Source organism: Duganella phyllosphaerae (assembly GCF_001758785.1).
GTDB classification, from domain to species: Bacteria; Pseudomonadota; Gammaproteobacteria; order Burkholderiales; family Burkholderiaceae_D; genus Rugamonas; species Rugamonas phyllosphaerae.
The window spans coordinates 1-49052 of the sequence record NZ_LROM01000098.1 but is presented as its reverse complement, the minus strand read 5'-3'; the positions used below and the strand labels follow the sequence as shown (position 1 = coordinate 49052).

General features: G+C 59.4%; 36 protein-coding genes and 1 pseudogene. 17 read left to right on the top strand and 20 right to left on the bottom strand.

The features are described 5' to 3' along the window. Nucleotides 1–458 precede the first annotated feature (458 nt). From DUPY_RS18125 to zorA, 6 genes are all read right to left on the bottom strand, one after another. Nucleotides 459–1496, bottom strand: coding sequence for a nucleotidyl transferase AbiEii/AbiGii toxin family protein (locus DUPY_RS18125; protein WP_070249794.1), 1038 nt, complete (start codon nucleotides 1494–1496; stop codon nucleotides 459–461). Between the two features lie 14 nt (nucleotides 1497–1510). Next, a complete protein-coding gene (abiEi, locus tag DUPY_RS18120; protein WP_070249793.1) occupies nucleotides 1511–2050 on the bottom strand; it encodes a type IV toxin-antitoxin system AbiEi family antitoxin in 540 nt (179 codons plus the stop codon). Nucleotides 2051–2496: 446 nt separating this feature from the next. Further along, on the bottom strand, nucleotides 2497–6267 hold the full coding sequence (locus tag DUPY_RS18115; protein ID WP_229255417.1) for an SNF2-related protein: 3771 nt from the start codon (nucleotides 6265–6267) through the stop codon (nucleotides 2497–2499). A 6-nt stretch (nucleotides 6268–6273) separates the two neighbouring features. Further along, on the bottom strand, nucleotides 6274–7815 hold the full coding sequence (locus DUPY_RS18110; RefSeq protein ID WP_084640786.1) for an EH signature domain-containing protein: 1542 nt from the start codon (nucleotides 7813–7815) through the stop codon (nucleotides 6274–6276). An 89-nt stretch (nucleotides 7816–7904) separates the two neighbouring features. Continuing rightward, nucleotides 7905–8624 (bottom strand): flagellar motor protein MotB, encoded by a 720-nt coding sequence (locus DUPY_RS18105; RefSeq protein WP_070249791.1) that lies wholly within the window; start codon nucleotides 8622–8624, stop codon nucleotides 7905–7907. 6 nt (nucleotides 8625–8630) lie between these two features. Beyond that, complete coding sequence (gene zorA / locus DUPY_RS18100) at nucleotides 8631–10637, bottom strand: anti-phage ZorAB system protein ZorA (RefSeq protein WP_070249790.1); 2007 nt, start codon at nucleotides 10635–10637, stop codon at nucleotides 8631–8633. A gap of 245 nt (nucleotides 10638–10882) precedes the next feature. On the opposite strand from zorA, the gene DUPY_RS28010 reads away from it, so the two are divergent. Then, on the top strand, nucleotides 10883–11344 hold the full coding sequence (locus tag DUPY_RS28010; protein WP_070249789.1) for a hypothetical protein: 462 nt from the start codon (nucleotides 10883–10885) through the stop codon (nucleotides 11342–11344). Nucleotides 11345–11592: 248 nt separating this feature from the next. After that, nucleotides 11593–11940 (top strand): annotated as a pseudogene (locus DUPY_RS28920) (abortive infection family protein); the annotation flags it as partial. Between the two features lie 404 nt (nucleotides 11941–12344). Here the strand turns inward: DUPY_RS28920 and DUPY_RS18085 are convergent. Continuing rightward, nucleotides 12345–13331, bottom strand: a complete 987-nt coding sequence (locus tag DUPY_RS18085; RefSeq protein WP_070249787.1) for an IS1595 family transposase — start codon at nucleotides 13329–13331, stop codon at nucleotides 12345–12347. Between the two features lie 195 nt (nucleotides 13332–13526). Between DUPY_RS18085 and DUPY_RS18080 the strand changes: the two genes are divergently transcribed. From DUPY_RS18080 to DUPY_RS18070, 3 genes are read left to right on the top strand one after another with little or no spacing between them, the layout of a single operon-like run. Beyond that, a complete protein-coding gene (locus tag DUPY_RS18080) occupies nucleotides 13527–14450 on the top strand; it encodes a DUF4007 family protein (protein ID WP_071651668.1) in 924 nt (307 codons plus the stop codon). Then, nucleotides 14443–17784 (top strand): ATP-binding protein, encoded by a 3342-nt coding sequence (locus DUPY_RS18075; protein WP_070249785.1) that lies wholly within the window; start codon nucleotides 14443–14445, stop codon nucleotides 17782–17784. Before DUPY_RS18080 ends, DUPY_RS18075 begins: the two co-directional genes overlap by 8 nt. Further along, nucleotides 17777–18616 carry a phosphoadenosine phosphosulfate reductase family protein gene (locus tag DUPY_RS18070; protein WP_070249784.1) on the top strand — a complete coding sequence of 280 codons (840 nt, stop codon included), beginning with the start codon at nucleotides 17777–17779 and terminating at the stop codon, nucleotides 18614–18616. The genes DUPY_RS18075 and DUPY_RS18070 overlap by 8 nt, the downstream gene beginning before the upstream one ends. A gap of 60 nt (nucleotides 18617–18676) precedes the next feature. Here DUPY_RS18070 and DUPY_RS18065 read toward each other — a convergent pair whose 3' ends face one another. The 8 genes from DUPY_RS18065 to DUPY_RS18030 form a co-directional block, all read right to left on the bottom strand. Beyond that, nucleotides 18677–19600 carry a protein kinase domain-containing protein gene (locus DUPY_RS18065; protein WP_070249783.1) on the bottom strand — a complete coding sequence of 308 codons (924 nt, stop codon included), beginning with the start codon at nucleotides 19598–19600 and terminating at the stop codon, nucleotides 18677–18679. A gap of 2 nt (nucleotides 19601–19602) precedes the next feature. After that, nucleotides 19603–20934, bottom strand: a complete 1332-nt coding sequence (locus DUPY_RS18060; RefSeq protein WP_070249782.1) for a DUF262 domain-containing protein — start codon at nucleotides 20932–20934, stop codon at nucleotides 19603–19605. Then, the gene (locus DUPY_RS18055) at nucleotides 20931–26345 is read right to left on the bottom strand and encodes an FtsK/SpoIIIE domain-containing protein (protein ID WP_070249781.1); all 5415 of its coding nucleotides are present in this window, start codon (nucleotides 26343–26345) and stop codon (nucleotides 20931–20933) included. The genes DUPY_RS18060 and DUPY_RS18055 overlap by 4 nt, the downstream gene beginning before the upstream one ends. Beyond that, nucleotides 26339–27874 carry a hypothetical protein gene (locus tag DUPY_RS18050; protein WP_070249780.1) on the bottom strand — a complete coding sequence of 512 codons (1536 nt, stop codon included), beginning with the start codon at nucleotides 27872–27874 and terminating at the stop codon, nucleotides 26339–26341. The genes DUPY_RS18055 and DUPY_RS18050 overlap by 7 nt, the downstream gene beginning before the upstream one ends. Beyond that, the gene (locus DUPY_RS18045) at nucleotides 27871–29763 is read right to left on the bottom strand and encodes a hypothetical protein (protein ID WP_070249779.1); all 1893 of its coding nucleotides are present in this window, start codon (nucleotides 29761–29763) and stop codon (nucleotides 27871–27873) included. The genes DUPY_RS18050 and DUPY_RS18045 overlap by 4 nt, the downstream gene beginning before the upstream one ends. Before the next feature lie 417 nt (nucleotides 29764–30180). After that, the gene (gene traM, locus DUPY_RS18040) at nucleotides 30181–30618 is read right to left on the bottom strand and encodes a conjugal transfer transcriptional regulator TraM (RefSeq protein ID WP_070249778.1); all 438 of its coding nucleotides are present in this window, start codon (nucleotides 30616–30618) and stop codon (nucleotides 30181–30183) included. Continuing rightward, on the bottom strand, nucleotides 30618–31346 hold the full coding sequence (locus DUPY_RS18035) for a PRK13886 family protein (RefSeq protein ID WP_070249777.1): 729 nt from the start codon (nucleotides 31344–31346) through the stop codon (nucleotides 30618–30620). Before DUPY_RS18035 ends, traM begins: the two co-directional genes overlap by 1 nt. Next, nucleotides 31346–31720 (bottom strand): TraK family protein, encoded by a 375-nt coding sequence (locus tag DUPY_RS18030; protein ID WP_070249776.1) that lies wholly within the window; start codon nucleotides 31718–31720, stop codon nucleotides 31346–31348. Before DUPY_RS18030 ends, DUPY_RS18035 begins: the two co-directional genes overlap by 1 nt. Before the next feature lie 315 nt (nucleotides 31721–32035). On the opposite strand from DUPY_RS18030, the gene traJ reads away from it, so the two are divergent. From traJ to DUPY_RS17995, 8 genes are all read left to right on the top strand, one after another. Beyond that, on the top strand, nucleotides 32036–32407 hold the full coding sequence (gene traJ, locus DUPY_RS18025) for a conjugal transfer transcriptional regulator TraJ (protein ID WP_070249775.1): 372 nt from the start codon (nucleotides 32036–32038) through the stop codon (nucleotides 32405–32407). 24 nt (nucleotides 32408–32431) lie between these two features. Further along, on the top strand, nucleotides 32432–35005 hold the full coding sequence (traI, locus tag DUPY_RS18020) for a TraI/MobA(P) family conjugative relaxase (RefSeq protein ID WP_070249774.1): 2574 nt from the start codon (nucleotides 32432–32434) through the stop codon (nucleotides 35003–35005). After that, nucleotides 35002–36978, top strand: coding sequence for a type IV secretory system conjugative DNA transfer family protein (locus DUPY_RS18015; RefSeq protein ID WP_070249773.1), 1977 nt, complete (start codon nucleotides 35002–35004; stop codon nucleotides 36976–36978). The genes traI and DUPY_RS18015 overlap by 4 nt, the downstream gene beginning before the upstream one ends. Continuing rightward, nucleotides 36975–37562: a conjugative transfer signal peptidase TraF gene (traF, locus tag DUPY_RS18010; RefSeq protein ID WP_070249772.1), complete on the top strand. Its 588-nt coding sequence runs from the start codon at nucleotides 36975–36977 to the stop codon at nucleotides 37560–37562. The genes DUPY_RS18015 and traF overlap by 4 nt, the downstream gene beginning before the upstream one ends. A gap of 30 nt (nucleotides 37563–37592) precedes the next feature. After that, nucleotides 37593–37829 (top strand): hypothetical protein, encoded by a 237-nt coding sequence (locus DUPY_RS29270; protein WP_070249771.1) that lies wholly within the window; start codon nucleotides 37593–37595, stop codon nucleotides 37827–37829. Between the two features lie 30 nt (nucleotides 37830–37859). Then, nucleotides 37860–41240, top strand: a complete 3381-nt coding sequence (locus DUPY_RS18000) for a zincin-like metallopeptidase domain-containing protein (RefSeq protein ID WP_070249770.1) — start codon at nucleotides 37860–37862, stop codon at nucleotides 41238–41240. Nucleotides 41241–41331: 91 nt separating this feature from the next. After that, entirely contained in the window at nucleotides 41332–41568 is a 237-nt protein-coding gene (locus tag DUPY_RS28005; protein WP_141749597.1) for a hypothetical protein, read from the top strand. Nucleotides 41569–41609: 41 nt separating this feature from the next. Then, complete coding sequence (locus DUPY_RS17995) at nucleotides 41610–42608, top strand: ATPase (RefSeq protein WP_084640783.1); 999 nt, start codon at nucleotides 41610–41612, stop codon at nucleotides 42606–42608. 229 nt (nucleotides 42609–42837) lie between these two features. Here the strand turns inward: DUPY_RS17995 and DUPY_RS17990 are convergent, their stop codons facing one another. Next, the gene (locus tag DUPY_RS17990) at nucleotides 42838–43575 is read right to left on the bottom strand and encodes an immunity 52 family protein (protein WP_070249768.1); all 738 of its coding nucleotides are present in this window, start codon (nucleotides 43573–43575) and stop codon (nucleotides 42838–42840) included. Then, the gene (locus DUPY_RS27315) at nucleotides 43572–43811 is read right to left on the bottom strand and encodes a Tox-REase-5 domain-containing protein (protein WP_229255415.1); all 240 of its coding nucleotides are present in this window, start codon (nucleotides 43809–43811) and stop codon (nucleotides 43572–43574) included. Before DUPY_RS27315 ends, DUPY_RS17990 begins: the two co-directional genes overlap by 4 nt. A gap of 75 nt (nucleotides 43812–43886) precedes the next feature. Here DUPY_RS27315 and DUPY_RS17985 point away from each other — a divergent pair, with 75 nt between their 5' ends. From DUPY_RS17985 to DUPY_RS17980, 3 genes are all read left to right on the top strand, one after another. Beyond that, nucleotides 43887–44351 carry a transposase gene (locus DUPY_RS17985; RefSeq protein ID WP_084640781.1) on the top strand — a complete coding sequence of 155 codons (465 nt, stop codon included), beginning with the start codon at nucleotides 43887–43889 and terminating at the stop codon, nucleotides 44349–44351. Further along, on the top strand, nucleotides 44272–44463 hold the full coding sequence (locus DUPY_RS29360) for a hypothetical protein (RefSeq protein ID WP_503826035.1): 192 nt from the start codon (nucleotides 44272–44274) through the stop codon (nucleotides 44461–44463). The genes DUPY_RS17985 and DUPY_RS29360 overlap by 80 nt, the downstream gene beginning before the upstream one ends. A gap of 105 nt (nucleotides 44464–44568) precedes the next feature. Further along, complete coding sequence (locus tag DUPY_RS17980) at nucleotides 44569–44766, top strand: hypothetical protein (protein ID WP_070249767.1); 198 nt, start codon at nucleotides 44569–44571, stop codon at nucleotides 44764–44766. An 87-nt stretch (nucleotides 44767–44853) separates the two neighbouring features. Here the strand turns inward: DUPY_RS17980 and DUPY_RS17975 are convergent, their stop codons facing one another. Beyond that, nucleotides 44854–46143: an HNH endonuclease gene (locus tag DUPY_RS17975; protein ID WP_070249766.1), complete on the bottom strand. Its 1290-nt coding sequence runs from the start codon at nucleotides 46141–46143 to the stop codon at nucleotides 44854–44856. A 542-nt stretch (nucleotides 46144–46685) separates the two neighbouring features. Here DUPY_RS17975 and DUPY_RS17970 point away from each other — a divergent pair. Next, nucleotides 46686–46982: a hypothetical protein gene (locus tag DUPY_RS17970; RefSeq protein ID WP_141749596.1), complete on the top strand. Its 297-nt coding sequence runs from the start codon at nucleotides 46686–46688 to the stop codon at nucleotides 46980–46982. A 134-nt stretch (nucleotides 46983–47116) separates the two neighbouring features. Here DUPY_RS17970 and DUPY_RS27305 read toward each other — a convergent pair whose 3' ends face one another. Both DUPY_RS27305 and trbL read right to left on the bottom strand, forming a co-directional pair. Next, nucleotides 47117–47698: a lysozyme family protein gene (locus DUPY_RS27305; protein WP_084640779.1), complete on the bottom strand. Its 582-nt coding sequence runs from the start codon at nucleotides 47696–47698 to the stop codon at nucleotides 47117–47119. A gap of 23 nt (nucleotides 47699–47721) precedes the next feature. Beyond that, on the bottom strand, nucleotides 47722–49052 hold a 1331-nt coding region (gene trbL / locus DUPY_RS17965), incomplete at its 5' end, for a P-type conjugative transfer protein TrbL (protein WP_070249764.1).

The window sequence follows — 49052 nt, the reverse complement described above, 5'->3', positions numbered from 1 at the left end:
GCGCAAGTGGGCACGATAGACCGGAATGGGTGGGCACGTTCACCGAAATACGCAAAAAGATGTTGCCGCCCAATGCCATGCGCGAACAGCGAGCGCCGCGCGGACGGCTGGAATGGCGAGGCTGCTTTGCAGGTAGGACTGGGATTCGACGGTGTCCGCCGAACCCTCCTATGAAAAACGAGGCCAATTTTTTTCTACCCCCCACCCTACCCCCCCGTGCTCAGTTTGGTGAAAAAACAGGCGTGCTTTGCAATGAAATAAATATGCGTGGTTGTGCTTGACGGGGCGCGCACGTGTGATCCTATGGCGATGGCTGCACGGCGCAGGCCGGCAGTGGAAAGATGGCGTCGAGGTCGCCGTGCGTTTTGACGATGGCGCTGTCTGCCGGCCTGAGCATGGAGGTTGTCGCGATCTGCTTGGACGAACCGAGCCGCAGCGCGCATGGTAACTTATGGTTTTTACCGGCGCGGCTTTTGCTTCTGTTTTACTTTGGATTTCAGACCCGTCGCTTGCGTCTGCGGCGCCGCCGGCGATGGCGAAGAATGCCTTGCTGTCGTTGACTCTTGCAGTGGCTGGTCGAGTGCCTGCTGCATCTCGGAGAACAAGCCGCCAACGGAGGTGGCCAGGTAATTGGTGTACCCATCAACAGCCAGCGTGCGCGCCACCGTCGAGGCATCAATAAAGCGGGTCATCTGGTCCTTGAATTCGCGGCTGGCCACGATCTCGGGCAACCGCTCGATGGCTGCGCCAAGCAGGTCCGGGTAATCCTTGACGCTGTAATCGTGGAGCTTGGCGCTGACGAGTTCCGGCGCCAGCTTCACGCCGCGACCGGCCATCCATGCAAGATCCCAGATATCGCGATGACGGATTTTTCCGGAGTCGAGTTTGCCAGGATTGCCCTTGGCATCAAACAGCGAGGTCGGGAATGCCAGTACCTTGTCCGCCATGATTTCGTATAGCGACTCGGTATTGACCAGCACCAGCGGCATGCCGCTCAGCACATCGTAGTTCGCCCGCAACGGCACCAACTCGCGGGTGTGCGCAGGAACATTGGCGATCTCCAGCTTGATTTTCTGCCTGGGCATCATCGGCAACTCAGGTGCGGTTTCGATCGAGATCCACCATTTGTCCACGTGGACGTTCCTGGCGTTGTCTACGCCGGCCTTGGCAGGCTTATGATGCACCGAGACGTCGAGCCCGAAGCGCTCGCCAATGCGCTGCTCCACGCAGTCCTTGATCGGCTCCATGCTCGCGGCGGAGAAACTGGTGCCGCCGGCAAAATCGATATCTTCGCTAAAGCGGTCGGAACCACGACACAGGCGCAGCGACGTGCCGCCCTGGAATATCAGGCCCTTGAGCAGGCCGTCAGCATCGAGCGCCTGGAATATCTCGTGGTGCAGCAGTTCCTTCTCGACTACCGGGCGCATCGCGGACAGCCCCGGGCTGGCCATGGCAAGGTCCACGAGCTCATTGAAGTTCTTCTTTTCGGGATTCATTGCGGCCCTCCTCATCATGTCTCTTCGAGCGCACCCGGATCGATCATGTTCGCGTTACGCCCGACGCGCAACAGGTCGCGCACGGCAGCCTGCCGGGTGGCGATGCGAAGTGGGCGGCCTTTGATGTGGATCGTGTTCTTGATGATGTCGGCGCTTCTGCGCTTGGTGTGGGTGAACTCGATGGTGCCGTAGGGAGTCTCCACGATTGCGCTTTTCCCGGTCGTCATGACTGTCAGGCGGCTGATGGGGATCTGGGAGATCACGCCATATTCAGACAGGGTCGATTCGAGGCTGACGTAGGAGAGATGGCCGGGGCGCAGGGATTGGGCGATCTGCTCGGCGACCCAGCGGTTTTTGCTGCGGGCGGCGGGGTTAAGGTAGAGGCCTTTGGCGACACGCTGTAGAAGGCCCTGCGAGACCATCCGCTGGAGGGATTTTTCCATGGCTTTGTCGGGTTCTTCGGGGAATAGCTTCTCGACGTCGCGGCGGGTGAGGACATAGATGTCGTGGTGATCAAGCTGCGCTAGCTTTCTAATGAGCTCGATTTGTTTCATGATGCGCGCCTCGAAGGTTTTCGGTGTGCCTGAGTCTAAGCTTTCCGTAATGGCAATGTCAAAACAAGTACTCCCCTACTCTATCTATATGTAGGGTAAACAGCAACCTGATTCTGAATCGCCACGAGTTATGTGGGCACTTCTGAGCCGTAAGTCCAGGAGGTTTGGTTGGGAGAGGGCAAGCGGTGCCGAGGTTGCTAAACGACTGGGCATTAGCGTGCACCGCATCTATGCATGGACGAAGCACTATGGGATGCCAGAAGTCGAGCGCTAGGCCAACGATGCCAAGGCCGACGGAATGCGGCATCTGAAAGCAAAAACTGAAGCGCGTCACTTAAGAGCGCGACATCTCGAAAAAACAGCAGCTTTTTGCCAAGACGTTCGGGTAATGTACCCCTTGATCGTCATCTCATACCGCTCTTCGCCCTTGCCCCCAATCGTTGCAATCAGCCCGCACTCCAACTCGCAAGCAGGAAGCGCTCCAATTCTCCTCGCTTCATTGGATAGCGCGTTAGCATCTCCGCGAGCTGATCGACCTCGATCAACTGCACGTTCAACACGGCGGCTTGAGTTCGCGCGGTCTTGTTAAAGCGCCGATTTGTCACGGCAACCAAGGAGAACGCGATCCCCGGATAGCGAGCCGCATATGCAGCCGAACCGGCGGACACGTCTTTGACGCCCTCCCAGCCAAGCTCCTTGTTCTCAACTACCGAGCTCTTGCACTGTATCAAAGCGCCCTCGTTGCGCTTGATGGCCACCACGTCAATGCCGCCATCGCCAACGCGCTTAGTCTTGATGGTCCGCGAGTAACCCATTTTGCTCCACAAGAGCGCGCAGAAGGCTTCGAAAGCGTCGCCATCAAGCGATCCCATGTCGTCGGTAGTCAAAGGCTCGTTGCTAAATGCGTTGCCGCCGTCGGGAGCCTCCAAATCGCCGAAGTCGGCGGGGCTCACGTCCCCGGCGCCGTTGAGCATGTCAGCCGACAGCTCGCGCTTCTTGTCCAGCAGCTTGTCGAGCTTGGCGTCGAATGTGAGAAAATCGTGGGCGACGACGACCGGATAGTAGACATGGACATCTCGCTCTTGGCCGATGCGATAGGCCCGATCCGTGGCTTGGTCCTCCTTGGCCGGATTCCATGTGCGCGTGAAATGGATGACGTGGTTGGCCGCCTGGATGTTCACGCCAAATCCCACGGCCAGTGGCGACAGGACGATCACGCCAAATCCAGGCTTCTCTTGGAAAGCCCTGATACGCTTCTGGCGATTGTTCGCATTGGCCGAGTCCGCAGACGTGTCGCCGTTGATCACGTCCGGCGTGAATCCGAATCGATCCGCGATGGCTCGCTGGAGCGTACGCTGCAAGTCCCTGAACTCGCAGAACACGATGACCTTCTCGCCGGTTTTTTTGACTGTTTGCAAGTGACCAAGCATCCAAGCCATCTTGGGCGAGTGCCTCTCGATATCCGCGAGCGAGTCCGACTCGGTTGAGAGTTGGCCAGGAGGGCGCGGATCGGAGCATAGCCTGCGCAAGTATTGCAGCAAACCCAGCGGCGACTGCATGCCGCTCGCTTGGCGTCCGCCAGGACGAGCCCTGAACTGCGCGATGGCGTCCGCATATAGCGCGCGCTGACGTTGGGACAGGGGCAAAGCGCGACATCCCGCGAATTCAAGCTTTTTAGGCAGATCCTTCGCGACTTCCGCCTTGGTACGCCGGAGCTTCTGCGGCTCGATCAGCGCTCGCAGTTCCTCTATGCGAACCTTCTCATCTTCGGTTTCGGATTCGATCGGCTTGCGATACTTGGAGCCGAAGTCTTTGAGCGCGCCAAGCAATCCCGGCTGGACAAAGTCGAACAGGCACCAGATGTCGGTCAGCGTGTTTTCGACTGGCGTTCCGGTGCAAGCGATTTTGAGCCTGGCGTTCTGCTTTTTGGCCGCGCGGGTCACAAGCGCGTTCGGATTCTTTATCTTTTGAGCCTCGTCGCAAATCATCGCCGACCAGCGTTGGGCAGCCAACGAGAATTCAAGGTCCCGAAGCGTCTCGTAAGTCGTCAACACCACATTGGCCGATCCAAGCCATCCCGGCGAAAGGAGCTTGGGCGATCCCGCTTGGATCAGGCTTTCGTCCAACGCGGCCTTGGGCACTCGTTTGGACGCAAGATCTGGACCGTAGAGGGTCAAGACCCTCATCGCCCCAGGCGCGAAGAACTTGGCAATCTCCTCCTTCCAATTTTCCAGCAAGGAGACTGGCGCCACTACCAAGAACGGATCGATGCCCGGTTCGCGCTCGATAGCTGCGGCGATGAATGTCAGTAGCTGGATAGTCTTGCCCAATCCCATGTCATCCGCCAGCAAAGCGCCTCGGCAAGCTGCAGGAGAGTGTCGCCATAAATGCTGAAGCCAAGCGACGCCGTGGAGCTGGTGCTCCTTGAGTATGATATGGCCAAGTAATGACGAAGGCAGCGCGGGCGGTTCGCCTAGCGCTGCAAGAATGCCTCGGCGCTCCTCATAGTCCAGCGCGTCCACATTCGGCTTGACGACCAATCCTTTGCGCTCAGTCGTCCGCGCCTTGATTGGATTCTTCTTGGGGTCGAACGTGCCCTTCTCGACATCGTCGCGGACCGTGCCAAAGGTTTCGAGGGCGTCGATCGCCCACCGCACCGGAACTGGTTTGGGACAGCCGGGAAAGTCGAACGTTTCGCGCTTTTCTTGGCGAGCCTTGTTGAGCTCGTCCCGGAAAGCACCCAAATTCCTGTCGTTCAAGGCGATCGCCACGGTCTCGTCTCCGCCATCCGGCGTGAAACAAAATCCCAGATCGACGTTCTCGGGAAACCATCCAGCGTCCTCGCTCTTTTTGGCGATGAAGGGCGAGTAATATGGCTTCTCAACACCAAAGCCGCCCACGCGTTCGGAATATTTCGACAAATCGAAGATGTCAGTCGCGCTGATGAGCTTGGGCTGCCGCCAATCCGCAAGGGCCTCGCGCAACGTCGCGGCTTGGGCTGGCGTGTCGCCCAGAATTTCGAGGTCGAATCCCTGCCAATGGCAACATTGCGCGCCAGCCGCCATCTTGGAGTCGAGCTTCTTGAGGAAGGATTCCAACTGCGACGAACCCTCGAATTTCAGCAGCTCAGCTTGAATTGCGCCGCGAAGCGTCTCCTCGACCATCAACGCGACCTCAAATAGATGCCCGGTTTCGTCGCGCGAAAATTTTGCGGTAAATCGGGCAAAGACAATGCCGGCGTCCTCGCGCGCGCGTTCAAATTGCTCCGGGTCGATGACCTTGGCCGCGTCGGGGCCCAGCGTCGCGAATGGATTGCGGACAAACGCTTCGGCCCGCTCACCCGCGACGCGCCGGCCCGGCATGCGCCGAATCTCTCGGAGCACCGTCCGCGCCTCTTCCGACAACAGCACGTGCACCAAGCCATTGCCATCTGGGATTTCGTAGCGCTCTGGCACTGCGTCGAGGCGGTCAAACATCTCCAGCCAACGCGGAGGCGCGCCGTCGAATCCGGGTATTACCTCCACCAGCTTGTCACCGGCGATGTCGCCCTTGCGCAGATCGATCCGCAGCCGCTCCGGGGTAAGGACCACAGTCTTGCGCAGGTAGTCGGCCAAATCAGCTCCCGCGCGGGACGCGTGGGTACGGATCGCCGACCAATCCCGCTTGTTCACGTCGGGCGAACGTTCTCCGGCTCCGCGTTCACGTTGCTCCGCGATGGCCCGCATAGTCCGCCATACGGCCTCGTCAAGAATAGCCGACTTGCCGCCCGAAGTCAGCACGGCGCCTTCGACGACGACGTTGCCATTGGGGCGCCGTCCGTGGGGATCTAACCAACCTTGGACAGCGACGGAAAAATCGGAGTCCGCCAGCGTTCCACTGCTCGAAAGGATGGGCTTCCAGGCCTGTTGCATGGGGAGGCCCAACAGCCCAATCTCGCCGCCATGATCTGGGGACTCAAGCAATGCGTAGTAGCTCGACCATGGAAGATGGGCCACCCCATCGCGCGATTCGACAAACCCCTCCTCCTCGAGCTGGCGAAGCAGCAGCGCGAGTTCAACACCCACGCCAAAAGACATCGGCGCCGACAGCCAATCGTCAAACGGCGGATCGGCGGCGAATTGCGCCCCATCGCGATCCCAAGCGATAAGCAGAGCATGGCCCGCTTGCGGCGCCGCTCTTGAGGCTCCTTTGTCTTTCGATTGGAATGGAGACCACATGATTTTTTACTCCTTGAACCAGCCGCGGCCAGCCCTGTATGTGAAGTCCAATGCCTGCAGCTTCTTGGCGAGATGGGATGAGCGCTCAGGCTCATAGACCCAAAGCGCGCCGCCCCCAACTCGCAGATCGGTCACTTGGACGCGTCCATTTGCTATCAAGACTTCGAGCTCTGGGACGCAGGCGGGACGAACCTCAGGATTTTTGCCGATGAGCTTGGTCAGTTTGTCATCAAATTTCTGCTCCCAGCTCTTCAATGCCACTGGCGAATCGCGATGAAGCAATCTGTCTAAACTCCCGTCGCTTCTAAGGTCTCCGATGTGGATCCTTGCACTGGCGCGGCCGGAGTTGAGTGATTCGAGAACCGATGGGCTCAACGCGTCCCAGCGGAACAAGTAGAACGCATTGCCGCTCGCGCCAAACTCCACCGCGAGGTGGGCGCCAATCTTCATGACAAAAGCGTTGTTGTCGGCGGTGGTCCCCTCCAAACTCAGGAGCCGCCCTTTGGCCCGTTCGCGGAACTCTCCGAATTTCCCGCCCTTGGCCCTGGATGCGGACGTGCCAAGCGCGAACCACATGTCTTCCACAAATGGGACGAAGCGTAGCCAGTAGGCCACGCGGCGCCTGTCATTGATTCCATCCGCGCTGAGCAGCTCGAAGAAGTCCGCGACCAAGCGCTCTTTGAGCCAGAAAAAGACCATCTCCCGCGCCTGGTCGTCCGGCTGATTGCCCACCCGCACCCACGCATCCCAGTTGGTCCGCCGAAGCCAAGGGTTGCCAATCGTCGAGGTGGCGGCGTCCCTCAGCGCTGGCTGCTCGGGACGATCGCGACAGCGTGCGTATCGTGTCACGAGGAGGGCCACGCATCGAGTCGCCAGGGACTCGCTGATCGATACGCCCGCGCGCCCCATCGCGATCCCGAGCAAATCGGGAAGGATGCTTTTGAACTCGACGTCCATCAGCTGGCCTGCGGCCTTCATCTGAGCCAGCACAGCTTCTTCCACCACCCAAGATGTTTCGGGTATGGCAAGGCCGTCCCTCGCGTCGTTTAGGCCCGTCGCATCCCCGCGCAAAAGCTCGTCGCCAAACTTGTCGCATGGCTGATTGGTCAAAAGCTCGGGATGGCGCGATAGCGCCTCGATCCAGGGCGGCCTAAAGTCCAAGAGCTTCACGATTCTGTCGCGCTCCTCCCTCAACCATCCTCGCAATACACGCCATCCCGTCGTCGATTCGGCGTTGGCATTCTTGCCATTGACTGGGAACGAGAAATAGGACGACAGCAAGGCTTGGAAGCAGCGCAAGCGGCGGTGCGTGGCGGCCTGCTGCTCCGCCGATCGAGCCACCGTGGAACGCAGCCCTTCGTCCGCCAACACAGACCAGCCTTTCGGGTCCAACGCGCCTATGCCAAGGCACACGTATTTGAGATCACGGAAACCAGCAATTTCGCGCGTTTTTTTGAAGTCCGCGATCGAGGCGAGGATCGAACGCTGATCGGCCACGATGCCCGCGCCGCCATGGTCGTGGTGGACACGCTGGCGCGCACGGACCATCTCGTCCACGGCGGACCACCCCTCCGGCCCTATCGGGGCGTCCGCGAACGACTGCGCGAGTCTGGACTGCAGAATGTCGAGCGCGCCAATCATCGGTCGTTGGGGCATCGAAGACCCGGATCAAGAGGAATGTCAGGCGGCGCCTCCTTGGCCGAGCCCAGGTCTCGGAATTCAAGCTTGATCTCCACGCGCCGCATCTGCGCCGCGTCGCCTGACGCCGTGTTAAATGAGGAGCCCCCTGCCAAGAACAGGGTTTGGATCAGCGATCGATCGGCAGTCGAGAGGGTATCCGCCGCCTGCGTGCTGAGCAGCGCGCAAAGCACGCGCTGCGAACGCTGATAGCTCAGATTCAGGTTGAAGAGGTAATCCCCTGTCTTGCTGGCGAAACCCTCTACCACGACCCGCTTGAGCCATTTCTCGCACTTGGCTGATCGCGCCACGTCCAGTACCCTTGGCACGAACTTGCGAACAAAATGCTCGTCGCCGGGCTTCTCGAATTTGTGCTCTCGATCTTGGAACTGTACCAACTTGCCGAAGTCGATGGAGTGACCGCGCACCGAGACTCCCTTGAACTCGGCGAGCCGAGTCAATGCGTCGAGGTCGGCGACGCAGCTCTCGATGGTCTTTTCGCGCTCCTCGGTGCTCTTCTTGATCTCCGCGAGGCCCTGCGTCACCGCCATCAGCGCGACGGCCATCGCGACCAGGAACAGCACCATCAATGCGGTCATCAGATCGGAAAAGGATATCCAGAATGGCTTCTCGCCATCCTCGCGTGCACCACGCCGCTTGGGGACTTTGATTCCAAGCATGCCTCATCACCTCCGCGCCGGGATGTCGTCGACGACGTCGCCCAAGTTCTTGATCGCCCCCGAAAGCAGGTTGACCGAGCTCGACAACTCGCTTTGGAATTGGCGATTGCCTTCGCGAAGGGTGCGCTCGACATTGTCTCGGAACGATTCGTGGGCCGACACCAAGACGTCGCTGACGCCTTGGAGATATTCCTCCGACTGTTTTTGAGCGATGGCGAGCTGCTGCGTGGCCGCTTCCATCCGCGCGATGAGTTCCGAGGTCATGGAGGCGTCGCGCTTGGCATTCTCAACGGTTGCCTTCAAGTCGGCGACCATCACAGCGAAGGTGTCGCGCGTCTTGCCATAGTCGGCAAAGATAGCGCGGGAGGCGTCATTCGACATCGTGAGCTGCGTCGATGCGGCCTTGATGGCTTCGGTGGCCGTGGCCGATGCCTGCATGGTCTCCGTCACACCCTGCCCGGCTTTGGCGAAATCGTTGGCGGCGATTTGAAGCGTTTGCGCGCCTGAATTCATCCCGGAAATCGCTTTGTCGCTGGCCTGAGCGAGGCTCGCCACCGTGTTTTGCAGAGATTTATTGGTCTCCATGGACTGGGCCAGCAATTGCTCGACTTGGGCGGACAACGAGCCGATGGCTTGGCCAGTGGTCTGCTCGAAGCGCATGTTCCGCTCGCCCTGCGACTCGGCGGCCTGCTCCGCTTGGCGCCTGAGCTGCTCGACGACACCCGCCACCTGGTCGCCCACGGCGGTCAACGTGTCCTTCAGTTTTTGCGAGGACTCGGTTTGCGATTCGGACACCATCGCGCGGATCTGATCGACGAATGCCCCCATTTGATCATTCATCGCCGCTTGGCGCGTGTCCATGGCCTCTAACGCCTTGCCCAGCCTTTCGCCCATAGCATCGACTGTGTTGGTCCCTGCGGAGTCCATGTTAGTCGCGAGCTGTTGGAATTGGATCGCCGTGGCTTGCATGGACTCGCTCGCCGAGACAATGAGCTTAGACATGTCTGCCATTTGCCCGCCAAACATGTCGCGCATCTGCGAGGCAAAGCTCGCTAGAACGTCCGTGAGCATCTTGTTGACGGCATCGCCTTGGTTGGCCCCAACCCCTTGGACGGCTTGGGAAATCGCCTCCATCGGCCCGCTGAGGCTGTCCGCGATCGCCTTGCCGACATTCGCGGACATCTGGCCAACGTTCTGCGCTTGGGCCTCCATCTGCTGGTGCGCCAGCGTTGTGAGAATCTCCTTGAGGTCGGCGACCAACGCGTCCTTGATTTGGCTCGACTGTGTCGCGGCGTTTTCCGACGAAATCGCCAGCCTTTCCAGATACTCTTCGCCGGCTCCGCCAGTGAAGAAGCTGTCGATCAGCTCCCTGAGCTCCTCGACCTGTCGGCAACGGGCGGTCACATGGGATTTCTCAATCCAGGTAAAGACCATGGCTAAGAAAATGGCCGAAGCGGAGACGAAGAATGCGTGACCTACCGAATTCACCAGGTTACGAAGCTGCTCCTGTGCCTTGCCAGGATCTAGGGAGACGTCGAAACTCACCAGTCCCTTGATCAGGCCCAAGAACGTGCCAATGATGCCAAGGCCAGTCAGCACGCCTGGCAGGTGCTTGTAGAACTCCGTCTTCAGCCGGCTATCGACGATAGCCTGTTCAGTGAAGAAGCTTTCGGCCAAGGCCGTGGACCGCCAGCGCGCGATGGGCATCTGACCTTCGCCGTCGGCCACTCTCTGCGGATGGAGCGTCTTGACGTATTCCCGCCAAAGGTGGTTTAGGGCCGGCCCGGACATGGCCTTGGTGGCGATGTCGTCGAGTTCGGTGACTTCCCCGCTCCCCACCTGCGAGCGGATGGTTCTAAGAGCAGCCAACGATTGAATCAATTCGGCCGACAGCCTCCTGGACTGGCCAACGAAGCGAATGATGAAGTCGCCCGCGAGAAAGGCCAAGACGATGGCCACCAGACCCATGTGCCAATATTCCATGACCAGATGCGCGAGATCGATGTCTCCCATATTTAATTTTCCCTAAAGCGTTTTGGTTCTGCCGGTCGCCCATCTGCGAAGCGCTCGTCAAAACGAGCGTCTTCCGCATCGAGACAACCGAACGCGATCATCGGAATCGATCATTATCGATTCCTTTTTGATAGCTACATGACGGCGTTCAACAGTAGTTGCATTTTTACACCACTATAAACTAATATAATTTATAAATATATATTGATCTTTCACAAGGAGCTTGGCGAGACCCAAGAAAGACAATGCCTTTGCCCATCAATGACGCGATCATCGCGGCGGTAGCGAAATTGATCAACGATTCCAAGTCCCCGACAGGACATCGCGAACCCACCCATTCGGAAATCGATTTCTATGTCGGCCGCGCCGGATTGTCGCACTCGGACCCAGCCAAGCAAGGCGCCGTGGGCAAGGCCAAGCGCGTCCGGACGATCCTGAGCCAGGCACTGTCCGACAACGAGGCCGCCGGATCGAAGCTGATCAAGGCTTTGATTTCTAAAGTGCGCTCCTGTGGGGGCTTCCGGGAGACTTCCTCCAACTATGTCGGTAGGGAAGCGATTGAGAACCTAGCCGCCGCGTTCGACGTCGAGGGATTCGCCTTGTCGGCCGACGGCACCGTCGGACCCAAGGTGTTGGGCGCGCTGCAAGGTGCGGAGATGACGGCGGCACTGAGAGCGTATGCGGCGCGCGCGCAACGCGGAGCCTAAGACGCCGCGCTCGTCGCGGGCAGGGGAAAGGATCTGATGGCGGCCACCGCCGCCAATGTGCTTATGTCGGTAGGGAAGCGATTGAGAACCTAGCCGCCGCGTTCGACGTCGAGGGATTCGCCTTGTCGGCCGACGGCACCGTCGGACCCAAGGTGTTGGGCGCGCTGCAAGGTGCGGAGATGACGGCGGCACTGAGAGCGTATGCGGCGCGCGCGCAACGCGGAGCCTAAGACGCCGCGCTCGTCGCGGGCACGGGAAAGGATCTGATGGCGGCCACCGCCGCCAATGTGCTCCAAACCATCAATGGCAACTACCCAGCGACAGGCGCAAATTTTCAAATGCTGCTGGGCATGGCGTTCATGACGTTGGGCATGGCTGTCCCGGAATTGCCGGCGCAGCCTGGCGAAGGTCCGATACGCGGGCTCGAGTGCGCGCTGTTCCAATCCGCCTGCGCCATGAATAGACTCCGGAACAAGGAGGGGACGGGTCACGGCCGCCCTGCTCCCACCAACCTATCGGCGCACGAGGCCAAGGCCAGTGTTGAGGTTGTCGGGACAGTGTCAGCATACATGCTGGCGATGCTGGACAGGCGCTGACCCGCAGGGTCGCTCGCGCCATCTAGCGCTAGCAGTCGGCCACCATCAACTAGTTGGCAGGTGGAGATAGCTGCATGGCGCATGCCTGGCAGGAAAGGTGACATCGAGGTCACTGGGAGTTTTGGCAATGGCGATGTCTGTCGGTCTGAACATGCGGTTGTCGCGATCTGCAAGCAGCATAGACCCCAACCGCAACGCACATGGCCTGATATGTTATATGCACAAAGCACGACTCATGGAAATCCTGGAATGTTGGCGCCGATCCGATACTGACCCAGCGGGTCAGTATCGGATCGGCGCCAACAACAGCGACTTTTCAGGCCCCACCTGTTTTTACATACGGGATATCCACTTAGCTCCACAAATATCAAACTACTGTACTTACATCCAGCACTGATATTACTTCAAATTTCTTGCCCAAGCGCGCTTTTTTGAACGACGTCGTCGTAGGTAACGGGCCCCGTCACGACGGCTTGCTGGAGCAACCGATAAAACAGCATGCCGCGTGAACTTGAACTGCGACGATTGAATCTGAACACGAATTCATCCAGATAAGCGTCCACATGGGCAGGCTGGATAGCCCCATGGTGAGTACCCAAAATCCAGCGCTTAAGCAGCGCAGCGACTCGGTGCACGCCGGGCATGGAAACGTGGGCGGCAACGTCCGACTCGAGCATCACGGTGCGTTGATGGAGGTAACCGAGCTCGGTCAGTGCACGGTAGGCTGCCGAGCCATCCGTATGCACGGTGGAGCCCGGCTTTATGCCTTGCTGCACGAACGGCAGCACACTGCCGGCGGTGTCATCCGGAATGCGTTGCAAACGAATTCTCCCGAAGCCTTTCGGTTCCAGCATTTCCACCGCAATAACGATGAGCGTCTTAGCGGTATTGTTCTTGCCCCCCTTGGCGATGATCGGCTTTTGACGGTCACTGATGCCCAAGTAGGTTTCGTCGACTTCGACTTTTCCATGAAGGCTTTCGCGCCCCGGGCGCACCATCGCGGCACGGAAACGATGCAGCATCGTCCAGGCAGTCTGGTAGCTACCCAAGCCAAGCACACGCTGCAATCCAAGGGCATTGACGCCTTGTTTCTGGCTCGTCGCATACCATGCCGCAGCAAGCCACACGCGCAGCGGCGTGCGTGTTTTTTCGAAGATCGTTCCGGCGGTGACGGTACATTGATGACCGCAGTGGCGGCATACCATGCGGCCACGACTGGAGCGATACGGGTGATCGGCGCAGTCGCACGCGGGACAAACGAATCCGGCTGGCCAGCGCAATTTTTCCAGGTACGCCAGACAGGCCTCGTCGGTGGCAAACCAGACCAGAAATTCATTCCAATGGGTGGGGTAGTCAGCGCCCGCTTTCGGGGCTAATATATGGATATCCATACAGTGATATTATCATTATTGGAGCTAAGTGGATACCCCTGTTTTTACATACAGTATAAAATCTATGGAATGGGCCAAGTTGCACGCAACATTGGGATGTCTCGCGGTAAATCATTGCGCCTTGAACAACGAACCTCGCTTTGTTCAGAGCTTTGGCCACTGGTGAGATCCTCCAGTAGGAGGTAAAATGTCGTGATGAATGCTAAAATATTGCCAGAAGGATACACAGCTCACTTTTCCGGACACGAGACCTTCCCACTTCGTCAGATGTGGTTGAAGAAGGCTTTTGATCAGTCGGTGCAGGCCGGAACAGTTCCAAAATCCACCTTCACGGCGGAAAACGCCATCGCGGAATTTGGCGTTGGGAAAAACATGGTGGCCTCCATCCGGCATTGGGCTTTAGCGTGCGATGTTCTCCGCGACACCTCGCCTAGCGAATATTCGATTTCCCCGATCGCGAACGAAATTTTCCGCGACGGCGGTTTGGACCCCTACTCGGAAAACCCATCGACGGCATGGTATGTGCATTGGTGGTTGGCAGGCAAGGGGAATCGGGCAACCACATGGTATTGGCTCTTCAACCATGTGACGGCTCCGTCATTTACAAGGGATGATCTTGAAGCTCCCCTCGCGGACTTTGCCCGCACGCTCGACCCCAAGCGCAAGTTGTCCACCTCCACCCTGTCGCGCGACATCGACACGTGCTTGCGAAGCTACGCGCCTCGCTCCGGAGCGGGAACGCCAGAAGATTTTGCGGAGCCAATGCTCGGCGAACTTGGCTTGATCAGCGAGGAGCACAAAAGCCATTTTGCGTTTCGAAGAGGTCCAAAAGCGACGCTCGACGATGGGATCTTCGCATTCGCCCTTCTTGATTTCTGGGACAACTCTGCCAAGGGGCTGAGCTCGCTCGCATTCGAAGCGATTGCCTATGGCGAGGGCTCTCCCGGCCGAGTTTTCAAACTTGATGAAGACTCGGTTGCCCAGCGCCTGCTCGCCCTCGGCGACTTGACCAACAACGCGCTGTCGTGGACGGACACGGCGGGGTTGAGGCAAGTTCACCGCAAGAAGACAGTGACCGATGAATTCAAAATGAGCATGATCGCCAAAGCCTATGACTGACGCAAAAGAAAATATGTTGTCGGACATCGTCCGAATCTCGCGGCAGTATCAGCGATCGATACGCATCGACATTGATTTGGGCCGAACCGACGCGCTTGAGGGATATATCTGCCATGGAACGGCGATGGCGGTCCTCGACAGCATGTCGAAGCAGCTCCTTGAAAGCAATCAGCGGGCGTTCACATGGACCGGCCCTTTTGGCGGCGGAAAGTCTTCGTTGGCCGTGGCGCTCGCTAGCGCGCTCTCGCGCGATAGAAAGCTTCGCGCCAAGGCCCGCGGCATCTTGCCGCTGGACAGCCTCACCGCTTTTGACAATGCATTCCCGGTGCGAAAAGGCTGGCTTACGCTTCCTGTTGTCGGCACGCGCGGCAGCGTAGTCGCCGAATTGAGCAAAGCCCTCAACAAGACCTCGGACCAACGCAAGGAGCAGAAAAGGTCGCCAGCAATCGCCGCATCGAAACTCATCGCGAACATTTGCGACGAGGCGTCGCGCGGTGAGCATGACGGCGTATTTATCGTCATCGACGAAATGGGGAAGTTTCTCGAAGCGGCCGCCATGGGATTGGGGGACGACGTTTATTTTTTCCAAGAACTTGCCGAGTCAGCCGCCAGAACTGCTGGCAAAGTCGTCGTCGTGGGCATTCTGCATCAGTCGTTTGGTCAATATGCGACCCGGCTGGGCATCGACACACGCGAAGATTGGACCAAGGTTCAGGGCCGATATTCCGACATCCCATTGGTTGCAGCAAGCGATGAGGTCGTCGAGCTCGTTGGACGCGCGATCGACACTGAAACCTCCCCTCCCTGGATGTCTGAAGCGTCCGAGGCGATAGCCACATCCATACGCGCGCGTAGGCCCGCCGTCGGCAAAGACTTCGCCCATAGCTTGGTGGCCTGCTGGCCGCTGCACCCGGCCATGGCGGCATTGCTTGGGCCAATTTCCAAACGCCAATTCGGCCAAAACGAGCGCAGCACATTTGGATTTCTCGCTTCCGTCGAGCCCAATGGTTTTCGCTCCTACCTCGAAACAACGCCGGTGTCCCACGCGAGCTGGTATCGGCCAGACAATTATTGGGATTACCTGCGCTCCAACCTGGAGCCGGCCATACTAGCGTCCGGTGACGGGCATCGTTGGGCCCAAGCTGTCGAGGCAGTCGAGCGCACGGAAGCCAAGTCCAGCGACCCGCTGCATGTCGCGCTCATCAAGAATATCGCCATCATCGACCTATTCAGAAATGGATCTAGCCTGGTCGCGGAAGCTGAGGTTTTCGATTCCTTGTTTTATCTCGAAACCAAGGAGACGATCGAAGCTGCACTCAAACAACTGTCGGACTGGCGTGTGATTTTGTTCAAGCGGCATATCGGCGCGTGGTCGGTATTCGAAGGCAGCGACTTTGACATCGACGCCGCCGTCAGCCAAGCGCGCGCGGCAATGCCCGGAGTGGACTTCTCCCTCCTCACCAGTTTATCCAATCTCTATCCAGTCATCGCGAAGCGGCACTATCACGAGACCGGCACGATGCGGTGGATGAACATGCGCCTTTGCCGGCTAGATGAGGCGCCCCGAATTTCCGAGAGCTTTGCGCCTCAGAAGGGGGAATTCGGACTGTTCCTGCTTGCCCTGCCCGGAAAAAACATCGATCCCAAGGCCGCCTCGCGCGCCTGCCAAGAGGCCTCCATGCTGAGGCCGTGGCCCGTGGCGGTTGGAGTGCCATCCAATCACGCGAAGATTGACTCTCTTGGCGCGGAGCTGCTCGCGTTGCAAGAAGTCCAGTCGAGGCACGAGCTGAGCGGAGATCCCGTGGCGCGACGCGAAGTTCAAGCGAGACTGTCCGCTGTGCGCGCCAATCTTGAAGAGCAGCTGCGGGCAGCCGTCGGCATCGCCGAGTGGGTTGTGGACGATGAGACCTATTCCGGCGTTCGCCTTTCGCCCGTGGCGTCCATCCTCGCAGACAATCTTTACGATAGCGCGCCAGAGCTTTGGAGCGAGCTCGTCAATCGAGACAACCTGTCCAGCAATAGCGTCAAGGCTAGGCGAGACCTTCTCCACCGCATGCTGGACAATGAGCACGATGAGAATTTGGGAATAGTCGGATTTCCGGCCGAGCGCGGCCTCTACGAAACTTTGCTCAAAAGCACAGGCCTCCACCGCGAGACTGGTGATGGCTCGTGGTCCTTCCTGCCGCCATCGGGAGAGACATCGTCAAAGTTCGCGGATATCTGGACGGCGACTCAACGCATGTTTGAGAGCGGTGGCAAGCGAGTCGACGCGACTCTAATCCACAAGCTTTGGTCGGCGCCTCCGTTCGGCGTGCGTGAGGGCGCCATTCCGGTGTTCCTCACCGCCTTCTTGCTGGCTCACAAGGGAAATGTGGCGGTCTACAAAGATGGCGCCTTCATTCCAAAGTTGACTGACGCCGACATAGACGAATACTTGCAGGATGAGCGCCGTTTTTCTCTCCGCTGGGTTGTCATCGACGACGAGAAGGCCCGCATCCTGGATGGCATTTCCAGCATTCTTGAAGAGGCCGGCATTGCATCAGCAATTCGCGATCCGTTGGGAGCCGCGCGTGGGCTGGTCGCCATGGTTTTCAACTTGCCTGCTTGGAGCCAAAGAACCCACCGCATTAGCGACAAGGCCAGAGCAATCCGCGACACGCTGCTCAAGGCCAGCGATCCTCACAAGGTTTTGTTTGTCGATTTGGCCGCCATTCTTGAAACAGAAAATGGGGCATCCTATGTTGAAGCTCTGCGCGCGCCAGTGATTGAGCTAGCCGGCGCTTATGACGCGCTTCTGCGCAAGGTCGAATTGACCATGCTCAGCGCGCTTGATGCGACGCCGAACGAACTTGAAGGTCTTAGAAGTCGCGCCGAGGCCGTTGCCGGTGTCACTGGCGATCTTCGGCAGGAAGCCTTCTCGGGCCGTCTGGCCAAGCATGACGGCACCAAGGAAAGCGTGGAAGGCATTCTAAGCCTCGCAGTCAACAAGCCAACGCGAGATTGGACTGACCGCGATGTCGACGCTGCCATGCTCGAAATTTCCCGCGTGGCTTTGCGTTTCCGCCAAAGCGAGGCGTTTGTTTCCGTCAAGGGCCGCAAACCGAAGAGTGAAGCTTTCGCAGTTGTTGTGGGAACTGGCGCGGAGACCCGGACCATATCGCGCGAATTCTCAGTATCGGAGCGGCACAGCGCTGTAGTCGACGACATGGCGGACGAGATTGTCGCAAAGCTGAAAGGCGCGGGATTGAATGTTGACGCTGTCTGGGCAGTCTTGGCCCGAACCGGCCTTCGTTTGACATCCGACGATGCATCGATGGAGAACTGCAATGGCTGAGAAACACGTCCTTGGCATTTCCGGTGGAAAGGACAGTGCCGCGCTTGCGGTGTATGTCCGCCAAACCCACCCCGAATTGGATATAGAATATTTCTTCACTGATACCGGGAAGGAGCTTCCCGAGGTATATGAATTCCTTGGCCGGCTAGAAGGTTTTCTTGGAAAGCCCATAGCTCGATTGAACCCCCGCCGGGACTTTGATTTTTGGCTGCGCGAATACAATCATTTTCTCCCCTCAGCTCAGACTAGGTGGTGCACGCGCCAACTCAAACTTGCGCCATTCGAGCAATGGATTCGCCCAATGCTCGCGGCTGGAGATACCGTGACGAGCTACGTGGCGATTCGGGCCGATGAGGACTACCGGGAGGGCTACACGTCAAAGCACAAGAACCTTAAGGTCCGACTCCCGTTTCGCGAGGATGGCATCGACAAGCCTGGCGTAATGGACATCCTGCTCTCCTCTGGCGTTGGGATCCCTGAGTATTACGACTGGCGCTCGCGAAGCGGCTGCACTTTCTGCTTCTTCCAGCAAAAGATCGAGTGGGTTAGGCTTAAGGAAAGGCATCCTGATGCTTTTGAAGAAGCTAAAACATACGAGAAGAACGCTTTGGAGCATGGATCCCCCTTTACCTGGACGCAGGGCGAGTCTCTTACCGAGTTGGAGCAGCCCAAACGTGTCATTCAAATTCTGACAGATTTCGAAGATCGAAAAGCTCGCGAATTGAAGCGTCGCCCCATCAATCCTCTTAGGCCCGTCGAGCTTCTTGACGACATCGATGATCTTTATGGCGTAGACGAAGGCAATGGTTCGTGTGTTGTCTGCCATAAATAGACGGTGAACGGTCAGGATAAAAATTTAAAAGCGAACGAGCTCATACACTGCGGATGCAATTTACATGGTGGTCGTTGGGCTTTCATCGGACCGACCGATGGCTGCGATCAATGCATCTTTAAACGCTTCGCTGCTTGCGAAGCGCTGTCCTTTTGTGTGAAGCAAAGCCTTCTCCATGACTGGATAAAGATGTTCTGGTCCCTTCCAATCATCTCGCCGAACGATACCCGTCGGATGACGGCCACAGGCCACATACCAGAACACACTGGCCAACTGGAACACATCCGACTCTTGGCCTATCAAATCCCCACAGCCGAGCTGTTTGTTCAAGGCTTCTGGCGACATCCAAAATGCGGGACCGATCCTCTCGTCATCCGCAGATAGGTCAAAACCCTCAACGATCAAGTCGCATAGTCCAAAATCACTGATTGCCCAAGTTTCGCCGACCACGAGGATGTTCTCCGGCTTGATGTCTCGGTGTAGCGCCTTGCAGTTGATTTTTTCCAGAGCGCGGGCCAGCCCTATGAAATGCCCCAAATAAATCGCATTCGAAATTTGATTGGGACTGCGCGCATACTCGGCCAGACTCGCTGAGGCAAGCGTCAACACCAAAAACGGGACATCATCCACACGATTCGTCAATTGTCGACCGCGCTTGGGCGACTTCATCATTTTTGTTCCGCGAACGTTTCCACTCGCCACAAATGGAATGATGTGAGGATCGTCCAGTTCCCTCAACAGCTCTATTTCCCTTTCAAACCGTTCACGTCTGCGTTGCCTCAATTCGACCTGAAACTTGACCGCGTAGCTATCGCCCGTCGATCGCTCGTAGCAGATGTGAACCACCGCATTCCCGCCAGAATTGATATGGTCGCCCACAAGAAAGGTTCGCCCATCGGAGGCGCTCAGCGTATGCGGTATAGAGTAGAACGTTTGTCCGCGAATAAGGATGATTGTCTTTTCAGGAGTAGTTGCTACAGACATCACTATTCCTGACTTTCTTCATCATACGCATCGACAAAGTCCGCGCCCATGATCACTCCGGAGATTTCCAGGTTTTCAAGGCAGCCTGCATGTGCCCACTTGGCATTGGTTACTTGAAAAGCGCGAGTTCCCTTTTCCCAGAATAGAACTGATGGCACCAGGTCGGCAGACTCATCCCGAAGACCACACGCAGGACATACGAACTCCTTCACCGGCGGGCACCCGTCACCACTCCAATCATTGGCAACTGCGAATCGAATATCGGAAGCGATTTCCATGATGACCTGCCGCTGGTCGACATCGTCAATCGACCCTGCATAGGTTCCGCGCAATACCGCTTTCAAAAAATGGGTTCTCCAATTTCGACTAGATGCCGAGTTCGCCTGAGAAACACAGTACACAGCATATTTACTGAAAATTGGAATGTCCGATGTTGGAGCAATTCCACTGTTCAAGAGGGATAGGTCGCCTCGCAGTTGCGCCACATCGTCTGGCAATGACAACCCTTCAACACGCAAGGATCGAATCGCAAAAAACAGGGAATAGAAGTCAGCCTTTTGCTTCCAGCGAGTCTTATTTATCGGAGCGCCAATGCTGAATATTTTTTCAATGTCACCCACGATGTCAGTGAATTGAGTAAAGACGGATCGCTTTGCCTCGTGCTCCCATTGCCGATACTCCTTGCAGCATGTATCAATTGCGTCCTTGCGATCTGTGATGCCCATTAGGAGACCAGCCAGCAGCTCCGACACATACTCGACGTCCAGCGACCGGCGCCGAGCAGTTGCATTGAAAATCCCACAGTCGTCGAAAAATTCAAGATTGGCCAAGTCGTCGGCCACATTCAAAAAATCTCCTGGGTAATCAGCCCTGCGAAGCTCTTGTCTGTTGAGGGCCACCAAGTATTTGTTGACTCGAGAGTAGACCTCTCGCAGTTCTTCATCCGACAAACCCTTGGCCTCATTGAAGTCGATGTCATAGGACAAGACCTCCTCTTGAATGTGCTGGGGAAGCTGCGAAAAACGCTTACCAACGAACTCACCAGAATATGGGGCTGCCAATGGGAAGCCATCTGCCAGAAAAGCAAGGATCGTTGTAGTGCGCTGCTGTCCGTCGATGACTGTCCTAACCGTCTTCTGGTCCTTGATTGTTGACGAGACAAATATTTTTGGCATCGGAATGCCATTGAGAATACTGTCAATCAGCATCACTTTCGCAGCCTCGCCCCAGACCTCCTTGCGCTGGTAGTCGGGTTGCAGAATCAAAATTCCTTGCCTATTCCAATCGCGAATATCCGAAATCGCATGCGTGGAGGCGCGCCATTTTTTGCTCATTTCGTCTCCAAGTTCCCAACGTTGTCGGACACTATCGCTTGAACCGCCAATGCAATATCGTCATCCGACAAGAATGGGGCTTGCGCGAAAACCAGACCTTGTTCGCCATTGAGCTTGGCAGCCATGTGGCCGCGGCCCAGCAACAATTCCGCCCCGGGCCGGTCAAGCGCAATCTTAGATGTGGCTTCGCTGGCGACTTTGAGAATCAGGCGGTTGCCCAAGTTCTCGCGCAACTGCATGGGCATCACATCCTTGTCGGGCCGCTGCGCCGCGAAGACCAGGTGAATGCCTGCGGCTCGCGCCTTTACGCCCAGCCGTTGCACGGCAGCGCCAACCGCCCCCTTGTAGGCGTCGTCGAGCATCCAATCTGCGAATTCATCATGGATCAGGAACACCATGGGCAAGCGCGCATCGGGAGCCGCCTTGGCGTTGAAAGTGGCTAGGTCCCGCGCGCGCGCTTGGGCAAATGCCCTATATCGGTTCTCCATCTCTTCAACGAGCGCCTCCAATACTTCGGTCGAGCGCTCCTTGGTCGTCACGATGGCCTCGCGCATATGCGGCAAATCCTCCAATGCGGCGTAGTCCACGCCCATCTTTGGATCAATGAGGACGATCTGGGCCAGCTCTTTGGGATTGGTCGCGGCGATGTCGAGAAGAATTGCCTGGATCAGCACCGACTTGCCACTTCCCGTTGCCCCAGCCACCAGCGAATGTGGCTCATGCGAGGACAGGCCTCCGAACTCGCCACCAAGATTTAGATAGAGCAAAGAGCCGTTGATCTCCTGCAGGCCAAGAACGAAGGAGGTGTTGATGCCCGCGACATTGCGATTGAGCTCACGCTTTGCCCACAAGTCCCACAGCGACACTGCCTGCCTTTTGATGCCCGCGATAGTTACTACGATCTCGCCAGGCTTTGGTTGCACGGTAACCAAATTGATGGCGTGGGTCGTCAGCAGTTGGGTGCGCTTTGCCTCGATGTCCTCGATTCTGAGACGGTCTGAGCCGGCCAGGCGCACCAAGCAGCCATTGGGCGTCATGCGCGTTCCCAATACGGCGGCCTGGAGACCATAGCTATTCAAGGCCGTTTTGAGTTTCTTAGTAGTCTCCTGCGCCCACTCCTCGCGTTCATCGTCCGCGACGGCCAAGCCCGCCTGTTTGGATTCAATCAAGGCCGACAAGTGCTTCCCGACGGCCGCCACTATCGGCGCCGGAGCCACGGCAGCCTCGGCCTGAATGGTTGTGGGGGTAGGTGTGACATCCACGGGAGCGGCTTCCGGCGAGTCTGCCGGCGCCGGTTGGGCAGACTCAACAGTGACAGCAGCTTCTTGCCCTTGTTCGGAGTGCTGGCCAAGCTGCTCCATCATCGCGTGCCAAGCGACACGCGCGGCGGGGCGATTAAACACAACTGATTTCCAAGGCTCTGCGGGGCCCAACAAAGCCCGAGCATCGGTCGCGCCGGCGCCGGCCGCGTAGGCCTCCACCAACTTGCGGAGCTCCGGCCGGTCAAAAACCTCCTGCCAAGCTTGCACGCCATCGGTATCGTCGATTTCAACCTGCGCAGATGCGCTTTGAGACTGGCCAGCCTCACCGGAATGGATGAAGACGTGCGAATAGCCGCGCAGCGCGATGTCAACTTCGCCTTCGCGAAGCTTCGCCCGCGCCCGCTCCAGCAATCCGGATCGGCCAGGCGGAATCTCCGCATCAATCAGCAAGTCGGCTAGGCGCGAGAGCCACACGTCGCGGTCCAGGCGGCCGGGATCGCCAAACAATGCGGCGCGAAATGTGGTCAACGTCGCCATGAGTTGCGCTTTGGACGAACGCCGCGCCTCGGCGGCACCGTCAGCGGAAACATATTTGGACTCGACCACAGAGATGCGCAGCCGAATCCTATCATCGACTTCTTCGACACAAAGAGCCAAAATGTCAGCGATTCGGCTTTCGCGTTGCGCCAGCCAATCAGCATAGTCGTCGAGCAAGAAGAACACGCTGAACGATCGGCCGACATTGGCTTGGGCGGCGAATTCCTCGGCGACCAAATGGCGGCTGAGGACAAGCCCGAGCATTTCGCCAGCAGATACGCCGCGTTTGGCGGCGCGCAGGACAATATCTCCGGAGACTGACAGGGCATCCTTCTTCATGCGCGCAGCCATGGCGTCGAGTTCCTCGCCGCCAAGCGGCAGGCTCAGCTCACCGAGCCGCCGACGAATCAACACACCCAGCAGGCGCAGCTCGGAAGTCGAACTCACAATCATGTTGCGCCCGTTGGTGGACGCCCTGCGGTATCGCACGACCGTGATTCCATTGTGCTGCAACTGCCGCTTGTCGAGCAGCTCGTCATAAGTGGCGACCCACTCGGCCAACGCGTGGGCGTCGTTCATGATTGAAGCCAGTGCCTCGTGCTGCAAGGAGATGCGGCGCGCGGGCAAATATCTGGCTCCCACAGGCGCATCGGTCTGGCGATGGACAGCGGCAACAGCGGCGACGTATGCCCATCCCGAGGCGGTCTGCCACGGACAAGTCAGGAATGTGGTGGACTTGAGCTCGTTCTCGCCAGAGACACTGCGATACGACCACCGCGACGGGGCGTGCTCCAAACTGGGTCGATCATTGGTCCAATCCACCGGCAACCATTCCTCGACGGCCGTGCGCGACACCACGTCATGCAGAAACGCGACATCAAAGGGTTTGAATCCACCTTCGCCTTGGCCTGGTGTCGCCGAGGCCGGCGTGACCGCGATGCGCAGTTTGGAAATGAAATTGTCCGATGTCTCGCTGACCACGGGCATGTCGGGATCGTCACCCGCCTTGTTGACCAACTCCGCATAAATCCGGCGGAGCTTGGCCGGATCGCTGTGCCGAACGGATACATTGCATTGGAATTCGTCCTCCGTTTGTAGGCCGGCGAGCTCGCGCACGGTGGCCAATGGAAGCTCTGCCGCGTCTGCGTTGTAGAGCAACACGCTGAGATTCGCCGCCTCGTGCGGCTGCAGGCCAATGTAGCGTTCCAAAAGCTCGCGGGCCTGCTTGGCGGCGGCCGTCGGATCGACATCGGTCATGGAATCCTCCTCGCCTCGAACCGGCCTCTCAAATAGACTGTATCCGTTGATCGTGCTGCTTTCCGAGACAAGCAGCGGCTCGCTGCCACGCTGCAGGACAGCAATCTCAGGATAAAATGGGTGCGCGAGCTCCTCGGAAAATTCTCGGAAGAAGATGTCTCGGTGCCCAAACAACACACTGTCGCTGGTCAGCAAATGGGTCGCAAGGCCTGCCACGCGACGCGTCTTCACCGCAAGCGCCTTCATGCGCTCCGGGTGCCACGGCGGAATGATGAGCGACGGCTGCTCACCGGATACGCGGGCCGTGCCAATCGAGAGCACTTCGGCCACTAGCTTTGCGCGGCACATGTCGCCTCTGGCGTGAACCATCAACGCACTTAGTAGCGCCGCAAACGATTCGGCTTGTCGCATTACCGCTTCGCCTTGCAGGCCAGTATCGACGAAGTCCTTCATGGCCAGGATGTAGTCGACCTCGAAGACGTCCCACGCCGCGCGCAGCTCGTCGCGCTGCTCCTTGGTCAACCGCCCCTCAGTAGCGAGTTCCTTAATGCGGTCCTTGATCTCGGCACGCAGGCTGCGCAGCTTGTTTGCGGGTGGAACCAAGGAGCCAGCGTCTCGCGAGAACGTGGCTTCAAGCGTGCCCGTGTCGAGCAATGAGACGCTTTGCACGCCGCCTTTCTTGCTGACCAGTCGGCGCGGAACCTCTGTGCAACCCACCCCGCCCTTTTCCAGCAGGCGGCGCATGTCGGACACCATTGCTAGTCCGATGGACTCGGGGCGGTAGCTCCAAACGAGCTGTGTCTTATCGACGACGGTCTCACGGTCGCCTACACGCTGCACGAGCGCCACGTCGAATTTGATCTGAACCGCATTTCGTGCCAAGGACGAGACTTGTTTGAGCGTCGAGCCGCGAAGCTCCTTTTCTTTGGCAAAGAACTTCTCATAGTCGAATAGAGGATCTGGCAGATTGCCGGCGCCCATGCGCTCAACTTTCCAGTCCACCCTCGACCCCATCAACTCCCGCAGGCCTCGATACATCGCAGAGAAGTAGGTGCCCACGTCGTAATTGAAGCGCTCGCGCCATTCCTTGCGCCCCTTGTTGACGGTGAACCTCAGAAGGCGCTCGCCAGCCATGTCGCCAGCGCCGGCCAGCAGATGGTGAGTCACGCCCGCGAAGCCATCCAGAAAATCGGTGCATTCGATGGCTTTGCCGAAGATCGCCTTCTCCCAGCGCGCATGAAGCTGTTTGGACGCTTCGATATGGCGCCTGTGCAACTCGAAAAAGACCTTGTCATCGTCGTTCCACTCGGATCGCCTTTCGCGAGCCTTGAGATCTTCAAGGTGACGCTTCCACTTCTCGTCGAGAGCCTCGGCGTCGTCACAGTCATGTTCGAAGAACTTCAGCGTGTGCTCTGCCAAGCCTTGGAGCTTTTCCTTGGGCTTGTCAAAAATTTGGCAAACACCGTCAGTCTCCCATTCGAGCTCGGCCACGTCGGCGGCTGGCTGGTTGTCGCCCATTGGAGCATTGATGAACGCATCCAACGCGACGCGCGCGGTATCGGTGATGTCAGCAGCGTTGTCCACCAATCTCTGGCGCATCTCGTCTGGGTCCAGCGGCTGGCCATTGGGTCGCAACCTCAACAGCAATGGCGCCCGATGCGCGAAGAGCTTTTCAAAAGCCTTCTTCCACGGATTGCATGCGGTTCCATAGGTCCGCGCGCTAGAGAAAAACGACGTATCCCTTGGCAAGCCAACCTTGGGCAGCGACCAGCCAATGGCGTCACGAATCGGCAGGCCACGAGTCGCCGACATTGCCTCGGTGACGTGGGCGCAAAAATCGCCGAGCTGCACGAGCGACAAGTCGTTGGCAGCAATCAGGCCTTTTAGGGCCGAGCGGAACACGTGGCGATCTTCTGGAACAGGCGCCATGCCGGCGACGTGGCATGTGGCCTCGACCCAAGCCTCTTCGTTGGCCCGCAGCTCTTTTGCGCCCAAGGCGGTAACGTGCCCAAGCGTGTCGGCCAGGTTGTGCTCGTTGCCATTTGCGGTGAGGATTGCTTCCTTGTTCGTCTCGGCGTTGTTGCGCACGAAGCCCGCGTTGTGTTGAATCAGCGCCTCGGGTGGCAATCCTTGCCCCTCGACCAGGGCCTCGGGGATCATGAGATCGACACGGGCAGCAAGGTCATGGTTGGCCAGGACCGCGCGCGCGACGGACGCGACTTGCGAAGCAGACAGTTTGTCGAGACGGAACAACGCCGCCGAGTCTTGCGCCGAACCGTCGGCCTGCCGAGCGTCGTTGACGCGCTTCGCCAGGATGTCAGCGCCGACGCGCCCAATGATCCGATCGGTCAGCAATTTTCTTCTCCCTTGAATCCAAATGGGTTTTCTACAAACGAACATGAGTCGGAGAGCCGGCGCACCAGCCCGAGCCCGACCAGCCGCGCTTCGAGATTGGCGCGGTTCTCGCTGAGCACCTCTTGGTCAATCTTCTTATCGGCGACAAGACGCGAGCCTTCGGCGTCGCCAATGACGATCCCATAGCGCCTCTTTGCCTCGGCCAGGAACTCGTCAAACTGCATGCGGTCATCGACGATGGTCACCACCAGCGTCTTGATGAGCCTGTCGTTGGGAGCGTAGCGCGTGCGCCTGGCGAGGCGACGGGAGCTAAGTCCGATTGCCCGCGACCAGGACGCATGAATTTTTCCGACGTGTTGCTCGTGACGCGAAAGCGCCATGTCGACCAGAGTCTCAATCAACTTGTCGCCAGACATGCGCGTGTAGTCGGCCTCGTCGTCTGAATCTTTGGATGGCCACTGGAACAGCTCACGCATGACGTTGGCGTGTTCAGCGTCTGGGTAGTCCGACTTGGCCGCAACCTCCCATTCTGGCAAGAGCCGAGCTTGCTCGATCGAAGCCCTGACTGCCTTGAGCGACAAGCCTTGGTTGAGCTGGTAGCTGTCGCCCGAGAGCGCCCGAACCTTCGTTCGCTCCTTCGAGACGATCTCGCAGAAAAACTCCACAGGTTCGGCGTCACCGGCATGCGCCTTGGCCTGTTCGAGGAAATACAGCAACAGGTTCAGACCCGCCGATGCAATCAGATGCTCCAATGCGTCGTAGATTGGCATGTCCTTTGCCATGATCGCCAACCAATCCTCGCAAAGCTGATCGAAGCGCGGATTTGAATCATGCGGCAGATAGCCCACGTCGCGCGAATTCGAGGCCGACTGAGGCTCGCCCTGCAATGCCCTCACAAGTCGGTTCATCGGCGCCGCCCGGTTGAAGAGGCGCTGCGAGAGTTGCGCGCCAAGCTCTGGCCCGCGGGCAGCCCGGCTGAGCATCAAATAGAGCAGCTCGCCAGTGCGGGCGAAAAATCGGCGGTCGTTGCTCGCCCCACCCGAGTCGATGCGCAAGTCCTCGAACATCGCGTCGGGCCCGAACGGGAACACGAACTTGGAACTCCAACGCTTGTTGCTGCGCGCCTCGAACGCCGACGAGCGCAACAGCTCAATCGCCTTGGCGAAATCGTCAAAGCTGGAAAACGCCTTGCGCAGATATCCCATGTCCTCGTCGCCGAGTTTGGTCGCATCTTGGGCAAACAGGGCGCTCCATTCGCGCCACTTCTCGTCATCGGTGATGGACCGCTCACGGACGGCCTCGACGAACGGGTTGTTGAACAGCAGGCCGCGAAGCCGAATTTGATGCTGCGGGCGGTATCGCACCTTGTCGCTGGACGCGCCGACCAATGGGCTGTCCAGATTTGCCCCCAGCACCCCCAGAAATTCCAGCACCGTCAAATGCGGCAACTGCTCGTCATAGAGGCGATGCCCCCAAATGTGCTCATCGACGGCGAAATCGACCCGTTCAATGTCAATGCGCTGCCTCATTCGGAAATCCTCACGGTGATGGGCCGAGAGAATCCGTGGCCGCCTTGTTCAATGTCGATAAAGTTGAGCGTCAGCGAGCTGCCATCGGCGCCCGCCTCCTCTTCGTCGTCTTCCTCGCTCCTGCCCCTAATGAGCTCGGCCTTGCGCAGCAGCTTGGCTTTGAATGCCAGCATGTCGCCCAAGCACTCGTTGGAAAAGCTGCCTGGCAACGCGCCTTCTGCGACGCGAGAGAGAAACTCAAAACGCACTGGCGTGAGGTCGAAGGCCACGGAATTTCCAGCGCCTTGGGCAAGAGACACGTCCAACAAGGGACGGACAGTCTTTGGGTCGATCTTGATGGCCATTCCAACCCCGTTGACGCGCCGCGATGGCGCCTCGGTGTCGCACAGAACGCTGACGCGCGATTGGGTGAAGCCACCCGAGCTGGCAACGAAAATGCGATCCACGTTATCAATCAGCAGGCCAGTCATCACGCGGTTGAGGCCACGAACGAGTCGGCCGCGCGCGGCCTCGGCGACAGCCTTCTTCTCCATCAAAGCCGCGCGCATCTCTAAATATTCGCCGGCAAAGCGAAACACCGTCATCGACCAGAAGGGATAGCCATCCTCGCCTAGCGGCAACGTAAAGAAGAGCCGGCGACGCTGTTCCTGCAGCATGTCCATGAAGGCGGCTGCTCCACCGTCAATGCGGGCGGCCTCTTCTCCCTCAAGATACTTGTCCTGGGCGCTAAGCAGCCTCGGCGTGGCGCCGTAGACCGGATCGCTGCCAATCAAACGTGCGAAGGCGGGCGCGAGCTTCACGTCATCCTTGCCATAGACCAATAGACCGTCGGCTCCATTGGTGGTCTCATCGCCCACGCCAAAGGCGGACATCGCCTTAAACACCGGACGATCGGCCAGTCTACGTTTGGGCAGGTTGGCGCCGAACGCATTGCCATAGACGCTTGCGCGATCCACCGCCCCTTGCTCCTGAATCCCAGCAACTTCGCCGCAGGACATCAAGCCGTCTTTGGCATCGCGATGGCCCAAAATCATGTTTGCGCATAGCGCGAGCAAGTCTCGAACGGGCAAATGCTGCCCGTTGAGCCTGGCGATTTCGACCAAATCGCCCAAACGACGAGCCAGTTGCGCGCCATCACCCACTCCAAGCAGGCGCTCGCGGTTTTCATAGATTGGGCAAACCTTGCCGTCTGACTTCAATGAACACCTGGCGCAGTTGTTCCATTCAGCGTGCGTGGCGACGGCCGCGACCACTTCCTCCAGAGCCATTCGTCCAACGCTGCGGCTGAGGTCGAACACGGCGAGACGCTCGGGTTCTTGGCCTGCCTGCAAGAAAAACTCCTGCAGCGGCTTGCGCAAGGGATGGTTGCGTCCCTGGCGGCGCCCCAGGTCGCGAAGCCTGTCGAGCACTTGGCCGTGGTTGGCTGCCAAGATCACGATTTCGGTGTCGTCGCCACCAAGCACAGACTTTTCAAGGCGGGCCAACGGGGCATCGCTCTCCTCGCCGTTGAATTCGCTGAGGTCCTTGATGAACACGGCCAAACGGCCGTCGGCCAATCGATGCTCCTTGATGTTCCCCTTTGCGGCCCAAGCGCGTGGATCGCCACCCATGGCTGTCCACAGCGCACGGCAATGGTAGGTCTTCCCGTCGCCGGCGGTGCCCGCGATGAGCATCGAGCCAGGCTTTTCAGAGGCAACATGGGCCTTCATCGGGTCGAGCATCGGCGTGCTAAGCGCGATAGGCTGCACTTTCGCCCGGCCGACGGCCCCGGCCACATATTCGTCGAACATCGTCAAGTTGTTCGGTGTCGGCCCATAGGTGCGCAGGAAGCGCACCCAGGCGCTCGACGGTGGCGCGGAGCCGTGTTCAACAGATGCTAAGCCGTTCATTGCGGTCCATTTCTGGAAGAAAACGATTGAAGTTATAGGAAACGGCCTAAAGCAAGATCGCCTGGCAGTTCACCGCCAAGCCGCAAGCAGGCATATTCAACCGCCCACTGCGCTCCGCATCTACAGCGAAAAAAGGAGGAGCTGGTCCCCAGCTCGCCTGCGCGATCATGGATGGTAGTTCGCAACGAAGAGATTCGTCAACCCAAGTATCCATTGTGGGAATTGGTGACTATTCATGGGCAACGCGACTTTTTTAAGAAAGTCTCATTCAACTTCGACGATAACGTGGGCCCGACGAGGATTTAGCGGCCTTGGACCCGAGCCACGGGCACAATTAATTATGGATCCGATTTAACAAGCATAGGTCCTCAGATTCTTTATTCCGGATTTGTTATTGCCGATCGAAAACTGCCTCCGTCAACGAAGAAGCAATACCAGCACAACTGCGCACACCGTAAGACAAGCCGCGCCCAGGTTTAAGAAAGCTGCCCGATAAGCACGGGCAGCAGCAGCGTCAGCCCATAACATGAGAACCTTCATTTTGTCTTCGATCGCTGCAGACGCCGCCTTAGCCGACGCCTGCGCCAACAAAGTCATCAGCTCCGTGCTGGATTCCAGCGCCGCATTCAACACCCGCTCCGCCTTCTCCCGAGCATCCATTCCCCACCGATTGCCGATTCCCTCCAACTCCTGTTTATACTGGTCAAGCATCGCCTGCTGCGCAGCTACGCTGTCCTGCAACAACCGGTGATTGATCGTTTGCAGCACCAGTATCGGATCATCGCGCGCGACAGCAATCCCATGCTTGCTCGCGATCTCACGGATCAGTTGTTCAATTTTATCGTCAGCATTCATCACAGCACCGCCGCCTTGTCCAACTGCCCACACACCTGCCCCTTGATGATCTTGAGCCGCTGCCTGGTCATGATCGTCAGCGTCTCCTGCACCAGCGCTTCGTCAAAGGTCAGTCGCGCCTGGAGCATCTCGGCCAAGTCTCTGCCATAGGTCTCCTTCTTCAAATCGGGAAGCTGTACGATGGCCGACACACGCTCCTTGTACGCCGAATACGCTCTCATCTGTTCGAACGGCTTCCCTTCCTGTTCGATGCCTCCCCAGAACGGATTGAGCCAAACGATGAACTGAGCCTCGTCCTCGCGGAACTGGCCGAGGAGCTGGGCAAATCCGCTCACGGTATCAAGCAGCGCCTGCCCGCCTGTTACGACGGTATGAATGATAAGCTGATGGCCCATTCCGCCCAGCAGTGTCGGCACCTGGTTACTGATCACAAAGTGGGACAGCGGAACAAACGCGCTGGCGCCGTTGTCGATCACCACATCGCCATGCGCAGCGGCGATCATCTCGATGAGCGTGTCGAAACTGCGCGGGTTGATCTCGTCGCCTTCCATGATTTGCAGGAGCTGGACGCCCAGCGCCTTGTAGCCGTTGAAGGTTGCGTTGACGGGGTCGGTATCGATGCAGGTGAGCGCATGTCCGCGCTCGAGCTTGTACTGCGCCAGGAACGCGGCGGCAACCGACTTGCCTACCCCGCCCTTCCCTTGCAGCAGCATGTGGATCTTGGCCATTATATTAAATCCTCCTTCCTTGGTACCGGGTTGAATGTGAAGCCGCGTATTTCATTCGACGAGTCTTTTTGCATTGCCGGCTTCGGCACCGCAGCGGAAAAATTCCGTGCAGGTACTGGCGGCGCTTTTTTAGCCTTGGCCGCGCGGGCGCTGCGTATATAGCGGTGCACAAAACTGAGAAATGCATCGTACTTGCAGGGCACCTGGCCGTTTTCGTGCAGGTAGCGCCAGACCGTGCGTACGGCATAGCCCGCGTCCAGCCCGGCCTGGATATCGTCGCGCACGGCGAGCAGCGCTACAAGATTCTTCTCGCTCCTGCTTGATGTGCATCGCGATGCCCACTCGTCCAGCGATTCGTTGTGGAGCCTCTTCATGGCTGTTTTTCGCCTGCGTGAAATGTTCTGGGATGGTGCCGCCGTGGCGCTGTTCCAGTATAGGTCGGCCACTGTCAATTTTTCGATATACCGGTCCGTTACCCGCTCAATCCTTGATCAAATCGGCATGCGTCCGGCTTCGCTACCGTACTCTTTCGTGGGGTAACCGGCGCGCAGAGCCGGGCAGGATAGGTGTTGTGGGCCCACAGCCGGCGGCTGCGTTCCCACAACACACTCCTTATTCGCACTTCGTGCTCAACGGAATCCTGCTCTGCGAGGCCAGGCGGCTGCCGCCGCCAAATTCAAGGACAACCCATGGCTGAACAAACCAAACGGGGCACGCCGCCGATCAAGGTGTATTGCCTGCCGGAGCAACGCAACCAGCTGCTGGTACTGGCCGCAAACGCAAACCTGAGCGTGTCGTCGTATTTGCTCAGAGTGGGGCTCGGCTATCGCGTGAGGGGGATGCTCGACCACAGGCGCGTCGAGGAGCTTGTACGCATCAATGGCGACCTGGGACGGCTCGGCGGGCTGCTCAAGCTCTGGCTGACCAACGACGAGAGAACAGAAGCTTTTGGCGAAGCCACCATCCGCGCCCTGCTCGGCAAGATCGGTGACACCCAAGACACGATCCACGAAGTGATGCAGCAGGTGGTGCTGAGTGGCACCGGGCAGCAAGATCTTTAGCCGCTGAAATGCGCGGAGACCAACATGATCATCAAGCACGTTGCCATGAAGTCTGCGAAAAAAAGCAGTTTTATCGGCCTGGTTCGATACCTCACCGGCGCCCAAGGCAAAGGCGTGCGCGTCGGCGAGGTGCTTATCACCAACTGCCATTCGGTGGAGATACAGAACGCGGCGCTCGAGGTGACCATCACGCAACAGCAAAACACGCGCTCGCACGCGGACAAAACTTACCACCTGATTGTCAGCTTCCGGGAAGGTGAAAGCCCGGCGCCCGAAATACTGAAAGCAATCGAACAGAAAATATGCGACGGCCTCGGCTTCGGCGAACACCAGCGCATCAGCGTCGTCCACCACGACACCGACAACCTGCACATGCACATCGCCATCAACAAGGTCCACCCTGCCCGCCTGACCGTGCACGAGCCGTACAACGCGTACCACACCTTCGCCAAGCTGTGCGACCGGCTGGAAAAGGCATTCGGCTTGCAGCGCGACAATCACACGCCGGGCAAAACCGCCGGCGAGAACCGCGCGACGGACATGGAGCAGCACGCGGCAGTCGAGAGCCTGCTTGGCTGGATCAGGCGGGAGTGCGCGGACCAGATCAGGGAAGCGCGCACCTGGACGCAACTACACCATACGCTGGAAGAGCATGGCCTCCACCTGCAGGCGCGCGGGAATGGCTTCGTCATCAGCAGCGAAGACGGCATATCGGTGAAGGCCAGTTCCGTCGCCCGGGAATTTTCAAAAGAAAAACTGGAGAGCCGGTTGGGCAGCTTCCAGCCGTCGCCACACACAACATCGGCCCAGCGGCCCGGAAAGCGCTACAGCAAACAGCCCACCACAACGAACGCGGACACCACCGCCCTCTTCGCGCGCTACAAGAGCTCACAGCACCTGGAGATGGTGACGAAAGCGGTCGAGTGGCGCAAGGCCGCCGCGCGCAAGCAGCGCCTCATCGAAGCAGCCAAACGCACCGGGCGCCTCAAGCGCGCCGCCATCGAGCTGGTTCGCGCTTCGCGCACCGGCAAGAAACTCATGTACGCAGCCACGAGCAAGGTGCTGCGCGAAGAGATCGCAGCGGTCAACCGGCAATACTTCAAGGAGCGCCAGCAGATCCACGACAAATACCGGCGGCTGGCGTGGGCCGACTGGCTGCGGCAGGAAGCCCAGGCAGGCGACCAGGAGGCGCTGCAGGCGCTCCGCGCACGCAGGAAGGCCCCTTCCCACCATGGCGACACGCTGCGCGGCACAGGCGCGCGCCAGGAGCCATTCTCAGGCGCCCGGCGCGACAGCGTGACCAAGAAGGGAACCTTGATCTACCGGTTCGGCGCCAGCGTGGTCCGCGACGATGGCGCCAGGCTCGATGTCGCGCGTGGCGCCAGCCAGGCAGAACTCGAAGCTGCGCTGCGCCTGGCAATGGCGCGCTACGGCAGCCGCATTTCGGTGACCGGTTCGGACCAGTTCAGGGAGCACATCGCACGGGCGGCCGCTGCCGCCCATCTTTCCGTCAGCTTCGACGACGACGCGCTGGAACGGCGCCGCCAGTTGCTGGCGCAATCAACCACCAGGAAGGGGAATCATCATGGCAACGACACGAACCAACACGCAGGAACAGGACGACAACCTGATCGAGGCCGCCATGGCAGCCGTGCAGCAGCCGCAAGCCGCGCAGCAGGCGGCGCAAGCGCAAAACCGCCAGCCGGAGAACAACAGCAGCAGCATTCCCACGGCGCCCAGCCACACGCTGGAAACCCTGGAACCACGCCGCCGGCCTCAGCCCGCCACCATCTGCGAGGGCTGTCCGAACTCGGTGTGGTTCACGTCCCCGAGCGAACTGAAATGCTACTGCCGGGTGATGTACCTGATCACGTGGGCAAGCCGGGAACCGAACCAGCTCACGGCGTGCGACGGCATCTTCATTGGCCAGGAAGACGCGCTGCACATGTAAAGCGCGCCGGCCAGCCCGCCGGCGGCAAGCCGCTGGTGGCCAGCGCTGGAACGGCGCCACCGCCAGCGAGCCAGGGCCGGCTGCTGCCGCTGTCCCGGCTTGGCAAGCTGGAAGTGGACAAAGCGACGGCCGCCGATCCGCATCGCGTCGAGGAGCGCGAGGCAAACAAGCCGGCGGCACCAACCGACGCGCACTTGGAAAACAGCGCCGATCGCGTGCGGGTGCATGCGCCATCTTCGTCGGCAGGCACCGGGGCCAACCAGAAGACCAACGCCCCCCAGCCTGAGCGCGAAGCCGAAAAGGAAGCAGGCCTATCACCAGTCTCTACAAAAAATATCCACACCTCATCAAAAACCCACCAGCTAAGTGCAGCCGAGAAATACGTCATTGAGCGAGAACAAAAGCGCATCAATGGGTTCGATATACCGAAGCACAAGCTCTACACTTTTAGCGAAGATACCTCTGCCGAGTTCGTCGGTCTGCGCCGCATCGATGCCCAGGCGCTGGCCCTGCTGCGGCTTGGCGACGGCATCGCGGTGCTGCCCGTGGACGACGCCGCGGCGCAGCGTCTCAAGCGCCTGCCGCGTGGCCACACGATCACCGTCACGGCCGCAGGCACGGTCAAGAGGAAAGGACGGAGCAGATGAAAGACCGTTTCAACAACGCGGTAGGACCGCAGGTGCGCACGGGACGCACGAAGTCCGGCAAGCTGGTGCCGGTGCTCGCTGCCTTCACGCTCTACGCCGCGCTGCACGCGGCCACCCAGCTCTTCGCACGCGACATGCACTACCAGCCGTCGCTCGGTGCGCATTTCCACGACATCTATCCGCCGTGGGCGATCGTGCAGTGGGCGGCAAAATGGTACCAGCAGTACCCGGATGCTTTTCGGCGCGCCGGCGGCGCGGGCATCTCGATCGCCAGCCTTGGCCTGCTCATCCTGGCCGTTGCCAAGATGGTGATGGCCAATACGTCCAGGGTGAACGAATTCCTGCATGGTTCGGCGCGGTGGGCCAACAAGGTCGATATCGAGCAGGCCGGCCTGCTGCCTGCGCGGCATTCACTTTTTGATCGCCTGCGTGGCACGCTGTCGAAGCCTCATGCCGGCGTGTACGTGGGCGCATGGCTCGACAAGGGCGGCGCCCTGCACTACTTGCGCCACAACGGCCCGGAACACGTGCTGACCTACGCGCCCACGCGCTCGGGCAAGGGCGTCGGCCTGGTCGTGCCCACGCTGCTGTCGTGGCCCGAGAGCGCCGTCATCACCGACCTCAAAGGCGAGCTGTGGGCAATGACCGCCGGCTGGCGCCAGAAGCACGCGCGTAACAAGGTGCTGCGCTTCGAGCCGGCGGCGCCCGACTGCGAAGTGTTTTTCAACCCGCTCGACGAGATCCGCATCGGCACCTCGTACGAGGTGGGCGACGTGCAAAACCTGGCCACGCTGGTCGTGGACCCGGACGGCAAGGGACTCGAGACGCACTGGCAGAAAACCAGCCAGGCGCTCCTTGTCGGCGTGATCCTGCACGCGCTGCACAAGCGCCGCAACGAGGGCACGCCCGCTTCCCTGCCCCACGTCGATCACCTGCTGGCCAACCCGGATCGCAGCGTGGCCGAACTCTGGATGGAAATGGTCACTTATGGCCACGTCGATGGCCAGCCGCACCCGGTGGTGAGCGCCGCCGCGCGCGACATGATGGATCGCCCGGAAGAAGAAGCCGGGTCGGTGCTGTCCACGGCGAAGTCCTACCTCGCCCTGTACCGCGACCCGGTGGTGGCGAAAAACGTCGGCGTCTCCAACTTCCGCATCCGCGACCTGATGAACCACGACCGGCCGGTAAGCCTGTACATCGTCACCCAGCCCAACGACAAGGCGCGGCTGCGTCCACTGGTGCGGGTAATGGTTAACATGGTGGTGCGGCTGCTGGCCGACAAGCTCGAATTCGAGCGCGCGATCGCCGATGCACCGCGGTGGCAGACGTGGCTGGCCAAAGCAGGTAGAAAAATCGAGCCAAGATCGTTCGTGCGCGCCAAGCGCGGCTACAAGTACCGGCTGCTGGGCATGATCGATGAATTCCCCAGCCTTGGCCGGCTGGAGATCCTGCAGGAGTCGCTCGCTTTTATTGCCGCCTACGGCATCAAGCTGTACCTGATCTGCCAGGACATCAACCAGCTCAAGAGCCGTGAAACCGGCTACGGCCCGGACGAGACGATCACGTCGAACTGCCACGTGCAGAACGCCTACCCGCCCAACCGCATCGAGACGGCAGAGCACCTGTCCAAGCTGACCGGCACCACCACGGTGGCCAAGGAGCAAATCACAACCAGCGGCAAGCGCACCAGTGCCCTGCACGGCCAGGTGTCGCGCACCATCCAGGAAGTCCAGCGCCCGCTGCTCACGCCCGACGAGTGCCTGCGCATGCCCGGCCCCACCAAGGAAGGAGAGCTGATCGTCGCTCCCGGTGACATGGTGGTGTACGTGGCCGGTTTTCCCGCCATTTACGGGCGCCAGCCGCTGTACTTCAAGGACCGCATCTTCAGCGCCCGCGCAGCGGTGCCGGAGCCGGAACACAGCGACGTGCTGCGCGTGGTGACGCCACACAACAAGCGGGAGATCCGGCTATGAAGAAGATTTTGCGCATGGCGGCGCTGGCGGCGCCCATCGCGGGCAGCGTGGTGCTGGCTGCCGGGGTGCTGTGCTACCTGGCCGGCGCGCGCGTGAACACCAGCAAGAGCATCCCGGTGGGGCTGTACTGGACCAGCGACCGGCCGGTGGAGCGCGGCGCGTACGTGGTGCTGTGCCCTCCGCAGGTGGGCGTGGTCGCCGAGGCGCTGCGCCGCGATTACCTGCCCGCCGGCTTCTGCCCCGGCGGCTACGGGTTCATGATGAAGAAGGTGGTGGCCCTCAAGGAAGACGTGGTCGATATCAGCGACGCCGGCGTGGCCGTCAACGGCGCGTTGCTGCCACTGAGCGCGCCGCTGCGGCAGGACGCAGCCGGCCGGCCCATGCCGCGCTACCAGGCCACGCATTTCGTCATCGGCAATTCCGAGGTGCTGCTGATGTCGGACGTCAGCAGCACCTCGTTCGACGGGCGCTACATCGGGCCGGTCAACCGCGCGCAGATCGAGGCCGTGATCGTGCCGGTCCTGGTCCGGCACGATGAGCGCCCAATCCATCCCCCGCCTGCCCGGCCCGCCCAACATCACTGAGCCGGCAGGCTTTACCCCAAGGAGAACGACGTGAACGAACACACAACAGCAACCGTTATCCCGTTCCCACGAGACGAGGCAGAAGAAGTCGGCCTGGATTTCAACCTGGCGCATCAGCACCTCGCCGTATCGAAGCTGCATGACGCGCTCACCCCGGGCTTCACGGCGGAGTTTTCGCCGGAAGAAGCCGAGGTGGCTGGCGCCTTCCGCGAAGACGCACTGTCGGAGGCCGACGCCTTCGACAGCGCGCTCAATGCGCAAGCCTAGCGCCGGCCGCATGATCAAGGAGGACAAGACATGGACAGCGAAAAGCAATCATTCCCCGACAAGGTCGCGGAAAAGCTGATCGAGCAGCTGCGCGAAGGCACCGCGCCATGGCAGAAGCCATGGCAGCCCGGCGAGGCGTCATCGCGTCTGCCGGTCAATCCCGTTACGGGAAGCCGCTACAAGGGCATCAACGCCCTGCACCTGATGAGCGAAGGCCGCGAGGACCAGCGCTGGATGACCTACAAGCAGGCCGAATCGCTCGATGCGCAGGTGCGCAAGGGCGAGAAAGGCACGGCAATCCAGTACTGGAAATTCACCGAGGACCAGATCCAGACCGACACCAACGGCAAGCCGATCTTCGATGCGCGCGGCCAACCGGTCAAGGAAACCGTGCAGCTCGAACGCCCCCGCGTGTTCTTTGCGACCGTGTTCAACGCCGGGCAGATCGACGGCCTGCCGCCGATGGAGCGCAAGGCGCAGAACTGGAATCCTGTCGAACGCGCAGAAAAAATCCTGCAAGCCAGCGGCGCCGACCTGCGCCACGGGCAGCAGGACAGCGCCTTCTACCGCCCCGCCACCGACACCATCCACCTGCCGGGCAAGGAGCAGTTCCCCACCGCCGACAACTACTATGCGACAGCGCTGCATGAACTGGGTCACTGGAGCGGCCATGCCTCGCGGCTGGACCGCGACCTGGTACACCCTTTCGGCAGCGAAGGCTACGCCCGCGAGGAGCTGCGGGCCGAAATCGCCAGCATGATCATGGGCGACGAAATCGGCATCGGCCACGATCCGAAGCAGCACGCAGCCTACGTCGATTCGTGGATCAGGGTGCTGCGCGAGGATCCGCTGGAGATCTTCCGCGCCGCGAGCGACGCCGAGAAAATCCAGAGCTACGTGATGGGGCTGGAGAAAAAGATGGTGCAGGACGAAGCACTGCAAAACGGCCAGCAGTATGCAGAACGCGCGCAGCAAAAGGTAGTGGCGGTCGCGCAAAACCGCACGGAGGTTGACATGGGAATGCCACGCGATGGCGCCGACCAGGAATCGCTGGCGCAGCGCGCCGAAGCCTGGGTGCTGGCGCGGCTGGAACAACGCACGCTGCTGCGCGCGATGGACGTTGCCAGCGATGCCCAGCTGGAAAAGATCAGCGCGGTCCTGTCTGACATGGCGCCGCCGACCGGCGACAATCCATTCTGGCAGCGCCACGCCCTGCCCGATGCCGGCACGGAGCTGCCACTGAAAATTGCCGAAGCGCGCGAGGCGGCCGGCCAGCGCCTGCTTGATTCGCCGCTCGCCGCCGCGCGCAAGGACCTGCTCCGGCAGCGCGCCGGCAACAGCGCGGGCGCCGACGAAGGCGAGTCGCTGGTCCACGAGTCGGAAACCGTGCTCGGATTCTCGCTGCCGCAGGACTGGAGCGGAGGAATACGCGTCGAAGGTTTTGGTACCGAGATGGTCGATGGCCAGCCGTCATTCACTACCATCCTGCCCAAGGGTGCGGAGCCGGAGGGCTGGGGCGTGTTCACGGAACACGGTGACGGCAGGCACACCATGGTGGGCAGCTACGCCAGCGAGCAGGCCGCCAACGCAGTCGCGGAGCGCCTGTCGCTACTCGACGCGCATTCGACGCTGAACGAGCACGAAGCGGCAGCCAAGCTTGCGCGCATCAACGAAGAGCGCGTGCGCCGCGATCCTGACAGCACCGAGGAAGACATCGCCGCCGCCCGCGAGCTGCGCAAGAACAGCGACTTCGTGGCCGTCACGCAGGACGAGGACCTGCAACGCCGGATCGCGGCCGAACAGGAAAAAAAGGTACACCAGGCGCAGTTGGACACTGATGCGGCGGCAGGCAGGATGCTCATCGACGTGCCCTACAAGCAGAAGGACGAAGCCAAGGCGCTGGGCGCGAAATGGGACCGGCAGGAGCAGTCGTGGTTCGTGCCTGGCGGCCTCGATCCCGCGCCGTTTGCCAGGTGGGCGCCACAGGAACGCGAGCAGCCCGCCGCCGGGCTACAGGCGCCATCGGCAACCGCTGCGAACGCGCCCGACTCGCTCGACCCGCCCATGGCCCAGCGCCAGTACCTGGCGGTGCCGTTTGACGACCGCGCCCAGGCCAAGGCGGCGGGCGCGCAATGGGACCGTTCCGCCAAATCTTGGTTTGCCGGGCCAGACGCCGATCTGCCCAAGCTGGAGAAATGGAAGCCGGAGAATGTCCCCGTGCAGCAGGCGCCGGCGATGACGCCGCGAGAAGAATTTGCCGAAGCGCTGCGGTCGGTCGGCTGCGTCGTCAGCGGCCAGCACCCGGTGATGGACGGCGACAAGCACCGGATCAGCGTGGAGGGCGAGAAGTTTTCGCAGAATGCCGGCGCCGGCTTCTACGTGGGTCACCTGGACGGGCATCCGGCCGGCTACGTCAAGAACAACAAGACCGGCGAAGAAGTGTCGTGGAAGGCCAAGGGCTACGTGGCAGATCCGGCGCAGAAGGCGCTGCTGGCGGCGCAGGCCGCATCGAAACAGCAGCAGCGCGAGGCCGAAGTGGCGCGCCGCCAGGAACACGCGGCCGCCCGCGTCGTCAAACAGGTACAGAAGCTCGTGCCGGTCACCGAGCCGACGTCGTACATGCAGGCCAAGGGCATCGTGCCGCACGCGGGGGCGCTGACCGACAAGGACGGCAAGAAGACTTACGTGCCGGCGGTCGATGCCGATGGCAAGCAGTGGAGCATGCAGTACATCCAGGAGGACGGCACCAAGCGCTTTGCAAAAGACAGCAGGAAGGACGGCTGCTTCCACGCCGTCGGCGGCATTGAGCAGCTGGCTGCCGCTCCTGCCCTGGTGATCGCCGAGGGCTACGCCACGGCAGCAACGCTCAAGCAGGCACTGGGTTTTGCGACGGTGTCGGCTTTCGACGCGGGCAACCTGGCGCAAGTGGCGCGGGCGCTGCACGACAAGTTCCCGGACAAGCCTGTCATCATCGCCGGCGACGACGACCGCCACCTCGCAGCCACTCAGGGCGCCAACCCTGGCCGCACCAGGGCGGAGGAAGCGGCAAGCCTGGTCGGCGGCAAGGTGCTGCTGCCGATCTTCGCGCCTGGCGAGAACGGCTTTCCAGCGGGTGTGGAGCCGGTGACCGTCAGCGCATTCCGCCAGCACAGGAACGGTTTGAATACCCTGAGCGAAGATCAGACCGGTGCGCTTGACCGGATGAAGCAGTTCACCGACTTTAACGACCTGGCCACCAGGAGTTCGCTGGGCATGGCCGGCGTCGAACGCCAGGTACGCTCGGCCATAAACGATATCGTGGACAGGCACCGCCAGGCTGCGGTGCAGGAACAGGAGGTTGCCCTCACGCCGGCGCAGGAAGAGGCGGTGGCGCTCAAGCCGAAGCGCAAGCGTGCGGCTGCCATTGCGTAATCGTCAGCACCGGTCAGGTGGTAAGGGCCGGGCCGGTGCCTGAGAACCTGGACTATAATGAAATGCACACGTCAATTGAAGGGAGACCATCATGACACTCAAGATTCGCGGACCTCGCAGGTTTGATTCGCCTACCGTATTAAAGGGGGACGCTCCGTTTCTCGGGGCAACTGTTGCCGAATGGGACAGGGCGATCATCGGCAACATGGGTAAAACGCTCGCCGACATCAAACTTCGCACGGAAAATGCGCCGAAGCGCGATGCGTCAAAGGCCGTCACGTCGGACCTGGCCAGCGCCGTCAGCAAGCGCCTGGCGACGAGCAAGTAGCTCCACATACTTGAGAGCGCGGCACTGCCCACGCTTTTATTATGTCCTCAACTCAAGCTTCCCAACCACTTGATCTTCACGTCATGGTGTTTGCCGGCCCCAATGGCTCTGGAAAAACCTCGGTGATCGAAGAGATCAAGCAGACCGGCCTGGCGACCGTTAGCGGCGTCTACCCGGTGCCGGCACGTTTCATTAATCCGGACCAGGTCGCAAAAGACCTGAAGGGGAATTTCGCCGATCAAAATGCCCGGGATGAAGCTGCACAGGCGGCAGCCATCCAGGCCCGCGCAGAAGCGATCGCCAGCAAGCTGCCGTTCGCGTTCGAGACAGTCATGTCCCATCCCTCACGCATCAACGAGATGCTGATGCTGAAAGAGCAAGGTTACCGCCTCTTCCTGACTTTTATCACCACCGACAATCCTGAAACCAATGTGGATAGGGTGAAGTTCCGATACGAGACCGGCACGACCACCGGGCACTACGTCGCGCCGGACAAGGTGCGCGAACGTTACGAACGTACCTTGGCGTTGCTGCCTCGCGCAGCAGAGGTCGCAGACAATGTCTATATCTACGACAATTCCGCTGAATTTACAGAGGCAAAATTGCAGGCCGTGATCGAGCGGAACATCCAGTTCGCGGTGGCGCCCGATGCAAAAGATTGGGTTATCAAGCGCCTGGTGCACCCGTTGAAACAGCGCGAACGGGAACAACAGCAATTGACGGCTGAACTGGAGAAAAAAGGCTATGCAGTGACCGGCGCTGATGAATTGCGTGGGATCTACACTGGCCCTGTTCTGCTGAAAACCACGTACTTCCTGGGCCAGCTCGATACGGCGGCAGGCAATTGTGTGATTCATGATTTGTTGATGCTGGGCCTGCTTCCTGATGACAAAAAGCAAGCCGTGACGACGCTTCAACGCGATGATCAGATCAGCATCTCGTATTCAACAACCGGGGCGCCGCATGTGGAGAAGCACGGAAAGATATCCGGCTTATCGCCAAGGTCGAAAGAGACTATCTCGACCAAATCACGTCGCTAATTCGGTATGTTGGCATTTGCAAAATATGCTCGCGTGGATTCTCTAACCTGTGTGGCCGCGCACATGCTGTGACATAAAGTTGATCGTCAAGAATTTTGCTGGCATGGCATTGCCGATACAACGCCTTGCGCATAAGCCATGCCTTCTCTTGTCCGGCCAGCTTCGGCGCATCCTCAGGGGATGCGTCCAGGTCCACTGTCCAGATTACGTTATCGCTCAGCTTCAGATGTCAGAGGTCGGTATATCGGGGCAATAAGTCCTGGTCGACCAGCCGCGTCTCAATCGCGTTGGCGATCTTGATGTGTTCCGGGTTCTCATCGGAGAACTGCCCGTCGGTGACGCTGACAATAATGGTGCCGAATTGTTTTTCATTACCTTTATTGTTCTTGCCCATCACCGGTACCAGCGCACGAGCCTCGGGGACTTGCTGAGCGGTCAGTACAAGTTGAAGATAGAGCATCCAGCTTGCGCCTGGCCGGTCCTCAAAGACCTTGTGGTCGCTGTACCAATACGGCCCAAATGTGGCAACGCTTGGATGCCAGATGGATATTGCTTTTTGCAGCCACTCGACCGGGGTTTTCCAGTCAATAACGGATGGTGTCACTCTCAAGGCGAATTCCACCGTGTCGGGCCGCCCCATAACGTTCGTGCGAGAGGAAAGGGTGGCGTTCTCAGCATCGGCCTCCGCGCCATTCCAGAGAGACATCGAGCGGATGTCATTCACGCCCCTGCTTTTTTCGCGCAGTACCGCCAGGGCTGCGGAAGTTGGCCCGTTTGCATCGAATGCCTCGTACCTCGACGCGTCCTCTTTGCTCTTGTCAGAGGAAAGCAACCACCGTTGAAGCAAGGGGGAGAATTCGCCGGCAGTGCGTGAAAACTCGAATAACTCCGCCATCTGACTTTCGACATCGATCAATGTGGATCGTTCGCGGCGGAAAAACAGCTCAAGTGCGGGTGTGGATTTCATGGTTGATATAACACATCAATATCGGGATATGCGGCCTTGATAATTTTAGAGAAATAGCGATAGCTCAATGGTTCCATGAAGTGCCACCGTAGTTGCACTGGCGGGCGTGGCACGGCCGCAGCCCCCTGTCGGTAAGCCTCCTCGAGCATTTTGTCAGCACCTGCTGTCCACCATCCGCGAACCTGGCGAAACTCGTCAAAGAATTGATCGTATCTTCCCTTTGCTTCCTTGAGCATACACCGTGAGATAGCCCTTGATTCACCGGACACAGCCCATGCGTTATTCTTACGGATAGGAATAGGACTGTGCATATGACTAGGAACAAGCAAACAATCGAAGTGGTTACAGTGAGCGAGGAGCGCCGCTGGCGCTGGTCCGCCGAGGAAAAGGCCGCGATTCTACGCGAGACGTACGAACCGGGCATGTGCCTATCGCTGGTCGCCCGCAAGCACGGAGTCGGCGCCAGTCAGCTGTTCAAATGGCGCAAGCTGGAACGCGAAGACGCGCTGATGGCCGTCACCGCCGGCGAATCGGTGGTGCCCTCCAGCGAACGGGCTGCCGCCCGCGCACAGATCACCCAGCTGCAACGGATGCTGGGCAAGAAGACGATGGAAGCGGAAATTCTGAACGAGGCAGTCGAGTTCGCTCGGAAAAAAAGTGGATTGCGCGCTCGCCCTTGTTGGGCAACGACGGCCAGTGAAAGCGGTCTGTTCGGCTCTGGGCGTGGCGCGCTCGAATGTGTGCGTGATGGCGACGCGCCCGACCGACTGGGTTGACGGCCGGACCACCCAGACGTTCCACCAGCCCGCCGACGTCATCCTGGTCAACGCGTGCGGGCCGAGATCACGGCGCTGCCAACCTACGGGTACCGCAGGGCCGGCGCGCTAGTCAATCGCACTCGGGCGTTGATGGGCCTGCAGGCGATCAACCATAAGCGCTTTTATCGGGTCATGAAGGAGCACAGCCTGTTGTTGTCGCCGCGTCAGCAGCCGCGTGTATGACGGCGTCGTTGGCGTGGCCGAGCCGAACCGGCGCTGGTGTTCGGACGAGTTCGAGTTTGCCTGCGACAACGGTGAGGTCGTGACCGGTGTGTTCATGAAAGACTGCTGTGATCGTGAAATCATCGCCTGGCGGGCATGGGCCGAACGCGGCCTGCCGGGAAAGCCAGTGCGCGACATGCTGGCCTCTTAGAATATCTCGTAGGTGGAAAATTAGATTTAGCTCTGGCATAACGTGACACTTCGCAGATCACCTTCTACGTTTCGACGCGTTATCTGGTCATGCGCTGACCCGGTCGTCTACGGTCACAATCACTCCATTGAATGCGCCGTAGTAAGCAAGCACCTCATCTGACAACTCCACTTGGCCAGCATCACTAATCCGCAACAGTCCACGGTCGTACAAGTTGTGCAAGTCCCGGCGAAGCAAAATGCCATCGGCCGCGCGATTATGCCCCCGGCGCCAATCGCGGCCAAGCAAGTGAGCAGCTTCCAAAGCCTCCGGGACAGTGCATCCGCTCACGACACACTGGCCACCACAAGCTCGGAACACAGTGTCTCGGAACGCACCTTGCTCCGGGCGTGTCTGCACCTGTGTGAATCGTGCCGCGCGCTGTTCAAACTCATCGTTGGGTTTGCCTAGGAGGCTGCTCAGTAAAGGGGCAACTACAGCGGGCGATGCGTCTGCGACTGTGGGCGCCCAGTGAGCGTAGCACCGCTCCCGCTCCAGTACATCGTCATCAATGTGGAACTCGTCGAATAGCCCCTGGGAACAGCGCCGGGTATCCTTATCGACGATGAGCGCCGTGATAATGGGTTCCTTAGCGTTTTTGCACTCGTGACCGAGACGACTCATTGCATTGCGCAAAGGGTAGAAGGTCAGCGCAAAGCGGTTCATGACGTCGGAATACGTCACGGTCCCTCGGGCGCGGCAAACTTCAATGAGCCAAGCGCGGATAGCGGGAATCTTCTCCTTGTACGAGTCAGTGGACAGCCCTGAGCGCTGCTCGTCGCCTACGGGGAAGTCGCCTTGCGCCCGCGCAGGCCGGTGAGTCTGTGCGTGCAGTGCTAATCCGGCGAGGCGAACAGTGTCACCGACGATTGCAACGATATCCCCGTTGGAATTTTGTTCAAGCCGGGAGAGCGCGAATACAACATCGTCCCTGTACGCAATTATTTCGCGCGGACGAGCGTTATTGTCCTTTGCCGTTGCAATAACGGTGTATCCGGCGACGTTTCCATCCCATAGGGCCTTAAGTTGAACGATGCGCTCGTCCAGGCCAAACGAATCGAACCGCTTATCGGCGTCTTCAATATCCAGGACTCTCAGCTTGCGCTCTTTGAATGCATATTCGTCGTTCCAGGTACGCAGCAATATAGAGTTTCCGTTACGCGCGCCCCACGACCAACGCATGTTCCGAAGGGGATACCCCAAATCTGAGAAGAACTGACTGATTACCTTCGCCATACCGCCATCCCTTTTTTCGATAATGTGGGATTGTAGCCAGACGATATACGGACGTGATTCTAACTCGCTAGCTTTTACTTTGTAAGCGTCCAGCCGCGCCATCTATCAACTCCTGACCGACTCCGCCAAACTATCGCCTCTATCAAAACAGGAAGGGAAGTTGTCAAACGTTGACCGAGCTGCGTTAGGACGACGAATCGTGCTGGCGCGCTGCCCGGGAGCTAATCCGGATGGGCCAGTTTCGGCCATCGTCGGCGCGACGGTGGCTTGACACCGGGGGTGACCGGGCCGGCAAACTAGGTGCGTTCTTGCTCCCGGAGCAGCATGGGTTCCTGCGTGCAGCGGTCGGCGGCAGGGACGCACGCATACGTCCGCTTATTTAATCGCGGTATTGCTATGGCCTTCTCTGGGTGCGAAAATGGCGGATCTTGATCGCAGTTCATCCTCGGCTTGCCACGCTGCACTGGACGAACTAGTTGCGCCCAAAGTGCATTGCTGCGACACCTGCTGAACAGACACGATGGCGGCTGCCGCAATCTTTTTTTGATGCAGTTGCATGGCGATGCATTGCGGGATGGGAATGAAGGGGTACTCGGTGCGGATGCACGGTGCCTGGCGGCAGCCCGAAATGAATGGGAAACCTCATGAAAATAGTTCGCTGCATTCTGATGGCCGTCCTCGCTTGGTTCCTACTGGTTTTCGCCTATGGAATCGCCACGTATCCCGACGCACCAATCAAGCCGGGCAATAACGGCACATATACCGGCACCTATACCGGCAAGACTCATCGGAAGCATACCGAAGCTGAGTACTATGCGTTCCTGCGCTGGCAAACCTTGCTGATGATTTCCGGACCTTTCGGCCTAGCGGCGGGGCTCATTCTGCCGAGGCTGAAGGCAAAAAAAACCGGCACCGAGTCCCGCAACTGCTTGCGCCGCTGAGCCGACAATCCACACTCTCAGGTGCGATCAAGTCACCTCCCTCTGACAGAATCGAGGATCCCCACCATGCTGACGTTTTGGTGGAGCGGAATCGACTGGCGAGCCCAACCGACTCCAGGCGGCACTAAAATGAACTAACGTCGCGGGTGATTAGCAATGGCGCGTGGTTGATATAGTACCTTGATAACGCTGTGTGAATATGCCTGACGCAAAGGCACTCGCACGGAATGTTCGCGTGGGTGCTTCTGATCGCTGTACAGCAAAGAAGTATTTTCCTCTACATAACCGCGAACAGTAAATCGAGATTCGATCCATTCCGCCCACAGCTTCGATCGTTGGACCAAGTCCACCCGGTAGATCTCGTTCAACTGAGCATTCCGAGAATGATAATTGGAGCAGCGTCTCCAAAGATCCCCGGTGTCCTGCTTGATGTGCATACGGAGGCGCCACGCTGCCAGTTCATAGGGGTAACAACCAGCAGCTGCCACGTCGCCAGGCGCAATGCCATATTTCGATAGCTGGCGGAGATAAGCTGTGTTGAACTGAAGTGGACCGACATCGTGCGTACCGTTGGCATTACGCACCCACTGCCCTGCTTTACCGCCCTCCTTTTCAGCAACAGCCAGCATAATGTTCGCAGGGATGCCGTACTGAACGGCAGCCGCAATTGAGCAAGTGATGCGCTCTTGCAGCTGCGGCGGAAGATCCATCGGCATGTTGTCACCTTACTGGAAAGGATTCAGTCATGTTCGTTCGGGTCGCTCTCGCGGTCGCGGAAGGCGGCGACTTCGGCATCTGCGTCGACCGGCTGCTTGCCTGCGGAGAGGCTATCACCGTCAAAGCGGCTCGATGCTGGCTTGCTCTCTACAGCACCCCTTGCTTTGATCGCTGCCGCAATCTTTCCTCCAGTGGTATCGGCCACGCGTTCGGCTGCGGACTCGCGCACATCGTTTGCCTTGGACTTGGCGACGTCCCAGGCGCCGGCAGCGAGGTTGGCAACTGTACGCCCCGCCACCCTGGCGACCTTTCCAGTTGTAGAGCCCGCCTTACCACTCGAAGATGTTCCCGATGCCGATGTCGATGCTTGGTTCCCGGGGGCGGCCGCTGACCGCATCTCAGCACTCGAACTCGTGGTTTGACCAGAGCCTTCTGAATCCATCTTTGCGTTCGCTGACGGAGAGGTGTCACCGCCACTGGCATTACTTGTCGCGCCGGCCGACGGTGCAGCCCCGCCAGCGTCATCTCCCATAGCGGATGCCAGCGATGCGCCTGAATTGGTTTCGCTGCCAGCATTGCTCTCACCGGCAGCGCCCGCAGCGTTCATCATCGCTTCAGTGCCGCCTCCCGCGTCCTCGGCAGCTTGGGCCTTCGAAAAGGCAGCAGTCAATGCCTGCAAACCACCAGCCGCGCTGGCAGCCCCCGCAGCGATGGCTGCACCGCCTGTCGCTGCGGCGGCAGCGGCCATTGCAGCGCCACTCATAATTGAGCCCGCGCTAACTCCAGCACCAGAGCCCCCTCCGGCGAGTGCTGCGACGCGCGGAGGGATCTTGTCGATCAGCAGAGCCAGGACCACGCAGACACTTAAGACAAGCAGTAACTCATAAACCGACGATCCGTCGACTCTCTGGTAAAAGCCGTCAATGACACTGATGGCTATCGCAACGAGCAATGTCACCGTCATCAACTCGAGCGCGATTCCGAGCATGGCCTTGAAATAACTGATCGCCATGTCCGACGTCCAGCGCCCACCGCCAAATCCAAGGATGAATACTCCAGCGTAGGTCATTACCCATGCTGTGACTAAGGCAATCAAAACATTCGCGGCCACCACCGCCATCGCCACCACCACCGCTGCAGAAACAAGCACGATTCCCAAGTTGTCGATCGGGTGAACCCAGCTCAGTCCTTTAAATGCCTTTTTAACGATATCGAACGCGATAGTCATCGGACCCGACGGCGTGAGTTCGAACGGTAGGTTGCCGGCCTGTGAGCCAATAGTGCGAAGGGATCTGATGATTGCAATGGCCATATCCGGGCCGTTCGAAAGTAACCACCAGAAGAACCCGGTCG

Excerpts from the sequence above, each read along its gene's own strand:
- DUPY_RS18065 (WP_070249783.1), bottom strand. The coding sequence starts at position 19,600 with ATGTCTGTAGCAACTACTCCTGAAAAGACAATCATCCTTATTCGCGGA.
- traF (WP_070249772.1), top strand. The coding sequence starts at position 36,975 with ATGAAGAAGATTTTGCGCATGGCGGCGCTGGCGGCGCCCATCGCGGGC.
- DUPY_RS17995 (WP_084640783.1), top strand. The coding sequence starts at position 41,610 with ATGTCCTCAACTCAAGCTTCCCAACCACTTGATCTTCACGTCATGGTG.
- traM (WP_070249778.1), bottom strand. The coding sequence starts at position 30,618 with ATGAATGCTGACGATAAAATTGAACAACTGATCCGTGAGATCGCGAGC.
- DUPY_RS18000 (WP_070249770.1), top strand. The coding sequence starts at position 37,860 with ATGGACAGCGAAAAGCAATCATTCCCCGACAAGGTCGCGGAAAAGCTG.
- abiEi (WP_070249793.1), bottom strand. The coding sequence starts at position 2,050 with ATGAAACAAATCGAGCTCATTAGAAAGCTAGCGCAGCTTGATCACCAC.
- DUPY_RS17985 (WP_084640781.1), top strand. The coding sequence starts at position 43,887 with ATGACTAGGAACAAGCAAACAATCGAAGTGGTTACAGTGAGCGAGGAG.
- zorA (WP_070249790.1), bottom strand. The coding sequence starts at position 10,637 with ATGGGAGACATCGATCTCGCGCATCTGGTCATGGAATATTGGCACATG.
- DUPY_RS18125 (WP_070249794.1), bottom strand. The coding sequence starts at position 1,496 with ATGAATCCCGAAAAGAAGAACTTCAATGAGCTCGTGGACCTTGCCATG.
- DUPY_RS18060 (WP_070249782.1), bottom strand. The coding sequence starts at position 20,934 with ATGAGCAAAAAATGGCGCGCCTCCACGCATGCGATTTCGGATATTCGC.
- DUPY_RS18045 (WP_070249779.1), bottom strand. The coding sequence starts at position 29,763 with ATGAACGGCTTAGCATCTGTTGAACACGGCTCCGCGCCACCGTCGAGC.
- DUPY_RS18080 (WP_071651668.1), top strand. The coding sequence starts at position 13,527 with ATGAATGCTAAAATATTGCCAGAAGGATACACAGCTCACTTTTCCGGA.
- DUPY_RS18115 (WP_229255417.1), bottom strand. The coding sequence starts at position 6,267 with ATGTGGTCTCCATTCCAATCGAAAGACAAAGGAGCCTCAAGAGCGGCG.
- DUPY_RS17970 (WP_141749596.1), top strand. The coding sequence starts at position 46,686 with ATGAAAATAGTTCGCTGCATTCTGATGGCCGTCCTCGCTTGGTTCCTA.
- DUPY_RS27305 (WP_084640779.1), bottom strand. The coding sequence starts at position 47,698 with ATGCCGATGGATCTTCCGCCGCAGCTGCAAGAGCGCATCACTTGCTCA.
- DUPY_RS17990 (WP_070249768.1), bottom strand. The coding sequence starts at position 43,575 with ATGAAATCCACACCCGCACTTGAGCTGTTTTTCCGCCGCGAACGATCC.
- DUPY_RS18075 (WP_070249785.1), top strand. The coding sequence starts at position 14,443 with ATGACTGACGCAAAAGAAAATATGTTGTCGGACATCGTCCGAATCTCG.
- traI (WP_070249774.1), top strand. The coding sequence starts at position 32,432 with ATGATCATCAAGCACGTTGCCATGAAGTCTGCGAAAAAAAGCAGTTTT.
- DUPY_RS17975 (WP_070249766.1), bottom strand. The coding sequence starts at position 46,143 with ATGGCGCGGCTGGACGCTTACAAAGTAAAAGCTAGCGAGTTAGAATCA.
- DUPY_RS18015 (WP_070249773.1), top strand. The coding sequence starts at position 35,002 with ATGAAAGACCGTTTCAACAACGCGGTAGGACCGCAGGTGCGCACGGGA.
- DUPY_RS18110 (WP_084640786.1), bottom strand. The coding sequence starts at position 7,815 with ATGGTCCGTGCGCGCCAGCGTGTCCACCACGACCATGGCGGCGCGGGC.
- DUPY_RS28005 (WP_141749597.1), top strand. The coding sequence starts at position 41,332 with ATGACACTCAAGATTCGCGGACCTCGCAGGTTTGATTCGCCTACCGTA.
- DUPY_RS18030 (WP_070249776.1), bottom strand. The coding sequence starts at position 31,720 with ATGAAGAGGCTCCACAACGAATCGCTGGACGAGTGGGCATCGCGATGC.
- DUPY_RS18070 (WP_070249784.1), top strand. The coding sequence starts at position 17,777 with ATGGCTGAGAAACACGTCCTTGGCATTTCCGGTGGAAAGGACAGTGCC.
- DUPY_RS18035 (WP_070249777.1), bottom strand. The coding sequence starts at position 31,346 with ATGGCCAAGATCCACATGCTGCTGCAAGGGAAGGGCGGGGTAGGCAAG.
- DUPY_RS28010 (WP_070249789.1), top strand. The coding sequence starts at position 10,883 with ATGCCTTTGCCCATCAATGACGCGATCATCGCGGCGGTAGCGAAATTG.
- DUPY_RS27315 (WP_229255415.1), bottom strand. The coding sequence starts at position 43,811 with ATGCTCAAGGAAGCAAAGGGAAGATACGATCAATTCTTTGACGAGTTT.
- DUPY_RS18105 (WP_070249791.1), bottom strand. The coding sequence starts at position 8,624 with ATGCTTGGAATCAAAGTCCCCAAGCGGCGTGGTGCACGCGAGGATGGC.
- DUPY_RS18050 (WP_070249780.1), bottom strand. The coding sequence starts at position 27,874 with ATGAGGCAGCGCATTGACATTGAACGGGTCGATTTCGCCGTCGATGAG.
- traJ (WP_070249775.1), top strand. The coding sequence starts at position 32,036 with ATGGCTGAACAAACCAAACGGGGCACGCCGCCGATCAAGGTGTATTGC.
- DUPY_RS18085 (WP_070249787.1), bottom strand. The coding sequence starts at position 13,331 with ATGGATATCCATATATTAGCCCCGAAAGCGGGCGCTGACTACCCCACC.